General features: G+C 61.9%; 63 protein-coding genes, 1 tRNA gene and 1 pseudogene (2 of these 65 only partly in view). 33 read left to right on the top strand and 32 right to left on the bottom strand.

Annotated elements, in window-relative coordinates:
- Both purB and FZX09_RS08410 read right to left on the bottom strand, forming a co-directional pair.
- A protein-coding gene (purB, locus tag FZX09_RS08415) for an adenylosuccinate lyase (RefSeq protein ID WP_226401954.1) crosses the window boundary here: on the bottom strand, positions 1-1,212 show its 5' portion. It extends 84 nt beyond the left edge of the window; only the first 1,212 of its 1,296 coding nucleotides appear in the window; the start codon lies at positions 1,210-1,212; the stop codon falls past the left edge of the window.
- A gap of 224 nt (positions 1,213-1,436) precedes the next feature.
- A complete protein-coding gene (locus tag FZX09_RS08410) occupies positions 1,437-1,775 on the bottom strand; it encodes a P-II family nitrogen regulator (protein WP_006851285.1) in 339 nt (112 codons plus the stop codon).
- Between the two features lie 125 nt (positions 1,776-1,900).
- On the opposite strand from FZX09_RS08410, the gene queF reads away from it, so the two are divergent.
- Positions 1,901-2,290, top strand: coding sequence for a preQ(1) synthase (gene queF, locus FZX09_RS08405; protein ID WP_226401952.1), 390 nt, complete (start codon positions 1,901-1,903; stop codon positions 2,288-2,290).
- Here queF and FZX09_RS08400 read toward each other — a convergent pair.
- The 4 genes from FZX09_RS08400 to FZX09_RS08385 form a co-directional block, all read right to left on the bottom strand.
- A complete protein-coding gene (locus FZX09_RS08400; protein WP_226401982.1) occupies positions 2,278-3,564 on the bottom strand; it encodes a cytochrome c biogenesis protein ResB in 1,287 nt (428 codons plus the stop codon). The two genes, queF and FZX09_RS08400, sit on opposite strands and share 13 nt — an antisense overlap.
- A gap of 5 nt (positions 3,565-3,569) precedes the next feature.
- A complete protein-coding gene (locus tag FZX09_RS08395; RefSeq protein WP_226401950.1) occupies positions 3,570-4,283 on the bottom strand; it encodes a cytochrome c biogenesis CcdA family protein in 714 nt (237 codons plus the stop codon).
- 54 nt (positions 4,284-4,337) lie between these two features.
- Complete coding sequence (locus tag FZX09_RS08390) at positions 4,338-5,546, bottom strand: FtsW/RodA/SpoVE family cell cycle protein (protein ID WP_370624217.1); 1,209 nt, start codon at positions 5,544-5,546, stop codon at positions 4,338-4,340.
- A gap of 139 nt (positions 5,547-5,685) precedes the next feature.
- Positions 5,686-5,886: a hypothetical protein gene (locus tag FZX09_RS08385; RefSeq protein WP_226401946.1), complete on the bottom strand. Its 201-nt coding sequence runs from the start codon at positions 5,884-5,886 to the stop codon at positions 5,686-5,688.
- Between the two features lie 96 nt (positions 5,887-5,982).
- Here FZX09_RS08385 and FZX09_RS08380 point away from each other — a divergent pair, with 96 nt between their 5' ends.
- On the top strand, positions 5,983-6,789 hold the full coding sequence (locus tag FZX09_RS08380) for a TlyA family RNA methyltransferase (RefSeq protein WP_226401944.1): 807 nt from the start codon (positions 5,983-5,985) through the stop codon (positions 6,787-6,789).
- Between the two features lie 57 nt (positions 6,790-6,846).
- Here the strand turns inward: FZX09_RS08380 and FZX09_RS08375 are convergent, their stop codons facing one another.
- The 4 genes from FZX09_RS08375 to FZX09_RS08360 all read right to left on the bottom strand — a co-directional run bounded on the left by FZX09_RS08375 (position 6,847) and on the right by FZX09_RS08360 (position 11,427).
- Positions 6,847-7,047: a phycobilisome linker polypeptide gene (locus FZX09_RS08375; RefSeq protein ID WP_006851140.1), complete on the bottom strand. Its 201-nt coding sequence runs from the start codon at positions 7,045-7,047 to the stop codon at positions 6,847-6,849.
- 5 nt (positions 7,048-7,052) lie between these two features.
- Positions 7,053-7,541: an allophycocyanin subunit beta gene (gene apcB, locus FZX09_RS08370; protein WP_226401942.1), complete on the bottom strand. Its 489-nt coding sequence runs from the start codon at positions 7,539-7,541 to the stop codon at positions 7,053-7,055.
- Between the two features lie 39 nt (positions 7,542-7,580).
- The gene (locus tag FZX09_RS08365) at positions 7,581-8,066 is read right to left on the bottom strand and encodes an allophycocyanin subunit alpha (protein ID WP_006849995.1); all 486 of its coding nucleotides are present in this window, start codon (positions 8,064-8,066) and stop codon (positions 7,581-7,583) included.
- A gap of 409 nt (positions 8,067-8,475) precedes the next feature.
- Positions 8,476-11,427: a phycobilisome rod-core linker polypeptide gene (locus tag FZX09_RS08360; RefSeq protein ID WP_226401939.1), complete on the bottom strand. Its 2,952-nt coding sequence runs from the start codon at positions 11,425-11,427 to the stop codon at positions 8,476-8,478.
- A 146-nt stretch (positions 11,428-11,573) separates the two neighbouring features.
- Here FZX09_RS08360 and FZX09_RS08355 point away from each other — a divergent pair, with 146 nt between their 5' ends.
- The 14 genes from FZX09_RS08355 (at position 11,574) to FZX09_RS08290 (ending at position 21,221) form a co-directional block, all read left to right on the top strand.
- Positions 11,574-12,743, top strand: coding sequence for a bifunctional 2-polyprenyl-6-hydroxyphenol methylase/3-demethylubiquinol 3-O-methyltransferase UbiG (locus tag FZX09_RS08355; protein WP_226401980.1), 1,170 nt, complete (start codon positions 11,574-11,576; stop codon positions 12,741-12,743).
- A gap of 46 nt (positions 12,744-12,789) precedes the next feature.
- Positions 12,790-13,128, top strand: a complete 339-nt coding sequence (locus tag FZX09_RS08350) for a hypothetical protein (RefSeq protein WP_226401937.1) — start codon at positions 12,790-12,792, stop codon at positions 13,126-13,128.
- A gap of 24 nt (positions 13,129-13,152) precedes the next feature.
- Positions 13,153-13,878: a F0F1 ATP synthase subunit A gene (gene atpB, locus FZX09_RS08345; protein WP_006852023.1), complete on the top strand. Its 726-nt coding sequence runs from the start codon at positions 13,153-13,155 to the stop codon at positions 13,876-13,878.
- A gap of 169 nt (positions 13,879-14,047) precedes the next feature.
- Entirely contained in the window at positions 14,048-14,296 is a 249-nt protein-coding gene (gene atpE / locus FZX09_RS08340) for an ATP synthase F0 subunit C (RefSeq protein ID WP_006851467.1), read from the top strand.
- 69 nt (positions 14,297-14,365) lie between these two features.
- Positions 14,366-14,830 (top strand): F0F1 ATP synthase subunit B', encoded by a 465-nt coding sequence (locus tag FZX09_RS08335; protein ID WP_006851720.1) that lies wholly within the window; start codon positions 14,366-14,368, stop codon positions 14,828-14,830.
- The gene (locus tag FZX09_RS08330) at positions 14,830-15,312 is read left to right on the top strand and encodes a F0F1 ATP synthase subunit B (protein ID WP_226401935.1); all 483 of its coding nucleotides are present in this window, start codon (positions 14,830-14,832) and stop codon (positions 15,310-15,312) included. Before FZX09_RS08335 ends, FZX09_RS08330 begins: the two co-directional genes overlap by 1 nt.
- Positions 15,312-15,860: an ATP synthase F1 subunit delta gene (gene atpH / locus FZX09_RS08325; protein WP_226401934.1), complete on the top strand. Its 549-nt coding sequence runs from the start codon at positions 15,312-15,314 to the stop codon at positions 15,858-15,860. Before FZX09_RS08330 ends, atpH begins: the two co-directional genes overlap by 1 nt.
- 57 nt (positions 15,861-15,917) lie before the next feature.
- Complete coding sequence (gene atpA / locus FZX09_RS08320) at positions 15,918-17,438, top strand: F0F1 ATP synthase subunit alpha (protein ID WP_226401933.1); 1,521 nt, start codon at positions 15,918-15,920, stop codon at positions 17,436-17,438.
- Between the two features lie 13 nt (positions 17,439-17,451).
- The gene (locus tag FZX09_RS08315) at positions 17,452-18,402 is read left to right on the top strand and encodes a F0F1 ATP synthase subunit gamma (RefSeq protein WP_226401932.1); all 951 of its coding nucleotides are present in this window, start codon (positions 17,452-17,454) and stop codon (positions 18,400-18,402) included.
- A 126-nt stretch (positions 18,403-18,528) separates the two neighbouring features.
- Positions 18,529-19,200, top strand: a complete 672-nt coding sequence (locus tag FZX09_RS08310; protein ID WP_226401931.1) for a putative 2OG-Fe(II) oxygenase — start codon at positions 18,529-18,531, stop codon at positions 19,198-19,200.
- Positions 19,201-19,232: 32 nt separating this feature from the next.
- A complete protein-coding gene (locus FZX09_RS08305) occupies positions 19,233-19,562 on the top strand; it encodes a 2Fe-2S iron-sulfur cluster-binding protein (protein ID WP_226401930.1) in 330 nt (109 codons plus the stop codon).
- Positions 19,559-19,744 carry a hypothetical protein gene (locus FZX09_RS08300; RefSeq protein WP_226401929.1) on the top strand — a complete coding sequence of 62 codons (186 nt, stop codon included), beginning with the start codon at positions 19,559-19,561 and terminating at the stop codon, positions 19,742-19,744. Before FZX09_RS08305 ends, FZX09_RS08300 begins: the two co-directional genes overlap by 4 nt.
- Entirely contained in the window at positions 19,741-20,793 is a 1,053-nt protein-coding gene (locus FZX09_RS08295; protein ID WP_226401928.1) for a DUF3326 domain-containing protein, read from the top strand. The genes FZX09_RS08300 and FZX09_RS08295 overlap by 4 nt, the downstream gene beginning before the upstream one ends.
- Positions 20,793-21,221, top strand: a complete 429-nt coding sequence (locus FZX09_RS08290) for a YchJ family protein (protein ID WP_226401927.1) — start codon at positions 20,793-20,795, stop codon at positions 21,219-21,221. Before FZX09_RS08295 ends, FZX09_RS08290 begins: the two co-directional genes overlap by 1 nt.
- On the opposite strand, the pseudogene ald reads toward FZX09_RS08290, so the two are convergent.
- From ald to FZX09_RS08265, 5 genes and pseudogenes are all read right to left on the bottom strand, one after another.
- A pseudogene (gene ald, locus FZX09_RS08285) lies at positions 21,218-22,357 on the bottom strand (alanine dehydrogenase). The gene FZX09_RS08290 and the pseudogene ald sit on opposite strands and share 4 nt — an antisense overlap.
- Before the next feature lie 73 nt (positions 22,358-22,430).
- Positions 22,431-24,116, bottom strand: a complete 1,686-nt coding sequence (locus tag FZX09_RS08280) for an NAD+ synthase (protein WP_226401926.1) — start codon at positions 24,114-24,116, stop codon at positions 22,431-22,433.
- The gene (locus FZX09_RS08275) at positions 24,116-24,697 is read right to left on the bottom strand and encodes a nicotinate-nucleotide adenylyltransferase (protein WP_226401924.1); all 582 of its coding nucleotides are present in this window, start codon (positions 24,695-24,697) and stop codon (positions 24,116-24,118) included. The genes FZX09_RS08280 and FZX09_RS08275 overlap by 1 nt, the downstream gene beginning before the upstream one ends.
- A 1-nt stretch (position 24,698) precedes the next feature.
- Positions 24,699-25,994 carry a GTP-binding protein gene (locus FZX09_RS08270; protein ID WP_226401978.1) on the bottom strand — a complete coding sequence of 432 codons (1,296 nt, stop codon included), beginning with the start codon at positions 25,992-25,994 and terminating at the stop codon, positions 24,699-24,701.
- On the bottom strand, positions 25,991-26,989 hold the full coding sequence (locus tag FZX09_RS08265; protein WP_226401921.1) for a CNNM domain-containing protein: 999 nt from the start codon (positions 26,987-26,989) through the stop codon (positions 25,991-25,993). Before FZX09_RS08265 ends, FZX09_RS08270 begins: the two co-directional genes overlap by 4 nt.
- A gap of 87 nt (positions 26,990-27,076) precedes the next feature.
- Here FZX09_RS08265 and FZX09_RS08260 point away from each other — a divergent pair, with 87 nt between their 5' ends.
- Positions 27,077-28,402: an aminopeptidase P N-terminal domain-containing protein gene (locus FZX09_RS08260; RefSeq protein WP_226401919.1), complete on the top strand. Its 1,326-nt coding sequence runs from the start codon at positions 27,077-27,079 to the stop codon at positions 28,400-28,402.
- A gap of 18 nt (positions 28,403-28,420) precedes the next feature.
- Here FZX09_RS08260 and FZX09_RS08255 read toward each other — a convergent pair whose 3' ends face one another.
- Positions 28,421-29,482, bottom strand: coding sequence for a sodium:calcium antiporter (locus FZX09_RS08255; RefSeq protein WP_226401917.1), 1,062 nt, complete (start codon positions 29,480-29,482; stop codon positions 28,421-28,423).
- Positions 29,479-30,240 (bottom strand): TIGR01548 family HAD-type hydrolase, encoded by a 762-nt coding sequence (locus FZX09_RS08250; RefSeq protein ID WP_226401976.1) that lies wholly within the window; start codon positions 30,238-30,240, stop codon positions 29,479-29,481. Before FZX09_RS08250 ends, FZX09_RS08255 begins: the two co-directional genes overlap by 4 nt.
- A gap of 63 nt (positions 30,241-30,303) precedes the next feature.
- Here FZX09_RS08250 and FZX09_RS08245 point away from each other — a divergent pair, with 63 nt between their 5' ends.
- Entirely contained in the window at positions 30,304-30,819 is a 516-nt protein-coding gene (locus FZX09_RS08245) for a 30S ribosomal protein PSRP-3 (protein WP_226401915.1), read from the top strand.
- A 165-nt stretch (positions 30,820-30,984) separates the two neighbouring features.
- Here the strand turns inward: FZX09_RS08245 and atpC are convergent, their stop codons facing one another.
- Positions 30,985-31,395, bottom strand: coding sequence for an ATP synthase F1 subunit epsilon (atpC, locus tag FZX09_RS08240; RefSeq protein ID WP_226401913.1), 411 nt, complete (start codon positions 31,393-31,395; stop codon positions 30,985-30,987).
- A gap of 71 nt (positions 31,396-31,466) precedes the next feature.
- Positions 31,467-32,930, bottom strand: a complete 1,464-nt coding sequence (gene atpD, locus FZX09_RS08235; protein ID WP_226401911.1) for a F0F1 ATP synthase subunit beta — start codon at positions 32,928-32,930, stop codon at positions 31,467-31,469.
- A 222-nt stretch (positions 32,931-33,152) separates the two neighbouring features.
- On the opposite strand from atpD, the gene groES reads away from it, so the two are divergent.
- From groES to FZX09_RS08215, 4 genes are all read left to right on the top strand, one after another.
- Positions 33,153-33,464, top strand: coding sequence for a co-chaperone GroES (groES, locus tag FZX09_RS08230; protein WP_226401909.1), 312 nt, complete (start codon positions 33,153-33,155; stop codon positions 33,462-33,464).
- A gap of 78 nt (positions 33,465-33,542) precedes the next feature.
- A complete protein-coding gene (groL, locus tag FZX09_RS08225; RefSeq protein WP_226401907.1) occupies positions 33,543-35,174 on the top strand; it encodes a chaperonin GroEL in 1,632 nt (543 codons plus the stop codon).
- A gap of 221 nt (positions 35,175-35,395) precedes the next feature.
- Positions 35,396-35,749, top strand: a complete 354-nt coding sequence (locus tag FZX09_RS08220; RefSeq protein ID WP_226401905.1) for a hypothetical protein — start codon at positions 35,396-35,398, stop codon at positions 35,747-35,749.
- Positions 35,750-35,818: 69 nt separating this feature from the next.
- Positions 35,819-35,968 carry a hypothetical protein gene (locus FZX09_RS08215; RefSeq protein ID WP_226401903.1) on the top strand — a complete coding sequence of 50 codons (150 nt, stop codon included), beginning with the start codon at positions 35,819-35,821 and terminating at the stop codon, positions 35,966-35,968.
- Between the two features lie 187 nt (positions 35,969-36,155).
- Here FZX09_RS08215 and secG read toward each other — a convergent pair whose 3' ends face one another.
- Both secG and gpmI read right to left on the bottom strand, forming a co-directional pair.
- The gene (gene secG, locus FZX09_RS08210; RefSeq protein ID WP_226401901.1) at positions 36,156-36,386 is read right to left on the bottom strand and encodes a preprotein translocase subunit SecG; all 231 of its coding nucleotides are present in this window, start codon (positions 36,384-36,386) and stop codon (positions 36,156-36,158) included.
- Positions 36,386-38,023, bottom strand: coding sequence for a 2,3-bisphosphoglycerate-independent phosphoglycerate mutase (gene gpmI / locus FZX09_RS08205; protein ID WP_226401899.1), 1,638 nt, complete (start codon positions 38,021-38,023; stop codon positions 36,386-36,388). Before gpmI ends, secG begins: the two co-directional genes overlap by 1 nt.
- A 108-nt stretch (positions 38,024-38,131) precedes the next feature.
- Here gpmI and pyrR point away from each other — a divergent pair, with 108 nt between their 5' ends.
- Complete coding sequence (pyrR, locus tag FZX09_RS08200; protein ID WP_226401897.1) at positions 38,132-38,683, top strand: bifunctional pyr operon transcriptional regulator/uracil phosphoribosyltransferase PyrR; 552 nt, start codon at positions 38,132-38,134, stop codon at positions 38,681-38,683.
- On the opposite strand, the gene FZX09_RS08195 is transcribed toward pyrR, so the two are convergent.
- From FZX09_RS08195 to FZX09_RS08185, 3 genes are all read right to left on the bottom strand, one after another.
- The gene (locus FZX09_RS08195; protein WP_226401974.1) at positions 38,667-38,888 is read right to left on the bottom strand and encodes a ferredoxin-thioredoxin reductase variable chain; all 222 of its coding nucleotides are present in this window, start codon (positions 38,886-38,888) and stop codon (positions 38,667-38,669) included. The two genes, pyrR and FZX09_RS08195, sit on opposite strands and share 17 nt — an antisense overlap.
- A 30-nt stretch (positions 38,889-38,918) precedes the next feature.
- Positions 38,919-39,764: a hypothetical protein gene (locus FZX09_RS08190; protein ID WP_226401895.1), complete on the bottom strand. Its 846-nt coding sequence runs from the start codon at positions 39,762-39,764 to the stop codon at positions 38,919-38,921.
- Between the two features lie 74 nt (positions 39,765-39,838).
- On the bottom strand, positions 39,839-41,413 hold the full coding sequence (locus FZX09_RS08185) for an Hsp70 family protein (protein ID WP_226401893.1): 1,575 nt from the start codon (positions 41,411-41,413) through the stop codon (positions 39,839-39,841).
- 62 nt (positions 41,414-41,475) lie between these two features.
- On the opposite strand from FZX09_RS08185, the gene FZX09_RS08180 reads away from it, so the two are divergent.
- The 4 genes from FZX09_RS08180 to FZX09_RS08165 all read left to right on the top strand — a co-directional run bounded on the left by FZX09_RS08180 (position 41,476) and on the right by FZX09_RS08165 (position 42,972).
- Positions 41,476-41,760 (top strand): hypothetical protein, encoded by a 285-nt coding sequence (locus FZX09_RS08180; protein WP_226401891.1) that lies wholly within the window; start codon positions 41,476-41,478, stop codon positions 41,758-41,760.
- A 43-nt stretch (positions 41,761-41,803) separates the two neighbouring features.
- Positions 41,804-42,031, top strand: coding sequence for a DNA-directed RNA polymerase subunit omega (locus FZX09_RS08175; protein WP_186570564.1), 228 nt, complete (start codon positions 41,804-41,806; stop codon positions 42,029-42,031).
- Between the two features lie 10 nt (positions 42,032-42,041).
- The gene (locus FZX09_RS08170; protein ID WP_226401889.1) at positions 42,042-42,413 is read left to right on the top strand and encodes a DUF1818 family protein; all 372 of its coding nucleotides are present in this window, start codon (positions 42,042-42,044) and stop codon (positions 42,411-42,413) included.
- Between the two features lie 313 nt (positions 42,414-42,726).
- A complete protein-coding gene (locus tag FZX09_RS08165) occupies positions 42,727-42,972 on the top strand; it encodes a DUF2811 domain-containing protein (protein WP_226401887.1) in 246 nt (81 codons plus the stop codon).
- Here the strand turns inward: FZX09_RS08165 and FZX09_RS08160 are convergent.
- The 6 genes from FZX09_RS08160 to FZX09_RS08135 all read right to left on the bottom strand — a co-directional run bounded on the left by FZX09_RS08160 (position 42,924) and on the right by FZX09_RS08135 (position 47,018).
- A complete protein-coding gene (locus tag FZX09_RS08160; RefSeq protein WP_226401884.1) occupies positions 42,924-43,652 on the bottom strand; it encodes a hypothetical protein in 729 nt (242 codons plus the stop codon). The genes FZX09_RS08165 and FZX09_RS08160 overlap by 49 nt on opposite strands.
- Positions 43,636-44,121, bottom strand: coding sequence for an EVE domain-containing protein (locus tag FZX09_RS08155; RefSeq protein ID WP_226401882.1), 486 nt, complete (start codon positions 44,119-44,121; stop codon positions 43,636-43,638). The genes FZX09_RS08160 and FZX09_RS08155 overlap by 17 nt, the downstream gene beginning before the upstream one ends.
- A gap of 46 nt (positions 44,122-44,167) precedes the next feature.
- Positions 44,168-45,553, bottom strand: a complete 1,386-nt coding sequence (gene murD / locus FZX09_RS08150) for a UDP-N-acetylmuramoyl-L-alanine--D-glutamate ligase (RefSeq protein WP_226401880.1) — start codon at positions 45,551-45,553, stop codon at positions 44,168-44,170.
- Between the two features lie 42 nt (positions 45,554-45,595).
- Positions 45,596-45,667, bottom strand: a tRNA-Val gene (locus FZX09_RS08145).
- Between the two features lie 74 nt (positions 45,668-45,741).
- Entirely contained in the window at positions 45,742-46,518 is a 777-nt protein-coding gene (locus FZX09_RS08140; RefSeq protein WP_226401878.1) for a photosystem II S4 domain protein, read from the bottom strand.
- A complete protein-coding gene (locus FZX09_RS08135; RefSeq protein ID WP_226401876.1) occupies positions 46,518-47,018 on the bottom strand; it encodes a hypothetical protein in 501 nt (166 codons plus the stop codon). The genes FZX09_RS08140 and FZX09_RS08135 overlap by 1 nt, the downstream gene beginning before the upstream one ends.
- Before the next feature lie 106 nt (positions 47,019-47,124).
- Between FZX09_RS08135 and serA the strand changes: the two genes are divergently transcribed.
- The 4 genes from serA to FZX09_RS08115 all read left to right on the top strand — a co-directional run bounded on the left by serA (position 47,125) and on the right by FZX09_RS08115 (position 50,539).
- Positions 47,125-48,711, top strand: a complete 1,587-nt coding sequence (gene serA / locus FZX09_RS08130) for a phosphoglycerate dehydrogenase (protein WP_226401874.1) — start codon at positions 47,125-47,127, stop codon at positions 48,709-48,711.
- A complete protein-coding gene (gene prmA / locus FZX09_RS08125; protein ID WP_226401872.1) occupies positions 48,711-49,604 on the top strand; it encodes a 50S ribosomal protein L11 methyltransferase in 894 nt (297 codons plus the stop codon). The genes serA and prmA overlap by 1 nt, the downstream gene beginning before the upstream one ends.
- Before the next feature lie 149 nt (positions 49,605-49,753).
- Positions 49,754-50,053 carry a ferredoxin gene (locus tag FZX09_RS08120; RefSeq protein WP_006043345.1) on the top strand — a complete coding sequence of 100 codons (300 nt, stop codon included), beginning with the start codon at positions 49,754-49,756 and terminating at the stop codon, positions 50,051-50,053.
- A 99-nt stretch (positions 50,054-50,152) separates the two neighbouring features.
- A complete protein-coding gene (locus FZX09_RS08115) occupies positions 50,153-50,539 on the top strand; it encodes a hypothetical protein (RefSeq protein ID WP_226401870.1) in 387 nt (128 codons plus the stop codon).
- Positions 50,540-50,592: 53 nt separating this feature from the next.
- Here the strand turns inward: FZX09_RS08115 and psbV are convergent, their stop codons facing one another.
- Together psbV and rnz are read right to left on the bottom strand one after the other, a co-directional pair.
- A complete protein-coding gene (psbV, locus tag FZX09_RS08110; protein ID WP_222929014.1) occupies positions 50,593-51,105 on the bottom strand; it encodes a photosystem II cytochrome c-550 in 513 nt (170 codons plus the stop codon).
- Positions 51,106-51,178: 73 nt separating this feature from the next.
- Positions 51,179-52,138 carry a ribonuclease Z gene (gene rnz / locus FZX09_RS08105; protein WP_226401868.1) on the bottom strand — a complete coding sequence of 320 codons (960 nt, stop codon included), beginning with the start codon at positions 52,136-52,138 and terminating at the stop codon, positions 51,179-51,181.
- 5 nt (positions 52,139-52,143) lie between these two features.
- Here rnz and FZX09_RS08100 point away from each other — a divergent pair, with 5 nt between their 5' ends.
- Both FZX09_RS08100 and FZX09_RS08095 read left to right on the top strand, forming a co-directional pair.
- On the top strand, positions 52,144-53,631 hold the full coding sequence (locus tag FZX09_RS08100; protein WP_226401866.1) for a SpoIID/LytB domain-containing protein: 1,488 nt from the start codon (positions 52,144-52,146) through the stop codon (positions 53,629-53,631).
- Positions 53,591-53,959, top strand: the start of a protein-coding gene (locus FZX09_RS08095; RefSeq protein ID WP_226401864.1) for a glucosamine-6-phosphate deaminase. It continues 399 nt past the right edge of the window; 369 of the gene's 768 nt are visible here — the first part of the coding sequence; the start codon lies at positions 53,591-53,593; the stop codon falls past the right edge of the window. The genes FZX09_RS08100 and FZX09_RS08095 overlap by 41 nt, the downstream gene beginning before the upstream one ends.

Genomic DNA, 53,959 nt, shown 5'->3' with positions numbered 1-53,959 from the left:
GAGCCGTGAGCTCACATCGGCATCGGCTTCCAGATTGGCTCGGAAGTTGCCGCCGTCGGTGTTCCAAGCGGTGTGGGCGTTGCGCTGCACGACCCGGTAGGCCTCTTCTCGGCTCATGCCAGTGTCCACAAGGGCGAGCAGTACCCGCTGGCTGAACACCACGCCGCCATAAACATTCATGTTGCGGCGCATGTTCTCGGGGTAGATCCCAAGACCCTTCACGACGCTGGTCATCTCCCGCAGCATGAAGTGCAGGGTCACCGAGCAATCGGGAAGCATCATTCGCTCAGTGGAGCTGTGGCTGATGTCGCGCTCATGCCAGAGGGCCACGTTCTCAAGAGCAGCAATGGTGTAGCTGCGCAGCACCCGGGCCAGACCGCTGATCCGCTCGCTGCGGATCGGGTTGCGTTTGTGGGGCATGGCAGAGCTGCCTTTCTGGCCCTTGGCAAAGTTCTCCTCCACTTCCAATACATCGGTGCGTTGGAGGTTGCGGATCTCCGTGGAGAAGCGCTCCAGGGAAGCGCCCACTAGAGCGAGGGTCTGCACGTAGTCGGCATGGCGATCGCGGGAGATCACCTGGGTGCTGGCGGTGTCGGGGGTGAGCCCGAGGATCTCGCAGGCGATGGCCTCCACCTGGGGATCGGTGTTGGCATAGGTGCCCATGGCGCCGCTCACCTGACCCACGGCCACATCCTGCTCCAGCCGTTCCAGGCGGATGCGGTTACGCTCTGTTTCCGCCAGCCAGCCGGCAACCTTGAACCCGAAGGTGATCGGTTCGCCGTGGATTGCATGGGAGCGGCCAATCATTTCCGTGCCCTTGTGGGCTCGGGCCAGTTCGAGCAGAGCGTCTGCCAGGGCATCGAGTTCGGTGCGCAGCAGGGCCACCGAGCGTTTCAGCTGCAGGGCCACGCCCGTGTCCAGCACATCGCTGCTGGTCATCCCCACATGGATGTGGCGCCCGGCATCACCAACGTGCTCATTCACGTTGGTAAGGAAGGCGATCACGTCGTGGCGCACCTCGGCTTCGATCTCCAGGATGCGTTCTACCTCGAAGCTGGCCTTCGCCTTGATGGTGTCGAGGGCCTCCTCTGGCACGCGACCGAGCCGGCAGTTGGCTTCGGTGGCAGCGATTTCCACATCAAGCCAGCTCTGGAATTTTGCCTGCTCACTCCAGACGGCTCCCATCTCAGGAAGGGTGTAACGCTCAATCACCGGCGCGCTCGGTTGAACAACCCAACAAATCTATGGGGCCGTCATCCTGGGTAAATGATCTCAATGCCGGGTCTCAGTGAGACGCAGTTCTGTCGTGATTTGCTTTTCTTGGGCCTTGCTGTTGGAAGATCAGCACCTAGATCCGCCGATGTTCAGAGGAAGTACCCGGCCCGGAATCGATTGAGAACGGGCCGATTCTGAGCGGGGGGTCTGGTGTTGCGAGCTCAGAGGGCCGTGCTGTCGCGGTCGCCGGTGCGGATGCGCACCACCGATTCCACAGGGCTGATGAAGATCTTGCCATCACCGATTTCGCCGGTGCGGGCGGCATCAGCGATTGACTTGACCACCTCTTCGACCCGGTCGTCTTCGACCACCACTTCAATTTTCAGTTTCTGCAGAAATTCAACGGTGAATTCCGAGCCGCGGTAGCGCTCCACCTGACCTTTCTGGCGGCCGAAGCCCCTCACTTCGCTCACGGTCATGCCGATGATCCCGGCTTCCACCAACGCCACCTTGACGTCTTCCAGCTTGAAAGGACGAATGATTGCTTCGACCTTTTTCATGGGGAGAGTACCGATCTATTTTTAAGGATGCCGCGGTTCTCAAAGCCGTGCGTGGCAGCTGTTACAGAACGCTGCCGAAGCTTGACTTCCTAAGGTCGCTGATGAGAACTGGCCCGTTCAGCGCTTTGACCCAGACCCCCCTCTACGGCGAACGCGCCATCGCCGAAGCCGAGTTGATCTGCTTCGACAATCCCCGGCCCGGGCGCCCCTACGAGGTGTCGATCGAGCTGCCGGAATTCACTTGCAAATGCCCCTTCTCCGGCTATCCCGATTTCGCGGTGCTGCGCCTGATCTACCAACCCGGGCCACGGGTGGTGGAGCTGAAGGCGATCAAGCTTTATGTGAACAGCTACCGCGACCAGTCGATCTCTCATGAGGAGGTAACCAATCGCATCCTCGATGATCTGGTGACGGCCACCGACCCGGTGTGGATGCAGCTGGAAGCCGATTTCAACCCCCGCGGCAATGTGCACACCGTGGTGCGGGTCAGTCACGGAACCCGTCAGCCCTGCTGATTGGTAACCCCCTGCTGCAACAGCTGAGGCAATTCAGTGGCAAAGGCCGCGAGGTTGCGGTTGCAGAGGCCGCCGACGCTGAGGGTTCCATCGGCTGCGATAGCCCACAGCTGCCGGGTGGCCACGAGGCTCAATCCACCGCCCATCAGCAGCACTGCGAAGCCCAAGTACACCAGCGGCACCCCAGGATCTCGTTTGAGCAAGAGTCCGCTGGCCGGCAGCACCGCATCCACCCGCATCGGCAAGCCCTTCACTTCTGCTGCGGGTCCACCCGGTCGCAGCCGGGCGAGCTGATGGCCGTCCGCATCGAAAACCGTGGCAGGACCCTGTTCGCTCTCCAGACTCAGAAACACCGGTTCCGTGCCATCCGGGCGGGTTGGGAGCACCAAGCCCCAGATCTGATCACCCAGCTCCGGATAGGTCTGCAACGGTAGCTCCAGCACGGGGCTGCGCCCGATTTGCAGGCTGATCGTTGCGAGCGACCAATCTGCCTGATAGATGGTGATGCCCCGGTGCCGCAGTGGGTGATTGACGCTGATCTCGGCATCCAAGCTTTGGTTGGGTCCCTGCAGCTTCAGAGCTGAGCGGAACTGTTCCGTTCGGCCGGCCGGGTCCCGATCGATGGCGAAGCGATCCAGGGTGATCGTCAGCTGACTGGTGCCGTCGCGATCCAGCAGATCGAGGCTGCGGCCGGGGGCCAGGAAGCGCTCAAGGCGGTTCCCCGCCAGGGCTCCCCAAGCCGCGCCAATCATCAGCAGCACCAGGCCGGTGTGAACGAGTAGGGGGCCCACCCTGCCGATGGCGCCGCGCCGGGCCGCAAGCCGTTGTGGCTTGCGTTGCACCTCCCATCCGCTGGCCCGCAGCACCGACTCCAGCTGCGTTAGTCCCTGGCTGGGGTCTGGGCAGGGCTGGCTTTCGGCGATGGCCAATTTGCTCAGCTGGCGTGTGGTGCGGTAGTCGATCCAGCGCCGGGCCGCCATTAGGGCTGGCCACTGACGGCGCCAACTGCAGAGGATCAGGGCGAGCCCCAGCCACGCCAGTAGTGCCAGAAACCAGCCGCTGGAATACACGTGATCGAGCTGCAATTGCAGCACCTGCTCGCCGTTAAGCAATCCCAGCCAGGGGGTGTCGGCATAGGCATCGATGTAGCTGGAGGGTGGATCCCCCTGGGGGATGCCGGTGCCCATGGCACTTGCCAGGGCAATTAGCAGCAGCAACACGATGGCCAGCCGTAGATCGCTCAGCCATGCGGCCATGCGTTTCAGTAGCGCCATCCCCATCAGCTCCAGCGTGCCAGCAGGGTCAGCAGGCCGCTGGTGAGCAGCACCACACCACTGGCTGGCGGCACCCAGCGGCTGATGCCCCGCAGGGCTAGCAGTTTGGGAATGGCTGCTGCAAAGGTGCCCGCCAGCAGCAGGGGCAGAACTTGGCCGATGCCGAAGCTACTGAGCAGGGCCACTCCCGCCAGGGGGCGACCGCTCTGGGCAATCCAGCCCAGCAGCACCGCCAACACGGGGGTGGTACAAGGTGAGGCCGCCAGTCCGAAGGCCAGTCCTGCCGCAACCGGCGCCAGCGGGGGTGGTACCTTCTGACGCCACTGCTCTGGATCCGGACCACTGGGCAGTGGAATCCGCAGCACTCCCAGCAGGTTGAGCCCCATCGCCACAGCCAGGATCGCCACCAATGAGGGGATCAGTGACGGCACTTGACCGTAGATCCGGCCCAGCAGTCCGCTGATGCTTCCCAGCACCACCAGGGCGCCGACAATGCCGCCGCAGAAGGCGAGGCTGCGCTGCCACGGTGGTTGGTCATCCTCGAAGCCCGCCAGGTAGGCCAGTGTCACCGGTAGCAATGACAGGGAACAAGGCCCGAGGCTGGTTAGGGCGCCCCCACCAAACACCAGCGCCAGCGTCAGTGGACCTGGATCCGCCAGGGCGCGCTGCAGCAGCTGTTCGCTGCTCTGGGCCAAATCGGAGAGCAGCAGCAGGTCCACAGGTGCCTTTGAATACGTAGAGCCTATCCAGGCGAGCCGATCGTTAGACCAGGTTCAGCGTTGGCGCACGGACCGTTGTCGCTTGTTGGATCGCCCCCCGATCAAGCCTGTGGATTCCAGCGAACAGCGGATCAGCAGCCCCAGGATCACCAGGCTCGACATCAGCGAGTTGCCGCCGTAGCTGATCAAGGGCAGCGGCAGACCGGTGGTTGGCATCGCCCCAGAGGCCACCGCAATGTTCAGGATCGACTGGCCCACCAGGATCGTGGTGCAGCCGATGGCCACGAGCCGTGCCTGGTTGCTGCGGCAGCGCAGGGCCACCCGCAGCCCCACCCAGGCCACCAGCATCAGGAACAGCAGCAGCAGCACCGACCCTACAAATCCAAATTCCTCGGCGAACACTGCATAGATGAAGTCGGTGCTCTGGATCGGTAGGTATTGGAGCTTCTGGGTTGAGAGGCCATAGCCCTGCCCCATCCAACCGCCGGATCCGATCGCCAGCAGGCTCTGCACCAGCTGATAGCCATCGCCCATCGGGTCGTTCCAGGGATCTAGAAATGAGACCACCCGGATCCGCTGGTATTCATTGACCAGGATGCTGGCGGTGCCCAGCAGCGATCCCGCCAAGGCGGTGCCCAGAAGGCTGCGCCAGCGCAGGCCGCCGGCCAGGGCCACCATCCAGAGGGTGAGTCCCATCAGGGCTGCAGTCGAGAGGTTGGGCTGCTTGAGGATCAGCAGCAGCAGCCCGCCGAAGCTGCCGAGCCATAGCAGCTTCTGGTCGAGGCTCATTCGGTTCCAGGGGGCGAACAGGTTGGCGGCCTGCAGCACTACAAAGGGTTTCACTAGCTCCGAGGGCTGCATCTGCAGTGGCCCTAGCACCAGCCAGCGGCTGGCGCCGTTCACTGTGGTGCCCATCACCAAGGTGGCGGCGATCAGAAGGCAGCCCATCCACAGCCCCGGGCCTGACCAGCGCAGCCAGCGCCGCAAGCTTGTGGAGATCGTGATGGCCAGCAGACTCCAGCTGGCCATCAGCCAGATCGCCTGCCGTTTGAGGTAAAAGCCGCCGTCGCCCATTTCCCGTAGGGCCACCCACCAACTGGCGGATGCCAGCACCACCAGCCCTGCCACACTCCAGAACCCGACAAGCCCCATCAGCAGGCGAGCTTCTGCTGGCCAGAGCTGCCACGGTAAGGGCAGCAGCCGCTGGACCAGAGCCGACTTCTGAGTCTCTTGTCTACCCCGTCGTCTCGAAGTTCTTTGCAGGGCTCTCGCTTGACCCAAACGTTTGCTCACACAGCGTCAGTGCTCCATTGAGCCGTGAAATAGTTGCCTTGCCAAGACACTGATTGAACAGAATTGTTGTCTGGGAGTCTTTGCGGGACTTGGTGAGCAGCATCTTCGCTCACGCAACGTTCAACCGCTCATGCTCAACTTCCCACTGCACATGGGATCCCCAGGATTGCTGGCGAACCCAGCAACGTCCCCCGCGGCAGTGAAGCACCTGAAAGGGAGGTAGGTCGGAGGGCTGGTTATCAAGCCGCACAAAGCTGCCCGGCCGCAACAGCGGCACCACCTTGGCGGGTTGGGGTCGGTGGCTGGACACGTCCCTCGACGCGAATTTGCAAAATCCTCTAGGCAGAACACGCTGCAGCCGCTGGATCGCCGGTTTTCTTCGGGATCGGTCTGCTTTTATGTCGCAATGGCGTCCAAACAGCGTCTTGATCTGGAACTCCTGACCCGTGGATTGGTCAGTTCACGCCAACAGGCGCAGCAATTAATTCGTGCTGGCAAGGTTCGTGATGGTGCCGGGACCCTGTTGGATAAGCCTGGAACGGAGGTGACGCCGGAGCGAGAACTGCGAGTAGAGCAGCCCCCTCGTTTTGTCTCTCGAGGGGGAGAAAAACTGCTGGCGGGCTTGAAGGCCTTCCCTGTGCGGGTGGAGGGGCGCGTTTGCCTGGACGGCGGCATCTCCACCGGGGGCTTCACCGATTGTCTGCTGCAGCACGGCGCTACTTGTGTTTATGGCGTTGATGTTGGCTACGGCCAGACGGCTTGGAGCCTGCGAACAGACGAACGGGTGGTGCTGCGGGAACGCACCAACCTGCGCCATCTGCAGCCTGACGATCTCTATGGGTCCGACGACCCCTGGCCCAGTTTGGCTGTCACCGATGTGTCGTTCATTTCACTGCGGCTGATTCTTCCTGCGTTGCGCCGGTTGTTGCGGGGGCCCGACACTGATGCGCTTGTGCTGGTGAAGCCGCAGTTTGAGGTGGGCAAGAGCCGCGTCGGCAAGGGGGGCGTGGTGCGTGACCCTGCGGCCCACCGGGATGCCATTGAATCTGTGATTGCCGCGGCCGCAGAGTCGGGTTGGCAGCCCCAGGGTTTGGTGGCTTCGCCGATCACCGGGCCTGCCGGTAACCATGAGTACGTGCTCTGGTTGGGGGAGGGGAATGCCGCTGCTCTTCCAGATCTCGATGCTTTGGTGGTGCAGACCCTCCACGGTTGATGGCCAATAAAAAAGCCCGGTCTTGAGCCGGGCTTTCAATTCACTTTGGAGCGGAGTTCAGTTGCCGACGTTGACCTGCTGACCCCCGGTGCAGAGCTCCACCTTGATGATGCGGCCGCCCTGCTTTTGGATGCGCTGTTGTTCAGCGAACCAACTGTCGTAGGGCACCCACTTGGTGAAGAAAGTGTTCTGCAATTCGCGCTGCGTCCGAACCTTTTCAGGGCTGGGGATGCAGGCGGTGACTTTGAACAACCGCATGGGGCTCAGTTGCCGAGGCCGGAGCAGATGTAGTCGAAGTAGACACCCATTTCCTTGCCGGCGTCAGGGCCGACGAGTCCGGCGGTGACTTCCTTCATGGCTTGGATGGCCTGAACGGTGGCGCCGATGGGAACGCCAAGGGAGTTGTAGGTCTCCTTGAGGCCGTTCAGAACACGCTCGTCGAGGATCGAGGTGTCTCCAGCCAGCATGGCGTAGGTGGAATACCGCAGGTAGTAGTCCAGGTCGCGGATGCAGGCGGCGTAGCGGCGGGTGGTGTACATGTTGCCGCCGGGACGGGTGATGTCCGAGTACAGCAGGGCCTTGGCAACGGCATCACGGATGATGGCCGAAGCATTAGCGCTGATGGTGGCAGCAGCGCGCACACGCAGTTCACCGCTGGCGAAATACGACTCGAGGTTGCCCATCGAGGCCGTGTCCAGGTAAAGCCCCTGGACGTCCGACTTGTTGATGACGTTGGTGATTGCGTCTTGCATGGATCGGTGAGGAGACGAGAGGGGAAATCAGCGAGCGGTTCAGGCGAGGGCGCCAACCACGTAGTCGAAGTAGGTGCCGGCTTCCTCTGCGTCGGCTCCGGTGAGGAGGCCCATGGCGACAATCTTCATCTCGCGCACGGATTCGGCCAATGCTTCGAGGGGGGTGCCCAGGGAGCGATAGAGCTCTTTCGCGCCGATCACGCCGATCTCTTCGATCGGAGTGACGTCACCGGCAACGATGCCGTAGGTAACAAGACGGAGGTAGTAGTCCATGTCGCGGAGACATGTGGCGGTCATCTCTTCGCCGTAGGCGTTGCCGCCGGGTGAGATGACGTCGGGACGCTTCTGGAACAGCTGACCACCAGCCTGCTTGACGATGCGCTCACGGCTCTCGCACAGGACCTGGGCCACACGCAGACGGCGTTGTCCGCCGGTTACGAAGGCTTTGATCTGGTCGAGTTCGCCAGGGCTGAGGTAGCGGGCTTCGGCGTCCGCGTTGATGATCGAGTTGGAGACGATGCTCATGCAGTTCTGCCTCGAAACAAGCGGCCGCCCGTAGGAGACCGGTATCCGGTGAATAAGGGGTGATCCCGAGGGATCGCGTCACAGACTAAAGGCTGAGACAGGGGGTCGAAGCGTTGGGAGTGAGACTTGTTCACATCGGTCAACACTGACCGCGGTGAACTCGCTCCCTTGGATTCGGCTGCTGCATTCTGCGCTGGCGATGGCCAGGGAATTTTGGCCGGGTAACAGTTCTTCACGGCGCATCTGTTCCGCGGAGAAGCCTTGGCATTACTGCGATCTCCGTAATCGCCCGGGATGCGGCCACTACACACAAAATTGATCCCGATGAAGTCTTACTTCACCGGGATCGGATGACAAAAACCACCATGATTTGTGGAGGCTGTTTGTCAGCGAAATGGAGGCCTGAGGATCAGATCGCGTCCCCTGTTGGAGGATTCAGGCCGGCGTTGCCGCGGTAAAGCGAGGCCGTTCGCTGGATGGTGGCTTGGTTGACCCCTGATGCGGTCGCCATGCCGTCGGTGCGGGGCACCGTCGTACTGATCCGTTCCACCAGCAGTTCAGTCACGGCAGCGCCATGACCCGCTTGAGCGCGGGTGATCAGGAAGCGGCTGGTTTCGGCTGGGGTGGTGGCCCGTCCCAGCAGAGCCAAACCTGCCGCGGAAGCGGCCCGAAGCGGAGCCATGGAGGCGATGCGGTTCTGGAACGCTTCGCTCATCGCCACTTCGGCAATGAATTCAGTCAGGTCAATGTCCTGGTTACGCAGCCGTGATTCCGCGCTGATCAGACGCTCATTCTCAGTAGGGACACGGTTGAGAAGCTGCTTGTAGGTTGCATTCAGAGCTGTCTGGAGCTCATCTTCGCTGCATGGCTGTTTCAGCTCCAGCGTCGCGGGAAGTCCTCCCCGCAAGCCGAATCCTGCAGCACCTTCCGTGACAAGAGCCATCCCCATACGCGGAAGTGCTTGCCCACTACGCGCATTGGAAGAAATCAGCTCAACGCTCCAAGTCCGACCGCCAATGCTGGTTGGCGTTGAGTTGCTGGCTCGCCGCATCGGGAAGCCAGTCCTGTTGGACGCAAGACGCTGTTGACGCACAACCGACAGCCAACTGGGCGCTGCGGCGTTTCCGCTCGTCGTTGTTGCGAAGTCTTGGGTGGCTGTCTTTTGGGTGTCTGGCAGGTTGCGTTGCGTTACATCGCCACTACTGCGGAATGCTTCCGACCGCTGTGTTTCGGGACGGCTGCTGAGGGTAAGGTCAGCGGCAGCCTCAAGCTTGAGTGCACGTGACCAGCCTGGGGTTCGGCGTGCAGTCACATCACCGGGTGTGATGAAACGTTCGTAGGGGACAGTGTCGGCCCCAAAAGCTTCGCTGTAGTCCTTGCTGTCGATTAGTGCGTCAACCACTCCGTAGAAGCCCTGTCTTGCGGCTGTATCGAAAAGCGCATCGATTTCCCAGCGGCCGAAGGTGGGTCTGCCCAGCAAACGGCGATGCATCACTTCGATCGCCTTAACGATGTAAAGGCCGCTCCAGTAGCGGCGTCGGAAAGCATCGGATTTAGCGACTGCCCGAACAAAATCCTTGAGCGAGATATCTCCGTTTTCGAGGCGGGCTTCATCAGAGCTCATGCGCTCTCCCGCATAGCCGCCGTTGCCGAGCACTTGCACGTACACAGCCTTGATCACGGCTTGGGTGCTGGCCTCAGTCGTGCGCACGCTGGGCTGACCACCTCGACCTGGATTCACAGTGCCACCCGTGGCGATCTGCTGAAGTCGCATCACACGCGGTCCACCCTTGCGGGGGCGGCTTTTGCGGAAACTGTCGCTGTCCAGTTGGCCAGGGCTGTTGAGGCCGTTGCTCACGAGCAATCGGCGGCTGTCGTAGCTGTAGGGGGCTGGTCGGGTGGCCACTGAGGCGGTCCCACTTGGGAAGATGGCTCCGAATTTGTTCGCCACCGGATCATTGCCACCGCCGTAGACGTGCTGGTCGGCAAAGGGTTGGCGGTAAGAGGCGTAGAGGGTGACGTACTGCGGTGCGCCATCGAAGGGGGCACTGAAGTTGAACAGCTTGCGGTTGGAGCCCCAGCCAGCACTTTCCTGTGCTTCCGTGCCGAGATCGCGCAGGTAGGGAACGGTTTCTTCACCGAAGGCCTGAGCGTATTCCGAGGAGTTCACCAGCACATCCACCAAGCCATTGAGCCCCTGGTCGCTGAGGATGGCAAACGACTTCCGGAATTCCTCAAGGGAGCTGATGCCTCGGCCGAGGAAGTGGCGATAAGCCAGTTCCACCACACGGCTGTTGACGAAACCGTCGTGGAACTGCTGGCGATATTCCTTGCTACGGCCAAGGGCGCGAACGAATTCACGCATTGAGATCTGGCCCTGGGCGACGGCGCTGGCTTTGTCCGCGCAGGGGGTCTGTGAATACCCCTTGGCGATGTCGCGCTCAAACAGCTGGCGGTAGGCGGCACGGATTATTTCTGCCTTCTCGGATCCGGAGAGACCCGGACGCATCTCAAACAGCTGGCGTCCTTCTGAAGCCAGGGCGTAGATCGCAGGCAGCTGCAGGCCCTGTTGCACCGCACTCCCCTGGCGTTGCTTCGTGCTCGGGGTGGGTATGGCCAGCTCCTGCAACAGCACGTTGAAGCAGTCGATGGTCATCTGACGGGCTTCAGGACGATCCCGCAGCAGTTCCGCTGAGGCGGCACGCATTTCCTGAAGGGCAACATTGGTGGCGGCCAGGGAGCAGTTCTCCAGAAGGATGTCCCGCAGCCCACGGGTGTTGACCGCAAGGATGCTGGGGTCTCCGGCTACCAGTGCGTAGCCCACATAGCGCAGGAACCAACCCATGTCGCGCACCGACTTGCGCATGAACGCCGGGCCGTATTTGGCCACGCTGATGGCGTTGAAGCCTGTGGGAAGCACCACACGAATATCAGCATCCCCACCGGCCCCTTCGAGCAGACGGGTAAAGAAGTTGCCTCTTTTTGTGGTGCCGCTGTCGCCAGTGAACGTGCGCACCGACTGCTCAAACGCGACTTGGTCAGCTGCAAGTGGAGTGCCCTTTTGACCAGAGGAACGTCCGGTTTCGCCAGTTGTTAGAGGTGCCTCAAGGAAGGAGAGGGGCGTGCCTCCCACAAAAATTCTGTTGGCGGCGCGGGCCACGATGGCCTCGGCGTTGGACGCAATGATCCGGGACGCTTCGATCCGGTCCTGACCGGTTCGGAAGAAAGTCACCAGATTGTCGAGCTCCCCGTTGTCAGGGAAACGGTCCTGCTGCTCCGCCTGACGGACGCTGGAGAGCGGCAGCGTGTCGAACAGTTGGGGAGACACGCGCGGGCTGCCGCTGCTGGCGGTCACTGTCATCGACGAAAGCAAGCCGGATCGGGACACGTTACGGCTGCCGGGATGGCGCTCCGCGGCCCCATGAACAAATGTTTGCAGGCGTTGCGGTGCTGCAGGGGATCGATGGGGCTGGCGTGAAAAGCTCGCAGGCGCCGAATCTGCGCTGCATGACCCACCCCAAGCCCAGTGATGCTGCGACTCCTGTGGTGAGTGCGTTCTATGACCGCTTTCCCTTTCCGGGGGATCCGCTTCAGGACGGACCGCCACCTGGATACAACTGGCGTTGGTGTCATCGCAGCGTGCTGGCAGCAGTGCATGGGCTGATCCCCTCCGGAACGGAGCAGCCGCGGATCCTCGATGCCGGCTGCGGCACCGGGGTCAGCACCGATTACCTCTGTCATCTCAACCCGGGTGCGGATGTGCTGGGTGTGGATATCAGTGATGGGGCCCTGGCGGTGGCGCGGGAACGCTGTCAGCGCTCCGGAGCGGCTCAGCAGGTGAACGCGTTGCGTCAGGAGCAACGCAGCCTCCTGGATCTCGGCGACGAAGGATCTTTCGATTACATCAACTCGGTGGGGGTGTTGCATCACCTGGATCAGCCGGAGGCGGGGCTGCGCTCCCTGGCGGATCGCTTGGCTCCGTCTGGTCTGTTGCACCTTTTCCTTTACGCCGATGCCGGTCGCTGGGAGATCCACCGGACCCAGAAAGCCCTGAGACTTCTGAATGCCGGCACAGGGGCAGAGGGCCTGCGTCTGGGCCGGGAGCTGTTCGAGACCCTGCCCGAGAGCAACCGTCTGGCGCGTCATCATCGTGAACGCTGGGCCGTTGATTGCGCTCCTGACGCCAATTTTGCGGACATGTACCTGCACCCGCAGGAGACCAGTTACAACCTCGAGCGTCTCTTCGCGTTCATCGAAACGGCGGGTCTGCATTTCGCCGGCTTCTCCAATCCGGAGGCCTGGGATCCAGCCCGCCTCCTGGAAGGTGAGCTGCTGGAGCGAGCCCAGGTCTTGCCACCGCGTCAGCAGTGGGAGCTTGTGGAACAGCTGGATCCCGACATCAGCCACTTCGAGTTCTTTCTTTCTGCTGCACCGGTGGAGCGAGCCCGTTGGAGTGATGAGGCCCTCGGATTGGCCAGGGGTTTGGTTCAGCCCTGCCTCTGGGGGGAACCCGATCCAATTCTTGGTCGCAACATGGAGCCGATTCAGCTCAGTGATGCCGACCGAACCCTGCTGCGCACTGTCGCCGAGCAGCCGGTACAGACATTGGGGGCCCTTGCATCTCCTGATCAGATCCGCAATCTTGTGGATCGACAGCTGCTTCTGTTGCAGGAATAACAGCAGCGAACGCGTGATAGATTCCGCGCGCCATTTCAGGCAGCGCTTGGAAGATTTTTACCGTCTTCAACGTCGCCTGCTGTTGGCCACCGTTCTGGTGTCCCTCGTCACGGTTCCGATCGTGGCCCTCACCATGAATCTCTCGGTGGCCGGCAGTGTTCTTGTGGGCTCATTCGCCGGACTTCTGTACGTGCGTTTGCTGGCTCGCAGTGTGGCCCGGCTCAGTGACCAGTCCCGTGGACTGGGACGTTTTCAGCTCATCGTTCCAACCCTGCTTGTGGTTGGTTCGGCCAAGCTGCCTCAACTTGATCTGTTGCCGGCCTTCCTGGGATTCCTTCTCTACAAGCCCGCCCTGATTCTTCAGCACGTCTTCGACGACCGCTGAGTCTGAGCACTTTTATCTGCACCCATGGCTTTGTTGCCCTTACCACTCCCGTTCGCTGAACTGGAAGTGGGTCACCACCTGTACTGGCAGATCGGCGATCTGTATCTGCACGGCCAGGTGTTCCTGAGCTCCTGGATCCTGATCGGCATCCTTCTCGCTGTGGTGCTTGTTGGCACCCGCGGGATGAAGCGCGACCCGATCGGTCTGCAGAACCTGCTCGAATTCCTCTGGAATTTCATCCGCGACATCGCCCGCGACAACATTGGCGAGAAGTACTACCGCGACTGGCTGCCGTTCATTGGCACCCTCTTTTTGTTCATTTTCGTGAGCAACTGGGGCGGAGCCCTGATCCCTTGGAAGATCTTCGAACTTCCCGAGGGTGAGCTGGGTGCTCCCACCGCAGACATCAACACAACTGTGGCGATGGCTCTGCTTGTGTCACTGGCCTATTTCTATGCCGGTTTGAGCCGTAAGGGTCTGCGCTTCTTCGAGCTGTACGTGGAGCCGACCCCGATCATGCTCCCGTTCAAGATCATCGAGGAATTCACCAAGCCTCTTTCCCTCTCCTTCCGTCTGTTTGGAAACATCCTTGCCGACGAATTGGCTGTTGGGGTGCTGGTGTACTTGGTGCCGCTGATCGTGCCCCTGCCCGTGATGCTTCTGGGTCTGTTCACCAGTGCCATTCAGGCTCTGATCTTTGCGACCCTGGCCTCCTTCTACATCGGTGAGGGCCTCCACGAGGCTCACTAAAACCTCTCCCCTCTATCGCCAGAGAACGGCGATCTGCTAAACACATCCGCGCGCAGGTCCGGCATTGCACCCGGGCCCGTTCCTTCGGGAATGTCCCTGCGCGGGGGGAACCGATCCCCAATTCCATTCCGTACAGCGCTTCCCAGCGCTTCCCCTTACACCACCCAACATGGATTCCATCACCTCCGCCGCTTCCGTTGTGGCTGCTGGCCTGGCAGTCGGCCTCGCCGCCATCGGCCCTGGTATCGGTCAGGGCACCGCGTCCGGCGGCGCTGTTGAGGGCATCGCCCGTCAGCCCGAAGCCGAAGGCAAGATCCGCGGCACCCTGCTGCTGTCCCTGGCGTTCATGGAATCACTAACCATCTACGGCCTGGTGGTGGCTCTGGTGCTCCTGTTCGCCAACCCCTTCGCCGGCTGATCAGTGCAGGGGGATCGCTGATCCCCCTGCTGAACTCCTTGTTTCGATTCCTTTCCAGCGCACCTTTCCATGACCTGGCTTCTGCTCGCTGAAGCAGGTGTTCCGGAGGGAGGTCTTTTTGACCTCGATGCCACCCTTCCGCTGATGGCGGTTCAGGTGGTTCTCCTCACCTTCCTGCTCAATGTTCTCTTCTTCCGTCCGGTCGGCAAGGTCGTGGAAGATCGTGAGGGCTACATCTCCACCAGTCGTGCTGATGCCAAGCAGAAGCTCGCCCAGGTTGAACGCCTGGAAGCTGATCTTGCTGAACAGCTGAAAGGTGCCCGCCAGGCCGCTCAGGCGGTGATTGTTGAGGCGGAACAAGAAGTTGATCGGCTGTACCGCGAAGCGCTGGCCCAGGCAGAAGCTGAAGCCAACCGCACCAAAGAGGAAAGCCGTCGTGCCATCGAGGCCGAGCGTGAGTCCGCCCGCACCCAGCTCAAGGGTCAGGTGGATCAGCTGAGCACCACGATCATCAACCGTTTGCTGGCCGCGTGATGACCCTCAATCTCAATCCGCTCGAAACCAATCTGGTCAACCTGGTCATCGTGATCGGGCTCCTGTTCTGGTTCCTGCGCGGGTTCCTGGGAGGAATCCTGGAACGCCGCCGCGCCGCCATTCTTCAGGAATTGCAGGAGGCTGAGTCCCGCCTGAAAACCGCCACCGAAAACCTGAGCCAGGCCCAGTCCGAATTGTCTGCTGCTCAGCAGAAAGCTGAAAAGATTCGTGCTGATGGTCAGGCCCGCGCTGCAGGCATTCGTGCCGAAGGCGAGAAGCGCACTATTTCTGTGATGGCAGCCATCAAGGCTGGCGCCAATGCCGATGCTGAAGCCGACGCTGCTCGGATCAAGGACAGCCTCCGTCGTGAGGCCGCTCTGGCGGCAATAGACAAGGCCCTTGCCGAACTTCCTGGTCGTCTTGATGCCAGTGCTCAGGCCAAGTTGATCGATTCCACAATCAAAAATCTGGAGAACGCCTGATGCCTCTCCTCAATTCCCTCGCAACCCCATACGCCGAAGCACTGCTTCAGGTCACTGAGGCCCGAGGTGAGTCTGAAACCGTTGCCGATCAATGCAAGCAACTGCTTGCGATCTGGAACGATTCCGAAGACTTCCGCGACGCCATGGTGTCCCCGGTTCTTGAGCCGGACGCCAAGAAGAAAGCTCTCAAGGCGCTTGTCGGTGAGGATGTCACTCCTTCAGTTCTCAACTTGCTGAAGGTGCTGGCTGACCGCCAACGACTCATCGCTTTTGATGCGGTGATGCTTCGCTACCTCGAGCTTTATCGGGAACAGCAGGGCATCACGCTGGCCCAGGTCCGTTCTGCTCAAAGCCTCACTGAGGATCAACAGGCGGCACTGTCCAAAAAGGTGCAGGCCATGGCCGGCACCAACAAGGTCGACATCGACCTCAGTGTGGATCCGTCCTTAATCGGCGGTTTCGTCGTGAGTCTCGGATCTCAGGTGATCGACGCCAGCCTTTCTGGCCAGGTTCGTCGCCTTGGTCTGGCACTCGCCAAGGCGAGCTGACCTCACTCTTTCCTCCACCGCACCTTCCTCCCCAACTCCCAGCTGGGATCACACGCCATGGTTTCCATCCGTCCTGACGAGATCAGCGCCATCCTCAAGAAGCAGATTGAGGACTATGACAAGTCGGTTTCCGTCAGCAATGTCGGCACCGTTCTGACCGTGGGCGACGGCATCGCCCGTGTCTACGGCCTGCAGCAAGCCATGGCCGGCGAACTCATTGAATTTGAGGACGGCACCGAAGGCATCGCCCTGAACCTCGAAGACGACAACGTCGGCGCGGTGCTGATGGGTGAGGGATACGGCATTCAGGAAGGCAGCACGGTGAAGGCCACCGGCAAGATTGCCGCTGTTCCAGTAGGTGAAGGCATGCTGGGCCGGGTGGTGAACTCCCTGGGCCGCGCCATCGATGGCAAGGGTGAAATTGCCTCCAGCGAAACGCGCCTGATTGAATCAATGGCGCCCGGCATCATTCAACGCAAGTCGGTTCATGAGCCGATGCAGACCGGCATCACCGCCATCGACGCGATGATCCCCGTTGGCCGTGGCCAGCGCGAGCTGATCATTGGTGACCGCCAGACCGGCAAGACAGCTATTGCGATCGACACGATCCTGAACCAGGCGGATCAGGACATGATCTGCGTTTACGTCGCTGTGGGTCAGAAGGCTGCTTCTGTGGCCAACGTTGTTGAGGTGCTGCGTGAGCGCGGCGCCCTCGACTACACCGTGATCGTTGCTGCCAACGCTTCCGAGCCCGCTGCGCTCCAGTACCTAGCTCCTTACACCGGTGCCACCATTGCCGAGTACTTCATGTACAAGGGCAAGGCAACCTTGGTGATCTACGACGATCTCTCCAAGCAGGCTGCCGCCTACCGCCAGATGTCGCTCTTGCTGCGTCGCCCGCCCGGTCGTGAGGCCTATCCCGGTGACGTCTTCTATTGCCACAGCCGTCTGCTCGAACGTGCAGCCAAGTTGTCTGACGCCATGGGCAAGGGTTCCATGACTGCTCTGCCGATCATCGAGACCCAAGCCGGTGACGTTTCGGCTTACATCCCCACCAACGTGATTTCGATCACGGACGGTCAGATCTTCCTCAGCTCAGACCTTTTCAACTCAGGTCTGCGTCCTGCGATCAACGTGGGTATCTCCGTGAGCCGGGTGGGCGGTGCTGCCCAGACCAAGGCCATTAAGAAGATTGCCGGCACCCTGAAGTTGGAGCTGGCCCAGTTCGACGAGCTGGCTGCCTTCTCTCAGTTCGCTTCTGACCTGGATGCTTCCACTCAGCAGCAGCTGGAGCGTGGCAAGCGTCTGCGTGAACTTCTCAAACAGCCTCAGTTCAGCCCCCTAATCCTGGCTGAGCAGGTCGCCATCGTTTACGCCGGTGTGAAGGGCCTGATCGATGAAGTCCCCGTCGCCAAGGTCGTCGACTTCTCCCGTGAACTGCGTGAGTACCTCAAGTCCAACAAGGCTGAGTTCATCACCGAAATCCAGGAGAAGAAAGTGATGAGTCCTGAGGCTGAAGCGGTCCTTAAGGACGCCATCACCGAAGTCGTGTCCACCATGGTCGCTTCCGCGGCCTGAAGGAGCTGCCGACATGGCTAATCTCAAAGAAATCCGAGACCGAATCAAGTCGGTCAAAAACACCCGCAAGATCACCGAGGCCATGCGCCTCGTGGCTGCGGCCAAGGTGCGCCGCGCACAGGAACAAGTGCTTCGCAGCCGTCCCTTCGCCGATCGGCTTGCGCGGATTCTGGAAAACCTCCAGTCCCGCATGCGTTTCGAAGACGCGGCCTCCCCTCTGATGCAGCAGCGTGTTGTTGAGACCATCACCCTGGTTGCGGTCACTGGTGATCGTGGCCTCTGTGGTGGCTACAACGCCAATATCATTAAGCGCACTGAACAGCGTTTTGCTGAGCTGAAGGGTAAAGGCTTCGATGTGAAGCTGCTGCTGATCGGCACCAAAGCCATCGGCTACTTCACCCGTCGTGATTACCCGATCCAGGCCACCTTCTCCGGCCTGGAACAGGTTCCTACCGCCGATGAGGCCAACTCCATCTCAACGGATCTGTTGGCTGAATTCCTGGCTGAAAGCACCGATCGCGTCGAGCTGATCTTCACCAAGTTCCTCAACCTGGTGAGCTGCAAGCCTGTGGTTCAGACACTGCTGCCCTTGGATCCCCAGGACATCGCTGATCCTGAGGATGAGATTTTCCGTCTCACCACCAAGGACGGCCTTCTGACAGTGGAGCCCGGTGCAGGGCCTGCCAACACGGAGCCGAAGATTCCTTCGGACATCGTGTTTGAGCAGACCCCCGAACAGCTGCTCAATGCGCTGCTCCCCCTTTATCTGCAGAACCAGATGCTGCGTTCCCTGCAGGAATCTGCAGCTTCTGAGCTGGCCAGCCGGATGACGGCCATGAATAATGCCAGCGATAACGCCAAGGAGTTGGCCAAGACCCTCACCCTTGACTACAACAAGGCCCGTCAGGCCGCGATTACCCAGGAGATCCTGGAAGTTGCAGGCGGTGCCGCAGCGGTCGGCTGATCATCTCGATCGATTATCTGAAGGCCGGTCCCTCGGGGCCGGCTTTTTTTCTGCCGTGTTTACGGTTAAGCGGAGGAGTTTGAGGGTGTCGGCGTGCTTCAGCTTCATCAGCTCTTTCCTACTGTTGTGGCAACTACTCAAATTCCGCTCGATCCCCTGAAGCAGGCGTCCTGCATGCAGGCACTGCTGAGGCTTCGCGGCGAAGCTGAGGGCAACCCCAGCGAAGGGTGCGCTTGGACGGGTGACCTGCATGGGGTGTGGCAGCTCCATCGACAGGAAGCCTTTCAGGCTCCGGCCCAGCTGGTGGTGGATCAGGCCTGGCGTTACCTCGATTCGCTCGGTTTCACTCGCAGCCAGGTGGCCCTGCATCTGCAGCGTTGCTGGCCTGTGATCAGCGATTGGGATCAAGCGGTTGGACGGCATCATCACCCCAATGCCCATCTCAGCGCTGTTCTCTACCTCTCGGGCACGGGCTCGGGTGAGGAGGGCGTCCTACGCCTGCATGCGTCCCATCATCCCAATGAGTTGGTGGCGGGTTTGGCGGTGGGTTATGGCGGTCCGATTGCTGAAGACCACCCTTTGAATCGGTCCCACTGGGATCTAGCCCCACGCCCTGGTTTGCTCGTGCTATTTCCGTCGAGCCTGCAGCACAGCGTTCTGCCTAACGACGACCCAGACGAGCTGCGCTGTTCCATCAGTTTTGATTTCGTGCTGACCGCTTCGGAGCAGGGTGGCTCTCCGGAGTATTTGGCGCCCCACCCACGCCATTGGGTGGCGCTGGATGAGCCCATTGCCTGAGAGAATGCGGCCTCTTCTTTGTTGAGCCCGGCATGTCCGACGTGGCCACTTACACCGTCCGCGCCGAGTTCGAAGGCGAAATTCACAGCTTTCCTTGCCGCGGGGACCAAACGGTGCTGAATGCTGCTGAGGCCGCTGGCATCACCCTGCCCAGCTCCTGCTGCTCTGGGGTCTGCACCACCTGTGCTGCGCTGATCAGCGAGGGCAGTGTTGAGCAGCCCGATGCCATGGGTGTGAAAGGTGATCTTCAGCAGCAGGGCTACAGCCTGCTGTGCGTGGCTTTCCCGCGGGCCGATCTCACCCTCAAGGCGGGGCAAGAGGATGCGCTCTACGAAGCCCAGTTCGGTCAATATCAGAAGTGAGGCTCACCAGCCTCCAACGCCAATTCCTCTGGCCCGCTGATGTGCCACTGGTGGAGCTGCGCAGCTGGATTCGCCAGCAGTTGGCTGAAGAGGGTGATGTTCTGCGTTGGGCTGTTACCGCGGTGGGATCCAGCCCCGATGGTGCTCGAACCCTTCAAGTGGAGGCGGTGATCAGCGCATGAGCTCGGCACCAATGCCAACGCTGATGCTTGTGCCGACTGGCATCGGATGCGACATCGGGGGCTATGCCGGTGATGCCCTGCCGTCTGCACGGTTGCTGGCTGCAGCGAGCGGCTGCCTGATCACCCATCCCAATGTGATGAATGGGGCTTCGCTCTATTGGAGTGATTCCCGCGTGCACTACGTCGAGGGCTATGGCCTCGATCGTTTTGCTGTGGGTGAGTGGGGCCTGCGGCCGGTGCGGAAGCAACGGATCGGTTTGCTGCTGGATGCCGGCATCCAGCCTGAGCTGGTCCAGCGCCAGATACAAGTGGCCGAGGGCTGCCGCGCCAGCTTGGGTTTGGACATCGGCCCGGTGATTTCAACGGATGCTCCGCTTGATGTCACACTCGAGCGCGGCGCCAGTGGTGCCAGCTGGGGGCGATTGGGGTGTCCCGATGCCTTGTTGCGGGCTGGTGAACGCTTGAAGCAGGATGGTGCGACGGCGATTGCGGTGGTCGCCCGCTTCCCGGAGGATCCGGAAAGTGAGGAGCTGGAGGCCTATCGCCAGGGCAGTGGCGTCGATGCTCTGGCTGGCGCTGAAGCGGTGATCAGCCACCTGCTGGTGAAGCACCTGCAGATCCCCTGTGCCCACGCACCCGCGTTGGACCCGTTGCCCCTGGATCCGCAGCTTGATCCGAGGGCGGCGGGTGAGGAGCTCGGTTACACCTTCCTGGCCTGCGTCCTGGTGGGGCTGAGCCGAGCACCGGATCTTGTAACTGGTGACCGGCAGCCCGGCGACCTTGATGCGGCGCAATTGGGCGCGGTTGTTGTTCCTGAAGGCGCCTTGGGGGGGGAGGCGGTGCTGACTTGCGTGGAGCGCAATCTGCCAGTGGTCTGCGTGGCCAATCCATCGGTGCTGTCGGTCTCTGCCGATGCCCTTGGCTTGAGCCAGGGCGTTCTCCATGCCAGCAGTTACAGCGAGGCAGCAGGTTTGGTGCTGGCGTTGCGGGAGGGTTTGAGTCCGGCGTCCCTGGGCCGGCCATTGCCACCGTTACAACGGTTGGATTAATGCCTGGCGGTTTTGGTGGAGCCCTCGATCAGAGCCCTTGCCCATGTGGGGGCGGTGCTTATGGCAGCTGCTGTGGGCCCTTGCATCGCGGAGATCAGCTTGCTGAAACGGCTGAGCAGTTGATGCGCTCCAGATATTCAGCCTTTGCGCGCGGCGAAATCGACTATCTGCTGGTCACCCATCCTGAGCCGGATGTTCCTGCACAGCAGCGGCGCAATTCCCTGGAGCAGAGTTGCCGGCAGCCCCGTTGGCTCGGCTTGACCGTTCTCGCAGTCAGCGGCGGCGGTCCGCGGGATCTGGAGGGAACAGTGCAGTTTGAAGCCCGTTATCGGGGAGGGGTGCTGAAGGAAACCTCCTTGTTTCAGCGTCGCGATGGCGCGGAGGATGGCCCTTGGCTCTATGTGGGTGCACTCCATTTGGAGTGCTAACGCAGGCAGGCCATCGGATGCCGAGGTGGCACGCCTAGGGCTTTGGCTACGCCGGGATGGCACACCGATCCCTGCACCGTGTTCAGCCCGGAGAGCAGCTCGGGCCGTTCCGTCACCGATTCCTCCAGACCTCGCCCGGCGATGCCCAGGATGTAGGGAAGTGTCACGCTCACCAGGGCTTCGGTTGAGGTGAATGGCACCGCGCCTGGCATGTTGCCCACGGCGTAGTGCTGCACGCCGTGGATGGTCACAGTGGAATCGCGGTGGGTCGTTTCCTGGCTGGTGGCGATGCAGCCCCCCTGGTCGATCGCTACATCCACGATCACCGAGCCAGGGCGCATTTGCTGCACCATTCCCTCGTCCACAAGGGTGGGGGCCCGACCCCCGGGGGTGAGCACGGCCCCGATCACCAGGTCCGCTGTCGGCACCAACCGTTCCAGCAGCCCGCGGCTGCTCACCACACTCATCAACCGACCGCGACGGTCGGCTTCAAGGCTGCGCAACCGCTGGGGCGAGCGGTCGAGCAGCAACACCTCGGCATCCATGGCGGCGGCCGTTCGTGCGGCGTTCCAGCCCACGGTGCCGGCGCCAAGCACCACCACCCGGGCCGGCTGTACGCCAGTGCAGCCTCCGATCAGCACGCCGCGACCGCCGTGGGGTTTCTCCAGAAGGTGAGCTCCAACCTAGGCCGCCAAGCGCCCCGCGATTTCGCTCATCGGTGCGAGCAACGGCAGGCTGCCGTTCTCCAGCTGCACGGTTTCGTAGGCGATGGCGGCGGTGCCTGCTTCCAGCAGGGCTTCCCCAACGCTGGGATAGGCGGCCAGGTGCAGGTAGGTGAATAGCACCATGTCCTTCCGCAGATAAGCAAATTCCTCCGCCTGCGGTTCCTTCACTTTCACCACCAAATGGGCGCCCCAGGCCTCGTCGCGGCTCACCAGCTGAGCACCTGCGGCGGCGAATGCTTCGTCACCGATTCCCGCTCCAGCTCCGGCTCCGGCTTCGATGCGCACCTCCAAGCCTTGGCTCACGAGCTCCCGCACCGCGTCGGGGGTCAGCGCCACGCGCTGCTCATCGAGCTTGATCTCCTTCGGCACACCGATGCTGGCCATAGGGGCCGAGAGGACGGAGGCGGCCATGGCGGCGTCAAGGGGATCCTTTCAATCTGGCTCCGCCGCGCGGAACCCGCCACATCTCAAAGCTGGGCCTGGTTTAGGCCGCTGCAATTGGTAACCGCCAACCGCTGCCGAAGGCCTGGGGGCTCACCTTGAGCAAGGGTGCCGCTTGGCGTCGCTTGAACTCGGCCCGTTTCATCATCCGTTCCACCCGCTCCACCAGAGCGGGATCATGGCCGGCGGCCACAAGGGTTGTTCCGGACTGTCGCTCTTGGATCAGAGCTTTGAGCAGAGCATCCAGCGCGTCGTAGTCGGGCAGGGAGTCGCTGTCTTTCTGGTTGGGCCGCAGCTCGGCGCTGGGGGGTTTGCGTCGAATCGTTTTACCCACCAGCTCCCCTTGCACCGGAAGCCCCAGGGCTTGGCGGCAGTTCCGGGCTGCGTCGCTGTCGAGCCAGTCGCACAGCGAAAACACGCTGGTTTTGTAGAGATCGCCAATAACCGCTAGCCCGCCGTTCATGTCGCCGTAGAGGGTGCAATAACCCACGGCCAGCTCGGATTTGTTCCCGGTGGTGAGTAGCAGTTGGCCCTGCTGGTTGGCCACGGCCATCAGCAGGGTGCCGCGAATTCGCGATTGAAGATTTTCCGCCGTCACGCCCTGGGGTGTTTCCCCAAGCGGTGCGCTGAGGGCCTGGTCGTAGCCGTTCATCAGGCCGGCGATGGGCACTGTGTTGGTCTGCAGCCCCAACCTTTCGGCCAAGGCCAAGGCATCGTCAATGGATCCTGAGGAGCTCCAAGGGGAGGGCATCAACAGCGCCGAGACCGCCTCGTTCCCCAGGGCTGCGGTGGCGATCACGGCCACCAGCGCTGAGTCGATGCCGCCGCTCAACCCCAGCAATGCCTGTTTGAACCCGCATTTTCTGGCATAGTCACGCACCCCAAGCACTAGGGCTCTGAACAGCCGCTCCAAGGGATCCATCGGCTGGATCTGGCCCCGGGACTGCACAGTGGCGGGATGGCCGCTATCCCATACCGCGAGGTGCTCCTCACAAACGGGAAGCTCCAGCTGTAAAGCCCCATCGGCTTCCACCACAAAACTGGCCCCGTCGAACACCAGCTCGTCGTTGCCCCCCACTTGATTGAGGTAGATCAGTGGACAGTTGAGGCGTCGTGCCGCCGCCGCCGCCAACCGTTGGCGCAAGGCTGGCTTGGCGGCATCGAAGGGGGATGCCGCCAGATTGATCACCAGATCAGGTTGTTCGGGGATCAGTTGATCGATGGGATCCGGTCCGTCAAGGCGCTCGCGCTGCAGGCCGTCATCTACCCAGAGGTCTTCGCAGATGGTGAGTCCCAGTCGCTTTCCGTTGGGCAGGGCGAGCAGGCAGGGGCCATCGCCGGGGCGGAAGTAGCGCCGCTCATCGAAGACGTCGTAACTGGGCAGCAGCTGTTTCTGAGCAATCGGCCGCCAGCCCAGGCGATTCACCAGCACCACACCATTGAGCAGCCGTGGGCTGCGGGCATCTGCGGCCGGCAGCGCAGCACCCACCAACAGGGTGACGCTGCTGTTGAGTTGGTTCACCAGCCACTGCAGCGCCGTGTCCTGCTGCTGGATGCGGCTCGGCTCGAGCAACTGGTCCCGGGGGGGATAGCCCCAGAGGGAGAGCTCCGGGGTCAGCACCAGTTCTGCACCTTGCTCCTCCGCCCTGCGCACTGCTTCCAGGATCCGGGCGGCATTCCCCTTGAAGTCGCCGACAACGGGGTTGAGTTGGGCCAGGGCGATGCGCATCAGCAGGGGCTCCCCGAAAGGCCATAAAGATTGTGCTGGAGCAAAAGCGGCCACACTGCTTCAGGGATCTGAGCTTCATTGGGTTGCTGCCGCAGTTGCGAACTGGCGGTGGCAGGAACCTCCAGATCCAGCAGTTCCACCCGTCCACCCAGATCGCGCAGCGCCTGCAGCGTGGCTTCCTCGAGGGGCCAACCCTTGCGCGGGGCGATCGCTAGACGGCACTGCGGCAGCCAGCAATCGCTCTGTTTCCAGCGGGGAATCTGGCCGGCGAGATCGCTACCGACCACAAACACCAGGTCCCGCTCAGGCCAATGCTTTGCGGCCCGCTGCAAGGTGATCAAGGTGTACGGGCTGCTCAGATGCTGGGCCAGCTCCAGCCGTTCATCCTGCAGTTGCTGCACCAGCTGGCCGAGCAGCATCGCCCGCAACGCCAGGGGAGCATCGTGCTGTTTCAGGGGGTTGTCGCTGGCCCAGGTCGCCACCTGGGCGTAGCGGTTCAGAAGCCCCTCCAGCAGCACCTGATGGCCGCGGGTGGGTGGATCGGCGCTGGTGCCCAGCAAGGCGATAGCAGCAGCGATCATCTCAGGGCAGCAGCGGTTGTAGATCCTGCTCCAGGGCTTTGGGCCAGCGCAACAGCCAGTGGTGCACCACGGGATCCCGTTCGGCCAGGCGGCGCAGCAGGGCCCCCGGTTGACCGCCGCGTCGTCGAAGCAATTGCTGGGCGACCAGACGCCCCGTTCGCCGGCTGGCATGCACCGCCAGGGCGGCCTGGGCAAGGGCCACTGGGGCTGCCGGGGCCAAGCTGCCGCCGCCGCTTACCGGCACCAGCAGCAGCAGTGCTTGCTTCAGGGCCGCCAGCCCCAGCTGAACGCCTCCCAGCAGGGCGTTGTGGCTGGAGAGTCGGGTGAGCAGCAGTCGTGCCGCTGCTGGTGTCATCGGCAGGTTGTAAAGACGGCTGAGCTGCAGCACCAGGGCGGTGTCGCAGGCCATGCCTCCTGCCATGTCCAACGCCATCACAGGGTTGACGGCCACGCCAGTGGCCTTGGCGGCTGCATAACGACCGATCAGGCTTTGGGCCGTGTGGCGGTGCTGCTGCAGCCGCAGTTCTTGGCAGGCCCTCTGGAAGCGGTCGGCCTGGCGCAGCGACTGGATCGCCAGCAGCAGGGTGCCTTCGTTCTCCAGCTGTTGGCAGAGCTGCTTTCGCAGATCCTGCACCTGCGGCGTCGTGATCGTGCTGCGCACCCGCCCATCAGCCTGGATCTGGGGCCTGCGGGGCGCTGCCGCTGCCGCGGTGATCGGCAGATCCACAGGAAGCCTGGCGCCGATGCTGCGCAGCAGCGCGGCGCGTTCCTGCTTCGGCCAGCGGTCGCTGCGGTTCAGCACAAGCTGCAGGGGCTTGCCGCTCTCCAGCAGCGTGTTTAAGGCCTCCAGGTCAGCCCGGGTCAGATCGCTGTCCACCACCAGCAGCACCAGGTCGGCACCCATGGCCACGCGAGAGGCCAAGCGAGCCCGCCCCCCGGCATCGATTTCATCAATGCCGGGGGTGTCCACCAATTCCACCCTGGTCAGCCCGGCAATCTCCACGGGCCAGTCCACCGCCTGTTGACGCCGGGTGCTGCCGTGGGCGACATCCGTCTCCAGCAGCGGCCGGCGGATCAAGGCATTGATCAGGCTGGATTTGCCGACCCCAACCCGACCAAATAGGGCAATCCGCAGGCGTCGTTGCTGCAGCCGTTGCAGCTGGCGATCCAACAGCTGCAATTCACCCCCCAGCAGTCCCCGCTCCCGGGCGCTCAGCTGCAGCTGGCTGCGCCAGCGCTCCAGCAGCAGCTGGCAGCGTTCAACGGTGTGGGGCGGGGTGGGTTGCATCCCGTTCATGCTGCCGGCTTGCGCCACCAGCCCGCCAGCACTGCCAGCACGGATTCGGCCCCGATCACGCCAACGAAGCCACCGAATTCATCCACCACCACGCGCACGCCGCTGCTGTCGCGCCGGAAGCCCGTCAACAGCCGATCTGCTCGGATCATTTCCGGCACATATTCCACCGGTTCGCAGAGGTCAACGGGCGTGAGCAGCCCACGGTTCTCCAACAAGGCGGTGAGCACCCTTTCGCGGCTGGCCACGCCAAGCACCTTGTCCACCTGATCGCCGAGCACCACCCACCAGGGGTCGTTGGTACTCATCAGCTTGGCCCGCTGGGCTTCGATGCTCAGGCTGCCGTCCAGGGTGGGCGCAGCCACCCGCGGCGTCATCAGGTCGCGGGCGGTGAGATCGTTCAGCTGAAACACCTTGCCGATCATCGCGGCTTCATCAGCTTCGATTTCTCCTTTCTGGGAGCCCAGGCGGGCCAGCAGACGGATCTCCTCTTCATTGGTGCTGAGTTCCGCTTCGGCGGTGATGGCCGGCAGCATCCGTTCCAGCAAAAGCACCAGCGGCCTTAGTGCCAGCCCGAGCCAATGCAACAGGGGCGCGCTGGCCAGGGCCACCGGCAGGGCCAGACGGCTGCCGAGGGCTTTGGGGAGGATTTCCCCCAGCAGGATCACCAGGATGGTGAGGCCCACAGAGAACACCGGCAGGGCCACACCGCTGATGTTGCGCTGCTCGAACACCCAGGCGGCATAACCGCCCAGCATCAGGCTGCCGAAAATGTTGAAGCCGTTGTTGGCGATCACTAGAGCCGACAGGGTGCGCCCCAGCCGTTGACGCAACTGCGCCAGCCGCCTGGCCCCGGCCACGGGGCGATCCCGGGCAGCCAGCTCATGCACCCGGATCGGACTCACCGTCAGCAGGGCGGCTTCAACTCCGGAGCACAGGGCCGAGCCCAGCAGCACGACTAAAACCAACAGCAACAGCACCAGGAGATCGGAGCTCATTGCCGTCTGAGACTCCCTGCATCGTAGAGGCCCTGGCCAGTTCGGCCTTGCCAACTGCCATCCTGTTCCTCTGAACGCTCTGCTGCTGTGAACGGTTTCGACTCCGGCATCCACGCGCGTCGTCGCGCTCTGTTCATGGAGCAACTCGGCGCTGCCGCCGCGGTGATTCCGGCCGCGGCATTGGCGACCCATCACGCCGATTGCGAGTGGCCCTTCCGACAGGACAGCGATTTCTTTTATCTCACCGGTTTTGATGAACCGGACGCGGTGGCTCTGCTGCTGCCGCACCGACCGGAGGGCGAGCGCTACGTGCTGTTTGTGCAGCCCAAGGACCCGGCAGCTGAGGTGTGGACCGGCTTCCGCTGGGGCACAGAAGGAGCTTTGGAGCGCTACGGCGCTGATGTGGCCCATCCCCTGGATCAGCTGAGCGAAAAACTGCCCGAATACCTCGCCGGTGCCGAAGCCATCGCCTTCCGGGTGGGCCGCCACACATCGGTGGAGTCGATGGTGCTCTCGGCCTGGGGGCGGCAACTCGATACCTATGCCCGCACTGGGACGGCGGCCCTGGGCCTGGTGGCGCCAACACCGATCCTGCATCGCCTGCGCCTGCGCAAGGAGCCCCATGAGTTGGAGCGTCTGCGGGAGGCCTGTCGCATCTCCTCAGAAGCCCACGAGCTGGCCCGATCGATCACCCGTCCGGGCATGAACGAGGCTGAGGTGCAGGCGGCGATGGAAGCTCACTTCCGGAGCAATGGGGCCCGCGGTCCGGCCTACGGATCCATCGTCGCTGGCGGTGATAACGCCTGCGTGCTGCACTACACCGCCAACACTGCCCCGCTTCAGGACGGCGACCTGCTGCTGATCGATGCCGGTTGTTCCCTGGAGGATTACTACAACGGCGACATCACCCGCAGCTTCCCGGTGAATGGCCGCTTCACGGCGGAACAGCGGGAGCTCTACAGCCTGGTTCTGGAGGCCCAGGAAACTGCGGTGGCTGTTGTGGCTCCCGGTGGCACCGCGGAGGCGGTGCACGACACAGCCCTGCGAATTCTGGTTGAGGGCCTGGTGGACCTGGGCCTGCTGATCGGGGATGTGGACGGCATCATCGAGCGAGGCGATTACCGTCACCTGTACATGCACCGCACCGGCCATTGGCTGGGTCTGGATGTGCATGATGTGGGGGCCTACCGGCTCGGTGAGCAACCTGCGCCTCTCGAGCAAGGCATGGTGCTCACCGTTGAGCCCGGCCTTTACGTCAGCGATCGCCTCAGCGTGCCGGATGGACAGCCTGAGATCGATGATCGCTGGAAAGGCATCGGCATTCGCATCGAAGACGACGTTGCCGTTACCGAGACCGGCCATGAGGTGCTCACCGCGGGTGCCCTCAAGAGCGTTGAGGCAATGGAACGCTGATCAAGATCAGATCGCGGATCAGCTCACCAGCAGCACTGATTCGAGTGGATCCAGCCCCAGGATCACGGCGGTGCCCGTGAATTCGCCGATCGCCAGAACCGCCGGCACCGTGAGACAGAGGGTCGAGAGGGACGACCCATAGAGAGTGTTGAGTGAATGCTGCAACTCTCCTTTCCCAGCGGCCTGAAAAGCATTGAGCGCTTCCGGTGCGACCACCAGCAAGCCCACAAGCAGGCCGCCGAGGGAACTGGGCAAACCAAGATCGTTGATCCCTGTTTCGATCAACGTCCCCATTGATTCCGCGATCAGCACTAGCACCAGCAGCCCAGCCGCCATAAGAGCTCCGTTCTTCAGGAGCGATCCTTCGGCTTCGCCCGGGGGAGTGGGGGCCTCCGCAGTGCTGTCCGCGAGGGAGAGGGACCCGGAGGTTTGTTGCTGAGCGGTATCGAGAAACAGGTTGCGGTAACGGCCAACCTGGCCGCGCAGAAAAATCCCGTAGAGGCTGATCGACACAAACGTCAGCAGCCAGTTGATCGGCAGGGAGTAGTTGGCTTCGAGGCTGTCCTGGCTGAAGTTGGGCAGCACCAGTGCCAGAACACTGATGGTGGTGATCAGATTGATGTAGGCACTCGAACCGCTCTGGTTCACAGCCGCTAGCTCCTCCGGCTGCATCGGCTGGGTGCGCCCCTGTCGCTGCACCCTCGCCGCCACGATCAAGGTCATGCCCTTGACTCCCGTGAGCACGATCATCAGCACCGAGAACATCGAGTCGCGTGCCAGGGTCGGGTTGCTCTCACCCGTCAGCATCGTGGAGGCGATCAGGGCCAGTTCAATCACGATCACGGACCCTGTCAGCCCCAAGGTTCCCAGTGGTTCCCCGAGGCGCTCTGCCAGTTGATCGGCATGGTGCGCCACCCCCCGCGCCATCAACAGCACCAGCACACTGAGCAAGGCAAGGCCCGTCAGCACGGGCAGGGCGGGCTGCCGCAGCAGCCAGTCGAGCAGGTTGGTGGTCGCGAGGCCGGCCAGGGTCAGCACTCCGATCAGCAGCGGAGTTTCGCGGAGGACAGCTGCCCTCACGCGGTGGCTCCCTCCCAGGACAGCAAGGCTTTGGTGTCCGTCAGCACTTGATCAGCGCCGGCCTCCCTCAGCCGTTGTTCATAGGTTTCGCGCGCCGCAGCCTGCTCTTCGCTCTGCAGGTGAGGCGGCACCACCGCAAGACTGACGAACTGTTGTTCTGGCCAGCGTTTTCGGGCTTGAACCACGGTGTGCACATCGGCCACGGTGTCGCCGAGATAGGCCACCTGCGCTCCCTCGCTATCCGCTCCGAGGGCTTTGGCCAGGCGGATCAAGCCTGTGGGGTCCGGTTTGTCGGGGGCATCGCCCATCGCGATCAAGGGCGGATCCTGGAGCCCAAGGCGCTGCTGCAGCACGAAGCGGGCTGAGGGCGGCTCAGCCCCGCTCACAAATCCCCAGCGCAGCTTGCGCTGCGACAGCGTGGCGAAAAAACTGGCGTCCACCAGAAGAGGCTCATCGCCGATGAAGCCCGTCCATTGGCTGGGGTCCCCTTCCGGATCACCCCCGAAGTAAAAGCGGCTGAAGACATCGATCAGCGCGGCGCGATCCGGCAGCTCAGCACCATGGCGCCGCAGCAGTTCAAGGCTGGCGTCCCAGTCGTTGTTCCAGGCTCCTTCGGCCTTCAATGCATCGATGGCATCAGCGCTGGGCTGCCAACCGCAGTAGTGCTGCACGGTGCATTGGAGGGCCCGTCGGTAGCTGCCCGCTACATCGCGGATTACACCATCGATGTCGAACAGCAGGATGGTTGGGGATCCCAGAACATCTGACGGGGAGCGGCTGGTAGGTTAGTTGTTTGTAGTTCTGTCTTGAGCGCTGACACCATGACGGTCACCGAAGGCGCTGCCCCTACCGACCAGGAGGTCGCGACTCCGTCCGCCGACGCGGCTGAAGGCGCCACCCAGGCAGCTGAAACCACTGAAAAGCCTGCAGCCACCGAGGGCGAAGGGCGTCCTGTGCTGAAAGGTGCCGCCGCGGCTCTGGCCACGGCCACCATCGATGCCGATGGTGTCCCTTCCGGTTACACCCCCAAGGCCGATGAGGGCCGCTTCCTGCTGAAGATCCTCTGGCTTCCAGACAACGTGGCCCTCGCGGTTGATCAGATCGTTGGCGGTGGCCCCAGCCCCCTCACCTCCTACTTCTTCTGGCCCCGTGAGGATGCTTGGGAAAGCCTGAAGACTGAGCTGGAAGGCAAGAGCTGGATCACTGACAACGAGCGGGTTGAAGTGCTCAACCAGGCCACTGAGGTGATCAACTACTGGCAGGAAGAGGGCAAAGGCAAGAGCCTCGACGAGGCCAAGGCCAAGTTTCCCGACGTCACCTTCTGCGGTACCGCCTGATTCCGCTCCGCTTTTGAGTTTGTCCACAGAAACCTGCCTTCGGGCAGGTTTTTTTGTGCCTGCCACCCAGCGCTCTAACTAAAGACTCAAAAACCACCATTAAAAAAAGCCAGGGGCGGAAACCCCTGGCGCGTTAAATGTCATCCGTGGAACAGTTGGATGAATTCAGTCGGCTGTTTTGCTGGCCTGAAGACGAGCGCGAGCTTCATTGAGCTTTTGCTGGGCTTTGAGCTTTTCTGGAGAAGCAGGTTGGCCTTCCATGCCAGCCACAACGGTGGTGGCTTTCTGGAAAGCGGTCTCGGCGGCAGCGCCATCGATGGCGCTGCCCAGCTCGGCTTTGTTCACCAGAACGGTGACTTCATCAGCATCCACTTCGGCGAAACCACCCATCAGGGCGATGGAGTTCCAAGCACCGTTGGCACGCACCCGAAGCACGCCGATGTCGATGGCGGTAAGCAGGGAGATGTGGCCAGGCAGGATGCCGAGTTGACCGGTGGTACTGGGCAGGATCACCTCGTCGGCGCTGCCATCAAAGACGTTCTGGTCTGTTGCCAGCACGCGGAGGGTGAGGGACATGAACCTTGGTTCGAAAAGAGAACGGACTGTCGAGAACGTGATCGGGGGTGTGATTCACACCCCCGCAGTGATCACTTGGTTTCGGCGGCGATCTTCTCGGCTTTGGCTTTCACTTCCTCGATGTTGCCCACCAGGTAGAAGGCGGCTTCGGGAAGGCTGTCCAGCTCACCGGCAAGGATCTGGTTGAAACCAGTGATGGTCTCCTCCAGCTTCACGTACTTGCCGGGCATACCGGTGAAGATCTCGGCCACGAAGAAAGGCTGGGAGAGGAATTTCTCAACCTTGCGGGCACGATCCACGGTGCGACGGTCGTCTTCCGACAGTTCGTCGAGACCCAGAATCGCGATGATGTCCTGCAGTTCCTTGTAGCGCTGCAGGGTGGACTGCACGGCGCGGGCGGTGCGGTAGTGCTCGTCACCTACCACAGCTGGCTGCAGCATGGTGCTGGTGGAATCCAGAGGATCCACAGCGGGATAGATGCCCTTGGAGGCCAGGGCACGGTTCAGCACCGTGGTGGCGTCGAGGTGAGCAAAGGTGGTGGCCGGAGCGGGGTCTGTCAGGTCGTCAGCAGGAACGTAAACGGCCTGGATCGAGGTGATCGAACCTTCAACGGTCGAAGCAACGCGCTCCTGCAGTGCACCCACGTCGGTGCCGAGGGTGGGCTGGTAGCCCACAGCAGAAGGCATGCGGCCCAGCAGTGCAGAGACTTCGGAACCGGCCTGCACGAAGCGGAAGATGTTGTCAACGAACAGCAGCACGTCCTGCTTGTTCACGTCGCGGAAGTGCTCCGCCATGGTCAGAGCGGAGAGACCCACGCGCATGCGAGCGCCGGGGGGCTCGTTCATCTGGCCGTAGCAGAGGGCCACCTTCGACTTGGAAAGGTCATCAGCGTTGATCACGCCTGATTCCTTGAATTCCTCGTAGAGGTCGTTGCCCTCACGGGTGCGTTCACCCACACCACCGAACACAGACACACCGCCGTGCTCCTTGGCGATGTTGTTGATCAGCTCCTGAATCAACACGGTCTTGCCCACACCGGCGCCGCCGAACAGGCCGACCTTGCCGCCCTGGCGATAGGGAGCCAGGAGGTCGATCACCTTGATGCCGGTCTCGAACACCTTGGGCTTGGTCTCAAGCTCAGTGATGTTGGGGGCATCCCGGTGGATGGGAGCGGTGGTTTTGGTGTTGACGGGGCCCTGCTCGTCGACGGGCTCACCCAACACGTTGAAGATGCGGCCGAGGGTGCATTCGCCCACGGGCACGGAAATCGGTGCACCGGTGTCAACGGCTTCCATGCCGCGCACCAGACCGTCGGTGCCACTCATGGCAACGGCACGAACCCGGTGATCACCCAGAAGCTGTTGAACCTCAGCGGTCAGGGCGACGTCATCGCCTGCGGGGTTTTTCCCCACAATGCGCAGGGCGTTATAGATCTTGGGCAGTTTCCCGGCGGGAAATTCCACGTCCAGAACCGGGCCGATCACCTGACGGATCACACCCTTGGTGCCAGCAGATGCAGGAGCAGAAGCGACCATAGGAAGGAGAGTTGCGGGAACAGGCGCTACGCGCTCGGACCCATTCAGAGCGGCGCAACCTTACCACTGCTGTGGTTGCCCACTATCGGTTCGGTCACCCGCACAGCTGGAGGTCTGGCCTGAGGGGTGATCAGTTGAATACGTTGGCACTCATCGGCATCGAGTGCCAACTCGCGTCGATGCGTGGCGCATTGCGCCCTGTCCCTGCTCCTGCAAATACCCATGGCTGCTGTTTCTCTCAGCGTCTCGACCGTCAAACCCCTCGGCGATCGCGTGTTCGTCAAGGTCTCTGAATCCGAAGAGAAGACCGCCGGCGGCATCCTTCTGCCTGACACCGCCAAAGAAAAGCCCCAGGTGGGTGAAGTGGTTCAGGTGGGCCCCGGCAAGTGCAACGACGACGGCAGCCGTCAGGCTCCCGAAGTTGGTGTGGGCGACAAGGTCCTCTACAGCAAGTACGCCGGCACCGACATCAAGCTCGGCAGCGATGAATACGTGCTGCTGTCCGAGAAGGACATCCTGGCTGTCGTCAACTGAGATCAGCCCCGCTGAAATTGCGGCTTGAGTCTCAACTCAGCCTTCCTTACCCATCCTCTTCATTAGGAAACGCCTTCCATGGCAAAGCGCATCATCTACAACGAGAACGCCCGTCGCGCTCTCGAAAAAGGCATTGACATTCTCTGTGAAGCCGTCGCCGTGACCCTGGGTCCCAAGGGTCGCAACGTGGTGTTGGAGAAGAAGTTCGGTGCACCTCAGATCATCAATGACGGTGTCACCATCGCCAAGGAGATCGAGCTCGAAGACCACATCGAGAACACCGGTGTTGCTCTGATCCGTCAGGCCGCCTCCAAAACCAACGACGCTGCCGGTGACGGCACCACCACCGCGACCGTTTTGGCCCATGCCATGGTCAAGGCGGGTCTGCGCAATGTGGCTGCCGGTGCCAATGCCATCACCCTGAAGAAGGGAATCGACAAGGCTTCCGATTTCCTGGTCAGCAAGATCAAGGAAATGGCCAAGCCCATCGCTGACAGCAACGCCATCGCCCAGGTCGGCACCATCTCCGCTGGCAACGACGAAGAAGTCGGCAAGATGATCGCCGATGCCATGGACAAGGTTGGCAAGGAAGGTGTGATCTCCCTCGAAGAGGGCAAGTCCATGGAGACCGAGCTCGAGGTCACCGAGGGCATGCGCTTCGATAAGGGCTATATCTCCCCTTACTTCGCCACCGACACCGAGCGGATGGAAGCCGTCCTCGACGAGCCCTACATCCTCCTTACCGATAAAAAGATCGGTCTGGTGCAGGATCTGGTGCCCGTGCTGGAGCAAATCGCCCGCACCGGCAAGCCTCTGCTGATCATTGCTGAGGACATCGAGAAGGAAGCCCTCGCCACCCTGGTGGTGAACCGTCTGCGGGGCGTGCTGAACGTGGCCGCCGTGAAGGCTCCTGGTTTCGGTGATCGCCGCAAGGCCATGTTGGAAGACATGGCTGTGCTTACCAACGGTCAGCTGATCACCGAAGACGCTGGTCTCAAGCTGGAGAACGCCAAGCTCGAGATGCTGGGCACCGCCCGTCGCATCACGATCAATAAGGACACCACTACCATCGTTGCCGAAGGCAATGAGGCGGCTGTCGGCGCCCGCTGCGAACAGATCAAGAAGCAGATGGACGAGACCGACTCCACGTACGACAAGGAGAAGCTGCAGGAGCGTCTGGCCAAGCTGGCCGGTGGCGTGGCTGTGGTGAAGGTGGGTGCGGCCACCGAAACCGAGATGAAGGACAAGAAACTCCGTCTCGAGGACGCCATCAACGCCACCAAGGCGGCTGTTGAGGAAGGCATCGTTCCTGGCGGCGGCACCACCCTGGCTCACCTGGCTCCTGCCCTCGAGCAGTGGGCTGCCTCCAGCCTGTCCGGCGAGGAGCTGATCGGCGCCAACATCGTGGCTGCTGCTCTCACCGCTCCGTTGATGCGTATCGCTGAAAACGCAGGTGCCAACGGCGCTGTTGTGGCTGAGAACGTCAAGGCTCGCGCTGGCGCCGAAGGCTTCAACGCTGCTTCCGGCGAGTACGTCGACATGCTGGCTGCCGGCATCGTCGACCCCGCCAAGGTGACCCGCTCTGGTCTGCAAAATGCCGCGTCCATCGCTGGCATGGTGCTGACCACCGAGTGCATCGTGGCTGATCTTCCCGAGAAGAAGGAAGCAGCTCCTGCCGGTGGCATGGGCGGCGGCGACTTCGACTACTGATGAAGTGCGGGTGGTCGAGCGACCACCCGATCACGCCAACTCCAGTCATGCCAAGAGGTCCTGTGGGGCCTCTTTTTTATGCTCGGAAGCTGTCTTGCAAGGCCTAGGTTTTACAAGACATGTGGCTTGTAGGGGGCGGCGTCAGTTGCAGGCCATGAAGGTTGGTGAGGTGCATCTCTGCACCGGTTAACGTATTGCTATGTATGGTTGTGTCGGGACAAATGCCCCAACGCCCCGGTGCCTTTGCCGCCCAGTTTGCTCCTGAGACGCTGCAGCGTTTCAAGGACCTCTGCCGACAGCAAGACAAGGCCTACTCCAAGGTGTTGGAGCGTCTTGCACTGTTGTACGTCGAAACGGATGGAGGAATTCTTGCCACAGCCAGCACGGCTTCAGCGCCGTCAAAAGGTGCGCAAAAAAGGCAAGTCCAAGTCGAATCTCTGCAAAATAAATTGCTGGAAGATTTGTTGAAGCGTGTTGAAATCCTCGAAAAGAAGGAAACAAAAACGTTGTACGAGCTCGATCGGGTCTACAAGGAAATTGCTTTTCTGAAATCAGGTTTGCAAAGCCCTGGATGAGATTTTTGCCCTCTCGTCCCTGAGCGTTTTGGGCTGCAATTACTTGGTTGTTTTGGGCAAATTCTGTCGATGCTTGGCTTCGGCATCGAGTTAGTGGTCTATGGATTTTCGGTCAACGATTTGTTGGATAATTTTGATGCTTCTGAAGCGTCACAACTTAAGTTCAAGGCCGCTATGGCTTTCGTCAATTCGCTGTTTGAAGACCTCTTGGTTTTTTGATCTTGCAATACAACCTTGGTTTTGCCTTGGCTTTCTGGATTCGTGTTCTATGAGCTTATTTGAGCTTCTTGTGGCTCGCGAAATTGATCGAAGCAGAGAGGTAAGTTGAGAACGAGCAATTCAACCATCAGGTTGAAGCTGCCTGCAAAGAACGCATGCTCAAAATTGGGTTTCTGAACGGGTTGATTCAGTTCAGCCAACCTGCACTCAGGATCACGGCCAAAGACAAAAATAATGCCAGGCATGTCCATGTCAGCCGGTTCAACGTTGCTTCAGCACTGCTCGCGCTGCTGAACATGGAGCTGCCGCTCGCCGCCAAACCACCCATGCCATCACCTTTGGGGCTATGCAGCAGCACTAAGACGATCAACAGAAGGCCGGTACCGATCCAGCTCCAGGACAAAATTGAGTTCAACATCAGACGGAAAGAGGAAGGCGAGCGGTCTTGGGGGTGGGATCCATGTGGGACATGGGTGCAATCAGGCTTTGGCCGGTCATGGCCGCCGGTTGAGGTAGGTCAAGAATCTGCAGCAAGGTCGGAGCAATATCGGCAAGGCCTCCGTTATCGCGGAGTGTGATCGCGTTGCCATGGCCAGGAAGCTTGCGCCGTTCTCCCTCGATCAGGATCGCTGGTACAGGATTGGTGGTGTGGGCGGTCCAGACTTGACCATCCGGGCCCTGCATCATCTCTGCATTGCCATGATCAGCCGTGATCAGCATGGTTCCGCCCTGACGCCCCACCGCATCCAACAACCGGCCAATGCAGCCGTCCACGGTTTGGATGGCCTCCTTGGCGGCATCCATCACACCGGTATGCCCCACCATGTCGGGGTTGGCGTAGTTGATCACAATCAGCGAATAGTCCGCCTTCTCAATGGCTGAAATACAGCTGTCGGTGAGTTGCTTGGCCGACATCGCCGGTGAAAGGTCATAGGTGGCGACCCTCGGCGAGGGCACCAAGTGACGCTCTTCTCCCGACAGTGGCTGTTCGATGCCACCGTTCATGAAGTAAGTGACGTGGGGATACTTCTCCGTTTCGGCAGTGCGGTATTGCTTCAGCCCGGCGTCGGCTACCACATGCCCCAACAGCTGGTCGAGCGGCTCAGGAGGGAAGACGACTTGAACGGGCAGGTCTTGTTCCACCTGAGTGAAGGTCACCACGTCTAAATCCGGAGTGTGGCTGCGCTCAAACCCCTCGAAGTTGCGTAGGCAAAGCGCCTGCACGATCTGGCGGGCGCGATCGGGTCGGAAGTTGAAAACCAGAACACTGTCGCCGTCCTTGATGACGCTGTTCTGAAGCCGCACCGGTTCGAGGAATTCATCGGTGATCTCCTCGGCATAACTGTCTGCGAGCACCTGGTCTCCAGTGCGGCTGTCAACAGCGATGTTTGGATCGGTGTAGAGGTTGTAAGCCTTTTCGATTCGCTCCCAGCGCTTGTCCCGGTCCATGGCCCAGTAACGGCCACAGAGGCTGGCGAGCTGGCCCACGCCGCTTCGGCTCAGGGCTGCTTCAACCTGGCTGATGTATTCCGGTGCGCTTTGGGTGGGTGTGTCGCGACCATCGGTGATGGCATGCACGGCGAGATCGGAGAGGCCGCTGTCGGCAGCCCAGTGGATCAGACCACAGAGATGGTCCACATGGCTGTGGACGCCGCCATCGGAGCAGAGGCCAAGCAGGTGCAGGGTCCCGCCCCGCTTTTGAGTGCGTTCGGCCAGTTCCTTGAGCGCTTGGGTGTCGCCCAGTTGGTTGCTGCGCACCGTGTCGCTGATCCGCACCAACTCCTGGCGAATGATGCGGCCTGCACCGATGGTCAGGTGGCCCACTTCAGAGTTGCCCATCTGTTGATCGGGCAGTCCGACATGGGAGCCACTGGCCTCAATCAAGGTGTGTGGATAGGCATGCCAGAGGGCATCCATTACAGGAGTGCCGCTTTGCTGGATCGCGTTGTGCTCGCTTGCACTCCTGTAACCCCAGCCATCAAGAATGGCCAGAACGACCGGTGCAACTGTCCCAGAGCGTCCTGAACCGTTGGTAGTGCTTTTCCCCACGTTCACCCGCGACCGACGGTTCTTAAGGACTCTTGCAGAATCAACTTAACGCCACGCCAGCCCTCAAGCTGCAGTTTCACCCAATCCCAACACCCCTGCACCGCTCAACCCTCCATGGCCGACCCAGACCGCATCGAAATTCTCTCGGAGCATGAGCTTGGTTTAACCCTGGCGCGTTTGGCGTCACAGGTGCTGGAGAGTGCCGAAGACAGTCGTCGATTGATGCTGTTGGGGATCCCCACCCGTGGCGTTCAGTTGTCCAGGGTTTTGGCGCGGGAATTGGAGCGGTTGACGGGCCATGCCATCTTCCAGGGGGCCATTGATCCCACGTTCCATCGAGATGATCTGGAGCGCATTGGCACCCGTCTTCCCCAGCTAACGACCCTGCCCACCAGCATTGAGGATCGCCAGGTGATCCTGGTTGACGATGTGATCTTCACAGGGCGGACTGTGCGTGCCGCGTTGGAGGCCATGCAGAGCTGGGGGAGGCCGCAACGGGTGATGCTGCTGGCCATGGTGGATCGAGGCCATAGGGAGCTCCCAATTCAGCCTGATTTCTGTGGCCGCGATGTTCCCACCCGACGCAGCGAAACCATCGAGCTGCGCCTAAGGGATGTTGATGGTGAGGAGGGGGTGTTCCTCAGCCGTGTCAGCCGGCAGGCTTGAGTTCGTCGGTTCGGAAATGGGCTTTGTAGCGGCCGAAGGCAACGATCACGGGAAGCGTTGGGCTGATCACCCGACCTTTCCAATCATTGAGAACGTTCGCCACCTCACCGGTCTGGCCTTTCATGTCAAAGGCCAGACCCCGATGTTCGGGATGGTTGAACACAACAACGGATGCCTCCACCGTCACCCTGTCGCCCGCCTGCATCGCACCTGAGTCATCCACAAACTCATTTTGTCACGGGCTCGGGGATGAGCGCCGACAGAAACTTTCCGGTCCGTCCTCTTCGACGTGACCACCAAGGTGGCTGCAGCCCATCGAAAAGGCCGACCAGGGGTCCAATCCTTGGACCAACTGGTCCTCGACGGCGGCATTCAGCCTGTCACCGCTGATCACGTCGGCATACACCGCTGGATGTTGTTGGTGTTGCTTGGCCTCGCCGAGGGCCTGAATGGCGCTTACCACCTGTTGACGGGTGGCGCTTGCCTGCTCCTGCCACCAGGGATGGTCGAGTTTGTTGAGGCTGTCCAAGGCCTCCCACCAGCGTTCCTGCTCTACTAGTTGAACCAACCGACGCTCTTCCAACTGGTTGCGGTTCCAGATCTCCATCAGCGTTGCACTGAGTTGGCTGATCGAACTGCGTGCGGGGGCTTTCAGGGGATTCAGCAACTCAAGTGCCTGCTGCAGGTCTCCCTCACGAAACAGAGCAATCGCCTGATCTATAAGGACCTGGCGCCAGCGTTCGAGAGTCTTGCGATGGAGGTCTAGATCGCCATGGCCCGAGGCGACCAGTTGCTGCTGCAGCGTGAGGGCCGCGATCGGATCGCCTTGGTCCCAGAGATCTTCGGCGTGCTTCTGGCGGCAGAGGGCCTGCCCTTCCGGTGCGCCTTCGCCCAACCAGCGCAGGGATGCGAGTTGCTCACTGGTGCGGATGCAGGCCTCGTAGTCATTCGCGTCGAGGGCGCTCTGGAGCCGCTCCGGCAGTTGTTGTTCCCACAAGTAGGCACCTGTCGCAATCGCCAGGACCAGTCCCAGGGTTCCAACACCCCAGAGCCGCAGCAGCAGTTGGCGCGGTGCCGCCACGAAGGGTGGAGCTGAACATTGGTTCTGTTCTATGGAGTGACAGCTCCCGTTCCAAGGGCCTGTGGACGGACGTCTTATCGGACGGCCCCCAGCGTTGGGTGGGACCACGTCCGTCCGGTGCGCAAATCGTTGATTTCCAGCTGAAGCTGCGCTTCCTTGCCGATGCTCCAGCGCAGCCGCAGGCAGTCTTCGCCCTGTTCCGCGGCGAATTCTAGGGGTAGCACCAGCTCGCCGCCCGGCCAGGGCTTGTGGGAGACCTCTCCGGCGGTCTGCTCCTGCAGGGTCGGTAAACCATCGACAAAGATCACACCGTGGCTCCCTTGGGGGATGGGTTCCCCCAGCACCAGCTCCAAGCTGCGTTGGCCAGTCCGGCTGGCGGCCACTACGAGCTCCAGGGGGGCTGGGCTTGGCCAGGGTTGACCGGCCACGAAGAGGGGATGCCAGCGGTGGCTGTTGCTGCGCTGATCCCAGAAGCGGAGGGAAACGCCGTGTTGCAGCACATCCCGAATGGAAACCCCAGGGGTGAGTTGAAGCGCACCCAGGGCCACGGCTTCAACCGGTGGCGGTGTGAGTAAAGGGGCTGGCGCTGTGTGCTCGGTGAGCCATTGGCGCAGGAGAGGCAGCTGGGCACCGCCTCCGACGGCCACAACGCCCTCCAGATCCTCAAGGCTGCAGCTGTTGCGGCGACCGCCGGCGAGACAGGTCTCCAGCAGGTGTTCGAGCGCGTCTCCGAAGCCGCGCTCCATCAGCAGAGTGTTGAGTTCGCTGCGCGACAGACGGAGAACATGCTCCTGCTCATCCACCGCCAATTCCATCAGGGGCTCGCGTTCGGGCAAAGCGGTGTCACTCAGCCGGCATTTGAGTCGTTCGGCGGCATTGAGTAGAGGGGCGCTGGCGGGTTGTCCCGGGCAACAGCGGTCCACAATCCAGCGATCGATGTCACGGCCCCCGAGGCGCAGCCCCGCCTTGCCTAGGACCTTGGCTGTGCGCAGCATCTGGCGGCTGTTGTCCCCCAGGCTGCGGCCCCCCAGCCGTAGCAATTGTGCGATCGGCGCGGCACGACCTTCCCCTCCTTCCAGAGCCACCAGGGCCAGATCCAGGGTGCTTCCGCCCAGGTCCACCACCAGCAGGGTGGAACCAGCTGGAAGGCCGGCACCCATGGCGGCTGCTGTGGGTTCATCCACCAGGGCGATCTCGGCTACCGGCAGCGTGGTGCAGGCCTGCAGCAACCAGCTGCGATAAGCCCGGTAGCACTCAACCGGGGCGGTCAGCACCAGCCGCTCGACCACGAGATCGCTGGGGAGCCGGCTCCAGATTTGCTGAAGCAGCTGTTCTCCAGCCCAGCGGGCTGCTTGCTGCTCGGGGGCATCCGCTTGACCGATGCGGCCCTTGAAGTCGCGATGCAGACGGATGTCCACGGAGTCATTGAGTCCTGACTCGAGCACCTGCCGGCCAATCAGGGGCCGTTGCGTCGCCTCCCAAACCAGGCTTGGAATTTCACCGGCCCGGCTACAGATGGCGGGCAGGTTCAGCAGATTGGCTGTTGCGGATCTGGCCCCTTGATAGGCCACCACCGTGGTGGTGCTGCCCAAATCGATGGCGAGTGTTCCGCCCCGTTGGTCTGAATGCTGAAGCTTTTCTTCGCCCACGCGATCTCTGACCGTGCTCAGGGCACGGTGAAGTCAGGATGAGACTAGGGGGACTGGTGGCGATGGATCGATTGCAACAGCTGATCTTCTCCTTCTACCGGGAAGATCCTGAACTGCAGGACAGGCTGGAGCCGCTGCGGAGCTGTCGCATGCGTCGCAGCTGGGGCAGCATCCGCATCGAGTGCATCGACGATGCGCATCTCGAGGAATTGAGTGGTTTGGTCGCTGATCTGCGCTTGCCCTTGGCGGCCTTGGGGATGGGACGCCAGATCGTTTTGCGGGTTCAAGGGTCCCGTCAGCGGGCTTACCCCATGCACGTGCCGTTTCACACCGATCAGCTGGCCTGAGACGGCCACCACTTAATCTGAAGTTGTTTGATTAAAGAAGCCTGTGCTTTCGGCCGGAGTTGATTCCACAGATCTCGCCAAGCGTGGCGAAAGCTTGATTCGACAATCAAGCAACCGTTATCTGACGACGGTGCGGATTGCCTTCCGGGCCAAACAGCGCCGCTTTGACGACTTTGATGGCCTGCTGGAAGAGTCCAGCGTCAAGCCTGTGCAGCGGGCCATCGTGGAATTGAGCGACGAGCAAGATCAGCCCGATCTGCTGCCTGGTTGATCAATCGGCTGTGATTCAGCAGGAGGGGGACGGTTGGCGGTTGTCGCGTGATCCCTCCCGCGGCAAATATTGCTTTCTTGTAGGAGGAGAACGCTGGGCGTTTGAGTTGACCGAACCGGAGTGGCGAGATCTGGTGGATCTCGTGGTGACCCTGGAGCAGCAGCACAGGGGTCTGGTTGACCAACTGATGCCAGAGGAATCGATTGAGCTTGAGCTGGATCGAGGCGTCTGGTGGGGGTGCTTGAGCGGTGATCGCAGCCAATGGGGGCTGCGCATACTGCTCACTCCGCTGGAGGGGCGTGCTGCGGAGGGGGAATGGCCGGCCCCAGTGGCGGCGGCGGTCGTTGCGGCGTTGAGAACGTTGTGGGACTCACAGCATTGATTAATCCAGCTAATCGTTTTTGAGTCATTGATTTCTCCCGACCTTTCCCTGCTGCTCTGCACAGCTTTTCCACAGGCCATGGGGCATGAGCTCCCTTGTGGTGGGCTGCTGTGGAAATCTCTTGGTTGTTGTTGATTTCGCTTGACGCTGGCGGCAGGCTGCGCGGATCCGCCTAGGCCGGTGGTTGAGCCAGTGCAGGAGTGGCTTCCTGGCTGGAATCTCGTCTGGAGATTGATGAGAATGGCTCTGTTTGGGTAGTCCTTGACGGTGGAGCTGTGGTGTGGAGAACTAGTGTTCGTTTCGAAAAGAAAAAATGCCGGAAGGCCTTGAGCAAGCCGCGGCTGAGTCCAGTGTTGTGAGTTTCCAATCGGAAGTGCCGCAGCCCCTTCAGCAGGCCATGACCCAGTTCATCGAGGGGCACCCGAACTGGGATCAATACCGTTTGGTTCAGGCGGCTCTTGCCGGCTTTCTGGTGCAGAACGGCCAGGCATCCCGGGAGATCACCCGGGTTTATGTCGGAAACATGTTCCGCCGGGAATCGTTGACCAATGGGGTTTGAGGCCGGCAGCAGGCCATCAGCACCAGGGCGCTGAAGGGGAGGCTGAGCAGCAGCCCCAGGGTGGCCCCGATCAGCCCTAGAAGATTGAGACCGAGCAGCATTCCCAGCAACGCCAGCACCTTGAGCCCGTTGCGGTGCACCAGTTGGCGGCTGTGGTCCATCGCCTGAAGCGCTCGGCAGCGCTCGTGCACGAGTAGGGGTAATGCCAGGGTTTGGCTAAACAGCCAGCTCAGCAGTACCAATCCCCCAAGCAGCACGCTGAGGCCTGCCAGTGCTGTGCTCCAGCGTCCGAGCATCCAGCTCAACGACTGAATCAATCCGACGCCTCCCAGCACGAGAACCAGCTCAAGCAGTACCAGGGTGAAGGCCTGCCGCAGCAGCTGTCTCCAGCTCTGCTGTGGGCGATCGTCGCCTCGATCGGGCAGTAGTCCATCCGTCAGCCTCAGCAGGGCCAGGAGAGGCACGAGGGGAAGCACCAGGCTGATCAACACTGATAGGTCCCCCAGTCGGTTCAACCACGGGGATCCCGCCAGGCGCAGGTCGTGACCGATCACCGCAGGGCCACTGGCGCTGATCAACACCAGTGCTGCGAAGCCAACACAACGCCAGGGCCCTCGGCTGAAGCCGATCCAGGCCCTTGGCAGCAGGGTGACCAGTGGGATCTCAGTGGAGCTGGCCAAGCCGTGAAAGGAGGTCGTTGGCGGTATCGGTGGGAACCGGAAGGATCGAGAGCCGGTTGCCGCGTTTGATCACGGGCAGCTGCTCTTCGCTGTAATGCTCCCGCAGCTGGTCGAGGCTGAGCAGAGCGTCGAATTCTCCGAGAAATCGCAGGCGTGCGCAGTCCCAGCGTGGTTTTTCAGGGGTTGATTTGGGGTCGTAATACTTCGCCGTCGGATCAAACTGGGTTGGGTCCACCAGGCTGGTCTCCATCACCTCCATCAGCCCGATGATCCCGGGTGGTTTGCAATTGGAGTGGTAAAAGAACGCCTGGTCGCCCTGCTCCATGGTCCGCATGAAATTGCGAGCCTGGTAATTGCGAATGCCATCCCAGAGTGTGTTGCCCTCGCGACGCAGGTCATGGATCCCGTACGCGTCGGGTTCGCTTTTCATCAACCAGAAGGCCACGTCACAAGGCTTGTCTCGCCCCATCATCGGACCGTCAGGCCCAGACGCATCCAATTGCGATCGTTTGGTTTCAGGTGACGTTCAGCAGGGGTTGGATCAGGGAGCGGAAGTGCTCCCCTCTGGCCTCGAAGTCCGGGTACTGATCAAAGCTTGCGCAGGCCGGTGACAGCAGCAGCGACGAGGCCTGATGCCGCTGCACGGCCGTTGCGGCCAGGCTGACGGCGCTTTCGAGCTCCTGGCACTGCAGCAGTTCCCCTGGATATCCAGCCGCTTTGGCGAGGCTGGCCAGCTCGTTGGCCCCCGCGCCGAACAGGATCAGGCAGCAGGCCTTGGTGTGCAGCTGCTTCAGCCATCCACTGGCATCGCCCTGTTTGGTCTGCCCCCCGGCCAGCACCACGGCGGGCTCCTGCACGGCCCGCAAGCCAACCTCAGCTGCGTCGTAATTGGTGGCTTTGCTGTCGTTGTACACGCTCGCTCCCGCCAAAGTTCCCAAGTGTTCAAGGCGGTGCGGCACGCCCGGAAACGTGCGCAAGGCGTCGGCGATCTGCTGGGGGGAGAGGCCGACCTCCAAGGCAGCAGCCGTCACCAGCAAGAGGTTTTGGCGGTTGTGGTGACCCGGCATCGCCAGGGCATCAGCCGCAAACAATCTGCTGGCGTTATTGCGCACCATGCCCTCTTCATCAATCCAGAGGTCTGCGGGCTGGCCATCCGGACGAGCTCCCTCACTGCTCACCCAGGTGCCGCAGTCCCAGCTGCTGCGTTGCTGGCGCAGGTCTGGATCATCGGCATTAAAGAGTGCGTACTCCGAGCGTTCGAGCAGCCCACGTTTGATGGCCCGATAGGCCTCCAGGCTGCCGTGGCGCTCGAGATGGTCTGGGGTCAGCGTGGTCCAGATACCGATCTTGGGTGCCACAGCGGGCGCCGCCTCAATCTGGTAACTGCTCAGTTCCATGACGAGCCAATCCGGCGGGGGAGCGGCGCCTGAGCCGATTTGGTGGGCCAGTTCAGCCGCGGATAGGCCCATGTTTCCCCCCATCGGTGCCCTGAGGCCTGAGGCCTCCAACACGTGGCTGAGCAGATGCGTGACTGTGGTTTTGCCGTTGGTTCCTGTGATGCCGATCCAGGGGATCTGCTGAAGGGCATCCCAGGCCAGATCCATCTCGCTGCGCACTGGGACGCCTTCGGATCGCAGTTGGATCAGGGTTGGGTGATCCCAGGGAATTCCAGGGCCGATCACCACAGCGTCCAGGTCCTCTCGCCAGGCGTTGAAGCTCTCCAGGTTCAGGGGCTGCCCCAAAACCACCTGAATGCCTTCTTCGGTGAGTGATTTCGACGTGTGTTGGAGGGCTTCGTTATCTCCCCGTTCGAAAACAACAACGTCGCGATTTTGCTGCTTGAGCAGACGAGCAGCCCCTAAACCTGAGCGACCCATGCCAACGACAATCGTGCGTGTCATCGCAAGGTCTGAAGTCCGAAAACGCAGTCCCAACTGGGAAAGTGGGCGATACTGGATTTGAACCAGTGACTCCTACAATGTCAATGTAGTGCTCTACCCCTGAGCTAATCGCCCGTCCATAGGTCAAGTTGAAATCTTGTGATTTCATCGACCGAGGCTGAACAGTAGCAGCCGGCGGGGGGCCTAACTCAACTGCGGCGCAGTTCAACGCGCCAGCGTTCCCGTTTGGTGTGGGTGAGCGAGAGCACCTCCACAGAGCCTCGATCCTGCAGCTGCAGCCGGTCGCCAACCACGAGTTCACGGCTGGCTTGACGCACGTTGCCCCAATTGAGCCGTAGTCGCCCAGCTTTGACGTGGGTCACGATCTTGGCTCGGGACAGGCCGAATCCGGCTGATGCAATCGCGTCTAGGCGACAGGAGGCCTCCACCGTTTTCAGAGTGCGAATGCTGCGTTGCACAGGGTGCTGCAACTGCTCCAAAGGACGGGATTCGCAGCGAATCTCCACCTCGCGCACGGCACCCAGGCGGCCATGCAGGGCATCGGCAGCACTGGGGGTGCAGATCCCTTGCCCGCCGCGATCGCCCCGCACCCAGAGATCGCCGATGCTGTCTGCTTCGACCCCCATGGCCTGCAACGCTTCGCGCAGGTCGTCAGGGGAGAGGGGATCGAAAAGGAAATTACCTTCGATCAGCAGGCCTTGAACGGGGGGCTCTGAATCGGGGCTGTCATCGTGACGATGGCACAGCAGGCGATGGCGCTCTGCGCCTGCATAGCCGCCATCACTCATCCAGATCAATTCACTAAGGCTGCCCAGTCGAGCCAAGGCTTCTTCGCGCAGTGGCGCGCTGAGGAAGGGACTCCAGGCCGGTTGCCAGGTGCGCAGAACCTGCTCCGCCAGATCGAGCAGCACCGTTAAGCCTTCCGGGTTCTGGGCCCCTGCCAGCAGATCCTCCCGAGGGAGCATCACAGGTCGTCGAGGCGAACCACTTGCTGTGGCCGCGACTTTTGAATCACCTGCCAGGGGGCTTCGATCCCATTGGGGGTTTCTAGCAGCACCAACCAGCGTCCTTCGTCGCGGCGGTTGCGCAGGATCCGCACGCCTGCATCGTTGTCTGAATCCACGCTTGCGGCTGCGGCGTAGCTCCCCATTAGGCCGGAGCCCATGCCCAGCAGGCCGCCGATCAGGGTTTCACCCCAGGGGCCAAAGCTGGCGAAGGTGGTGAGGGTGGTGATCTTGGTGAAGGTGACCCCTGCGAGGAAACCAAAAGGCATCAGCCACCTGGCCATGCCCCGCTGCCGCTGCTGGCGGGTCAGGTTTGGGTTCAGCAGTGGGACCTTGTCGATGGCATCCCCATTCGGGGAGATCGTCAGGCACTTCAACAACGGCAGATCGGTGTCCCGGAGCCGCTGGGTCAGGCCTTCAGCCGCGGAAGCGTCGGCCATCACCATCACACAGACGGGCATGGGGCATTCAGATCCAATGCGCTGAATTCTGAACCCTGTACTTCGAACTGGAGGGGGTGGTGGATGTTGATCTCTACAGTTCTCCGCGGCAGTTCTGCGCCTTTCGATGACGAAAGTTCTTGTCTCCGATCCGATCGACCAGGCCGGGATCGACCTCCTTGGCCAAGTGGCGCAGGTGGATCAGCGCACCGGCCTTTCGGAGGAGGAGCTGATTGGGATCATCGGTGAGTACGACGCATTGATGATCCGTTCCGGCACCCAGGTGACCGCAGCAGTGATCGCGGCGGCGAGCCGGCTGAAAATTATTGGCCGTGCGGGCGTCGGCGTCGACAACGTTGACGTCCCTGCTGCAACCCAGCGGGGCGTGCTGGTTGTGAACTCTCCGGAGGGCAACACCATCGCTGCAGCGGAGCACGCTCTGGCCATGATGCTGACCCTCTCGCGGCACATTCCCCAGGCCCATGGCGGCATGCGAGCCGGCAAGTGGGACCGCAAGAAGTACGTCGGCAACGAGCTCTACAAGAAGACACTGGGGGTGGTGGGTCTCGGCAAGATTGGTTCCCATGTCTCCCGTGTCGCCCAGGCCATGGGCATGGAGGTGATCGCCTATGACCCGTTCATCGCAACTGATCGCGCCCAACGGATGCAGGTGAAGCTTCTGGAGCTTGATGAGCTGTTCCGCACCGCCGACTACGTCACCCTGCATATCCCGCGCACCAAGGACACCGAGAACCTGGTGAATGCGGAGCTGTTGCGCACGATGAAGCCCACGGCGCGCATCGTGAACTGCGCCCGTGGCGGCGTGGTGGATGAGGCCGCGATTGCTGAAGCCATCGATAACGGTGTCATCGCTGGTGCCGGCCTTGATGTGTATGCCAGTGAGCCTCTGCCGGAAGACTCCCCCCTGCGGGTGGTGGAGCGTGGTCTGGTGCTGACGCCCCACCTCGGGGCATCAACGGAAGAGGCCCAGGAAAATGTGGCAATTGACGTGGCGGAGCAGATCCGTGATGTGCTGCTGGGTCTGCCGGCCCGTAGTGCCGTCAACATCCCCGGCCTCAGCGCCGAGATCATGGAGCGGCTCAAGCCCCATCTCCAGCTCGCCGAGACCGTGGGTCTGCTGGTCAGTCAGCTGGCTGGAGGTCACGTGAAGGAGATGGAACTGCGGTTGCAGGGTGAATTCGCCAGCCATCCCTCCCAGCCTCTGGTGATTGCCGCTCTGAAAGGACTATTGAGTGCTGGCCTCGGCGACAGCATCAACTTTGTGAATGCCTCTTTGGAGGCCAAGGCCCGTGGCATTCAGGTGCTGGAAGTGAAAGATGAGAGCAGCCGTGACTTCGCCGGCGGTTCGCTTCAAATCACCACCCGGGGCGATCAGGGCAGCCGCAGTGTGACTGGAGCTGTCTTTGCCGATGGCGATCTGCGCATCACCAGCATCGATGCCTTCCCGGTCAATGTGACGCCCAGTAGCCACATGCTGTTCACCCGACACCGGGACATGCCCGGCATCATTGGTCACTTGGGTTCTCTGCTGGGCGAACACAACGTCAACATCGCCTCCATGCAGGTGGGCCGCAAGATCGTTCGCGGAGATGCAGTGATGGTGCTCAGTATCGATGATCCGATCCCAGCAGATTTGCTGCAGACGATTACGGCGATCGAGGGCATCCAGGAAGCACACCCGGTCACGCTCTGATGTGGTGGCGTCTCACACTCCCGTGCCCTCCAGAGCTGGAGGAATCGCTGGTGTGGAAGTTGACGGATCTGGGGCTGCATCGCCATGCGGTGCAACATGCGCCGGAAACGCCTGACCGCAAGACGTTGTTGGTCTGGCTCCCCAAGCCGGAGTGGCCGGACCCGCAGCGGCGGGAGCTGATCGCCAGCCTGCAGCCGCTGGCGGAGCCCTTCGGCCTCACTTTGCCCGCTGGGCATTGGGATGATGTGGCCGACGAGGATTGGAGCCTGAGCTGGAAGCAGCACTGGCAGGCCGATCCTGTCGGTGCTGGGCTGTTGATCCTGCCGGCCTGGCTGGAGGTTCCGCCGGAGCATGCCGACCGGCTGGTGATCAAGATGGACCCGGGCAGTGCATTTGGCACCGGAAGTCACCCCACCACCCGGCTCTGCCTGGAAGCTTTGGAGCAGTCACCTCCTGTGGCGTCGCTCGTGGCCGATCTGGGGTGCGGCAGTGGGGTGCTGGGCCTTGCTGCGCTGGGATTGGGGGCGGAGGTGGTGGTGGCCGCTGATACTGATTCCCTGGCGGTGCGTGCCACGACCGACAACCGCGGCCTCAACGACCGATCGGAGGCTGAGCTGCAGGTGGCTCTTGGCTCTGTGGAGACACTGAGTGAGCTGCTCGCCCCTCGCCGCGCTGATCTGCTCCTCTGCAACATCCTTGCTCCGGTGATTGAAGCCCTCTCACCTGGCTTCGAGGAGCTGCTTCAGCCCGATGGGCGCGCTCTACTCAGCGGGCTCCTGGTGGATCAGGCTCCGCGCCTGAAGGAGGTCTTGGGGGGATTGGGCTGGATGGTCACCTCCGAAGCGGAACAGGGCCGCTGGGGGCTGCTGGAGATCCGCCGCCGACAGGCCTAGCTCCATAAGCCAGGCTTATCAGAGTGGGGTCTCCGATTGGTCCTCCTCCCCTGTGGCCCATGAATCGTCAGGTTGAGCACCTATTTGCAGTAAAAATGTGACGTTCTGCAGGACCGGGTTTTCCGGAACCCTGTACGCATTCATCAATCATGGCTTCCTACAAGGTCACCCTGGTCTCCGAGAGCGAAGGTCTGAACAAGACCATCGAAGTTCCCGACGACCAGTACATCCTCGACGCTGCTGAAGAGCAGGGCATCGACCTCCCCTACTCCTGCCGTGCTGGCGCTTGCTCCACCTGCGCCGGCAAGATCACCGCTGGCACCGTCGATCAGTCCGATCAGAGCTTCCTGGACGACGACCAGATTGAAGCTGGTTTCGTGCTGACCTGCGTCGCCTACCCCACCAGCGACTGCACCATCAAGACCCACGCCGAAGAAGAGCTCTATTGAGCCTCTGTCCTTCAACTGGACGTGTCCTCAGCCACCCCTTCGGGGGTGGTTTTTTTTGGCTTGGTCGTCTTCCATGCGTGTCCCTTGTTCTCTCCTGCCGTGAGCCGCCCCGAAGTCGACGATCTTCTGGAGCCCGGCAGCATTCACACCAGCCCCGGCGGTCAGTACAGCTTTCGTGTCATCGGTCCCTGTTGCCGGTTGTTTGATCGCGAAGAACTGCCCTGGCCCTGCTGTCGCCTGGCCTGGCGCAGCAAAGAGCCAAGCTGGCGACGGATCGGACGGCGGTTTGTCCCTGATCTGGCGGCCCGGCGCTGCCCCTCCTACGCGGTGGAACTGCTGCAACCGGGCGGACGACCCACGCCCACGGTGCTGACCCTGTTCTCCGTTCGTTTCAGCCGGGATCTGCAGGAGTGGTGGTATAGCCGCCATCCCAACTCCATGGCCCCTGAGCAGGTGAGTCCCCAACAAAAAGCCCCGACGACCTAAGGCCGCCAGGGACAAACAATTTTGGTTAGTAGGGATTGATCGGCAGGAGCTGATCAGAAGTAGATCTTGCCGCCACCCCAAGCACTGCCCTGGACTTTGGGCGACACCAGGATGTAGCCGGCCATCAGGCGAAGATCCTCATCATCGAGGTCGCGCATGGCGGGGTAGAGCTCAGCGTCGCGCATGCTCGGGTGCAGGTCAGCAATGCTGTACTCACCGTCGTAGGAGGTGGGGTCTTTCATGTAATCGACCAAGGCCTCAACGTTGTCGCGGGCTGGGGTGGCCAGGGCCAGGGTCTCAGGATCCAACCCCACGTTGTGGTTGGTCTTGGTGATGCCACCGGCGTGGCAGGTGCCGCAGCTGGTGTTGAACACCTTGCGGCCAGCATCGATTTCGCGATCGCTGAAGGTCACCTCTGTGCCAGAAGGATCTGCCGGAACCGTCAGGGTCTCAGCGTCCCACTGGGCCGCCTGAGCCGGAGAGATAACGGCCAAACCGATCAGCACCGGGATAAGGACCAGAAGGCCCTTCAGGGACCGTCGCAAGGAAGAGAACACAGAGGCCATGAAGGTAAGGGGGTGTGACGCATTCACCGCACCAAGCTCTTGTATCACGGGGAAGTGACCCTCTGTGGCCGGATCACGAACTGTTGCAGCGTGGTTTGACGTCAATGCTGAGGAAGTCCTTGGCCAGCAGCGTGTTCGGGAAGATCGCCTTGGCCTCGTCCAACAGGTCTTGGGGCGTTACCGGGTTGCCCGGCACGTAGCGCGGGCTGAGGTGGGTCAGCACCAGTTGCCCCACACCGGCTTCGGCGGCCGTCTGGGCAGCCATTGTGCTGGTGGAGTGCTGTTTCTGGAACGCCATCCCCGCCTCCCCATGGGCAAAGGTGGATTCATGGATCAGCAGGTCCGCCCCGCGGGCAAGCTCCACGGCCGCCTCGCAGAACACGGTGTCGGTGCAATAGACGACGCTCACACCGGGCCGTTCCTCACCGCAGAGGCTGGTGCCGTCGATGCTGCGACCGTCCTCCAGGGTCACCGTTTCACCCCGCTTCAACTGTGCATAGACGGGCCCGGGCGGGATGTTCAGTTCCCGTGCTTTCTCAATGTCGAAGCGACCGGCCAGAGGCTTCTGTTCGATGCGATAGGCGTAGGCCGGCACACGGTGGGTGAGCGGGGTGCAGCGCACCGTGAAGTCGTCGTCCTCGAATAGCAGAGTGCCCTGCTCGGCTGCATCCCTGACCCGGTGGACGGCGAGGGGATATCCGATGCGGGTGGAGCTTGTGCGCAGCACACCGTTGAGGTAACTCTCCAGCGGGTCTGGCCCGTAGAGATCGACCCCTGCGGGGCAGCTGCCGGCGAGTCCGAGGCTGGCCAGGAGCCCAGGCAGGCCGAACACATGGTCGCCATGCATGTGGGTGATGAACACCCGGCGCAGCTGCGACAGCCGCAGATCACTGCGCAAAAACTGATGTTGGGTGCCCTCGCCGCAGTCGAACAGCCACATCTCCGAGCGCTGCGGCAAACGCAGAGCCACGGCTGAAACGTTGCGGGCCCTGGTGGGTACCCCAGAACTCGTACCGAGAAAAGTGACCTGCAAGGCCGGTGCTCCTCAGGGCTCATGCTGCCATCTGGCTGAACCCAGGAACAGGCGGCACACTGAGTCGCCCTTTGATCTCCAGCGTGCGACGCGCCTCCACTGCCGTCGGGCTTTTGCTCGTCGCTGTTATCGCTCCATCGCCGATGGCGCTGGCCCGCGGCCGCGAGCCGCAGATGCGAGTGTTGCTGCTGGAGAACAACCAGGTCAGCCTGCTCTCCGATGGAGCACAGCCGCTGCGGGTGCAGGGACTCCCCGGCGGCGAGCGACAGCCGCAGCGGCTGCAGCTCAGCCTCCAAGGAACCCGCTTGAGAGCCACTGTGGATGGCCAATCGATGCTGCTGGCCCCCAGCACTTTGGTGACGGTGCAAAACGACGACTCACGGGGCATCTGGCTGGGGTCCCGTCGCTACCGCGGTGTGCTGCGCATCAGCGGCCGAGGCGGGAATTTGCGCGTGGTCAACAGCCTGGGCGTCGAGACCTATCTAGACAGTGTTGTCGGTAGCGAAATGCCCCACCGCTGGCCCCTGGCCGCCCTGCAGGCCCAGGCGGTGGCGGCCCGCACATATGCCCTGAAACAACGCGGCCGGGGTGGTGCCTGGGATGTGAAGGCCACGGTGGCGAGTCAGGTGTACCGGGGCGTGGAGTCGGAAACCCCGAGCACCCGGAAGGCGGTGGCCAGCACCCGTTCGCTGGTGCTCGTGCACGGTGGTCGCCTGATCGATGCTGTCTTTCACAGCAGTTCTGGCGGGGTGACCGAGGCGAGCGGGATGGTCTGGCGCCGTCAGTTTCCCTATCTGGTCAGCGTCCCCGACCACGACCAGCACAGCCCGGTGCACCGCTGGGAACAATGGTTTGATCCGGCTGGGCTACGTCAGCGGCTGCCCGAAACCGGGGGGCTCCAGGCTGTTGAGGTGCTGAGTCGTTCCAGCAGCGGCCGCGTCCGCCAGGCCCGTGTCCGCGGGCCGGGCGGATCGCTGGTGCTCAGCGGCAGCGAGCTGCGCAAGCGGTTGGGTCTCAAAAGCACTCTGGTGGACTTTGAGATGGTGACGGGGAGGCAGCGCCCCTCTCTGGAGTTTCCGGTGCGGCGGGTGAACGCGACTGCCAGTGGTGGCTCTCGCATCGATCGGATCACGGCATCGGTGGCCCGCCAGCGGGGAGGACGACCGCCTCTGTTGGCGGCCCCTCCGCCGTTGCTGGTCAGTAAGACTTCGGTGCGTCGTTGGTCCGCTGGCGGCCTTCAGCTGTTGGTGAAGGGCCAGGGCTATGGCCATGGCGTTGGCATGAGTCAGTGGGGAGCCCACGGTCTGGCGGAGCAGGGTGCTGACTTCCGCTCGATTCTTCATCACTACTACCGCGGGGCTGAGGTCATTCCCTACCGGCCGCACCACGACCCATCGCTGGCGCTGAAGCCCCCAACGAAGCCACTCTGGAGAGACATGCCGATTTCGCCCTTTGGCACGGTTTCCCTGTCGTCTGCAAAGCCATTCCAGTGACACGGATCTCTGCGCTGTGCTGGCGGCCCATCTGGAGCGACATCTGCGCAATTGGCAGGGGCCGGATTCCCTGAAGCCGTTGGGTCTGGCTACCGGACGCACGATGGAGCCGCTGTATCGCACCCTGGTCGAACGGCTGCTGTCGTGGTCTGCCGATGAGCTTGAGGCCCTGCGCGGCCGATGGTGCAGTTTCAACCTGGACGAATACCTCGGACTCTCGGCGGAAGATCCGCGGGGCTACCGGGCCTACATGACCCACCACCTCGCTGCACCGTTGGGCTTGCCCGCCTCAGCGGTGCATCTTCCCGACAGCACTGCCGCTGACGGA

The organism is Synechococcus sp. MU1643, assembly GCF_020514095.1.
In the GTDB taxonomy this organism is placed as follows: Bacteria; Cyanobacteriota; Cyanobacteriia; order PCC-6307; family Cyanobiaceae; genus Parasynechococcus.
This window is presented reverse-complemented; position numbering and strand designations above follow the sequence as displayed.

Bases quoted from the DNA above. Each gene is read 5' to 3' on its own strand.
- FZX09_RS08410 (WP_006851285.1), bottom strand. From the start codon at position 1,775: ATGAAAAAGGTCGAAGCAATCATTCGTCCTTTCAAGCTGGAAGACGTC.
- FZX09_RS08400 (WP_226401982.1), bottom strand. From the start codon at position 3,564: ATGGCGCTACTGAAACGCATGGCCGCATGGCTGAGCGATCTACGGCTG.
- FZX09_RS08380 (WP_226401944.1), top strand. From the start codon at position 5,983: ATGGCGTCCAAACAGCGTCTTGATCTGGAACTCCTGACCCGTGGATTG.
- FZX09_RS08375 (WP_006851140.1), bottom strand. From the start codon at position 7,047: ATGCGGTTGTTCAAAGTCACCGCCTGCATCCCCAGCCCTGAAAAGGTT.
- apcB (WP_226401942.1), bottom strand. From the start codon at position 7,541: ATGCAAGACGCAATCACCAACGTCATCAACAAGTCGGACGTCCAGGGG.
- FZX09_RS08365 (WP_006849995.1), bottom strand. From the start codon at position 8,066: ATGAGCATCGTCTCCAACTCGATCATCAACGCGGACGCCGAAGCCCGC.
- FZX09_RS08360 (WP_226401939.1), bottom strand. From the start codon at position 11,427: ATGACAGTGACCGCCAGCAGCGGCAGCCCGCGCGTGTCTCCCCAACTG.
- FZX09_RS08355 (WP_226401980.1), top strand. From the start codon at position 11,574: ATGACCCACCCCAAGCCCAGTGATGCTGCGACTCCTGTGGTGAGTGCG.
- atpB (WP_006852023.1), top strand. From the start codon at position 13,153: ATGGCTTTGTTGCCCTTACCACTCCCGTTCGCTGAACTGGAAGTGGGT.
- atpE (WP_006851467.1), top strand. From the start codon at position 14,048: ATGGATTCCATCACCTCCGCCGCTTCCGTTGTGGCTGCTGGCCTGGCA.
- FZX09_RS08335 (WP_006851720.1), top strand. From the start codon at position 14,366: ATGACCTGGCTTCTGCTCGCTGAAGCAGGTGTTCCGGAGGGAGGTCTT.
- FZX09_RS08330 (WP_226401935.1), top strand. From the start codon at position 14,830: ATGACCCTCAATCTCAATCCGCTCGAAACCAATCTGGTCAACCTGGTC.
- atpH (WP_226401934.1), top strand. From the start codon at position 15,312: ATGCCTCTCCTCAATTCCCTCGCAACCCCATACGCCGAAGCACTGCTT.
- atpA (WP_226401933.1), top strand. From the start codon at position 15,918: ATGGTTTCCATCCGTCCTGACGAGATCAGCGCCATCCTCAAGAAGCAG.
- FZX09_RS08315 (WP_226401932.1), top strand. From the start codon at position 17,452: ATGGCTAATCTCAAAGAAATCCGAGACCGAATCAAGTCGGTCAAAAAC.
- FZX09_RS08305 (WP_226401930.1), top strand. From the start codon at position 19,233: ATGTCCGACGTGGCCACTTACACCGTCCGCGCCGAGTTCGAAGGCGAA.
- FZX09_RS08295 (WP_226401928.1), top strand. From the start codon at position 19,741: ATGAGCTCGGCACCAATGCCAACGCTGATGCTTGTGCCGACTGGCATC.
- FZX09_RS08290 (WP_226401927.1), top strand. From the start codon at position 20,793: ATGCCTGGCGGTTTTGGTGGAGCCCTCGATCAGAGCCCTTGCCCATGT.
- FZX09_RS08280 (WP_226401926.1), bottom strand. From the start codon at position 24,116: ATGCGCATCGCCCTGGCCCAACTCAACCCCGTTGTCGGCGACTTCAAG.
- FZX09_RS08275 (WP_226401924.1), bottom strand. From the start codon at position 24,697: ATGATCGCTGCTGCTATCGCCTTGCTGGGCACCAGCGCCGATCCACCC.
- FZX09_RS08270 (WP_226401978.1), bottom strand. From the start codon at position 25,994: ATGAACGGGATGCAACCCACCCCGCCCCACACCGTTGAACGCTGCCAG.
- FZX09_RS08265 (WP_226401921.1), bottom strand. From the start codon at position 26,989: ATGAGCTCCGATCTCCTGGTGCTGTTGCTGTTGGTTTTAGTCGTGCTG.
- FZX09_RS08245 (WP_226401915.1), top strand. From the start codon at position 30,304: ATGACGGTCACCGAAGGCGCTGCCCCTACCGACCAGGAGGTCGCGACT.
- atpC (WP_226401913.1), bottom strand. From the start codon at position 31,395: ATGTCCCTCACCCTCCGCGTGCTGGCAACAGACCAGAACGTCTTTGAT.
- atpD (WP_226401911.1), bottom strand. From the start codon at position 32,930: ATGGTCGCTTCTGCTCCTGCATCTGCTGGCACCAAGGGTGTGATCCGT.
- groES (WP_226401909.1), top strand. From the start codon at position 33,153: ATGGCTGCTGTTTCTCTCAGCGTCTCGACCGTCAAACCCCTCGGCGAT.
- groL (WP_226401907.1), top strand. From the start codon at position 33,543: ATGGCAAAGCGCATCATCTACAACGAGAACGCCCGTCGCGCTCTCGAA.
- FZX09_RS08220 (WP_226401905.1), top strand. From the start codon at position 35,396: ATGCCCCAACGCCCCGGTGCCTTTGCCGCCCAGTTTGCTCCTGAGACG.
- FZX09_RS08215 (WP_226401903.1), top strand. From the start codon at position 35,819: ATGCTTGGCTTCGGCATCGAGTTAGTGGTCTATGGATTTTCGGTCAAC.
- secG (WP_226401901.1), bottom strand. From the start codon at position 36,386: ATGTTGAACTCAATTTTGTCCTGGAGCTGGATCGGTACCGGCCTTCTG.
- pyrR (WP_226401897.1), top strand. From the start codon at position 38,132: ATGGCCGACCCAGACCGCATCGAAATTCTCTCGGAGCATGAGCTTGGT.
- FZX09_RS08195 (WP_226401974.1), bottom strand. From the start codon at position 38,888: ATGCAGGCGGGCGACAGGGTGACGGTGGAGGCATCCGTTGTTGTGTTC.
- FZX09_RS08180 (WP_226401891.1), top strand. From the start codon at position 41,476: ATGGATCGATTGCAACAGCTGATCTTCTCCTTCTACCGGGAAGATCCT.
- FZX09_RS08165 (WP_226401887.1), top strand. From the start codon at position 42,727: ATGCCGGAAGGCCTTGAGCAAGCCGCGGCTGAGTCCAGTGTTGTGAGT.
- FZX09_RS08155 (WP_226401882.1), bottom strand. From the start codon at position 44,121: ATGGGGCGAGACAAGCCTTGTGACGTGGCCTTCTGGTTGATGAAAAGC.
- murD (WP_226401880.1), bottom strand. From the start codon at position 45,553: ATGACACGCACGATTGTCGTTGGCATGGGTCGCTCAGGTTTAGGGGCT.
- FZX09_RS08140 (WP_226401878.1), bottom strand. From the start codon at position 46,518: ATGCTCCCTCGGGAGGATCTGCTGGCAGGGGCCCAGAACCCGGAAGGC.
- FZX09_RS08135 (WP_226401876.1), bottom strand. From the start codon at position 47,018: ATGCCCGTCTGTGTGATGGTGATGGCCGACGCTTCCGCGGCTGAAGGC.
- serA (WP_226401874.1), top strand. From the start codon at position 47,125: ATGACGAAAGTTCTTGTCTCCGATCCGATCGACCAGGCCGGGATCGAC.
- prmA (WP_226401872.1), top strand. From the start codon at position 48,711: ATGTGGTGGCGTCTCACACTCCCGTGCCCTCCAGAGCTGGAGGAATCG.
- FZX09_RS08120 (WP_006043345.1), top strand. From the start codon at position 49,754: ATGGCTTCCTACAAGGTCACCCTGGTCTCCGAGAGCGAAGGTCTGAAC.
- psbV (WP_222929014.1), bottom strand. From the start codon at position 51,105: ATGGCCTCTGTGTTCTCTTCCTTGCGACGGTCCCTGAAGGGCCTTCTG.